This is a genomic window from Desulfomonilia bacterium, from assembly GCA_036567785.1.
Lineage (GTDB): Bacteria > Desulfobacterota > Desulfomonilia > UBA1062 > UBA1062 > DATCTV01.
Window position 1 is genome coordinate 1 of the sequence record DATCTV010000005.1, and the last position, 51,419, is coordinate 51,419.

Below are 51,419 nucleotides of genomic sequence, written 5' to 3' on the forward strand. Positions count from 1 at the left end.
CTTATGGTGTCGGTAGGCACATCACCGTGGAACTGAAAATCCCATCCCGCTTCAACCCATACGCTGGCGCCAAGTGTCGCCTTGGCATCGCCGACATTGAAGTCAACCCCTGCAAAAACCGGCGTGGCAAACAGCATTATCACCGCCGCTATAATGAATAACCCCTTCTTCATGACACTCCTCCTTGGAATAATTGTTTTAAAATATAATATCGGCAAACAGATGTTATGAACTTTATGGAAATTGATTCGATTAGAATAATCTAAGATTGATGCAGTGTTGCAGGCGGCGGATGTTCCACCGCCTGCAATGCGCGGTTATAAAGGTTTTGAAACCCTTCCCATGAACAGAATGGAATGAGTCTTGATATCCCTGATGATGAATATAAAGGGCCTGTTTACATATATCTCGTCGGGCATGCTTTCCACGCCTGCATTAATGACGGTTACTGCTGCTGCCTTGGTGCCCCTCTCGTTAACATCGATAAAGGCCTTATGGATTATATCGTTGATCTTCAGTTGCCTGATTCCGGTTATCCCTGAGAAATCCGCAAATTCAGTGAACGGTTCAGGCATTCCCATTGAGGCAAGTATTTTTTTGAGGTCAATTGAACCGCTGGAAAATTTGAATCTGGGCAGAGAAAGGGCGACTCTATCCGGATTCAGACTATCAACTATCCGGTCGATAATCCCTGTCGAAAGGTTCATTTCGAATTCGGACATGCCTGATGCTTTGGGCATTATGACTAGCATGGACAGCTCCTTTCCGTCATAAGGCAGTTCGATTGCAGTGTAATCATCACCGATAAAACAAGGGAAGGTTTCCTGCTGACGCATCATGTCCACCTTGACAGGAGGTGCGCCTTCGGGAAAGAAATATCTTTTATCAGTAAGGGATTCGTTGAATATCTTGTCCCAGGCTGCATTGAAATAGATCGTATTGACAAGAGCAAGTCTGATGTCTTCAAGACTGTTCCTGTCGATAACATTCTTTATCAATCCCGCTGTTTTGTCCTCAATCCACCTGTTTATGGCCAGTGCGCTCTCATCCGGTTCATTTTCAAAATCAAGTAAGCCGACACCCGTTCCGTAATAAAGCGCAAGTTTATCCAGGTACTGCTCAAGGACAGAAAATCCATTCTGCATGAAGAGCTGATTTGCGATACGGAGGCTGAATCCTTCACCATCCTGGCCTTTTGCTTCCCTGCCGCGGCTTGCAAGCGCAAGATCAAGCGAGTTGAACACAGGGTGCAGTTCATCCTGGGGTATGGGGAAATTGAAAACACTTGAGATTTCTTTCTCGGTATTGCCGACAGCGCCAGCATAGAGCATGGCCATTGCAAGGGATATGCTGTAGGGCGAAAATACGAGATTGCCCTCGGTGTCTGAAATTTTTTTATAGAGTCTAATTGCAAAATCGTTGTTTCTTTCGGAAAGCCCGGCCATTTCTTCGAGGCTTGCCAGGGGCGCAGCCCTTTCAAGGGATGATTTCTCCGACTTGAAATAATCGCTATTTTCCGCGCTGCTGTCTGAATATGTCGATTTGCTGCAGCCTGATAACCCAATAAATATTATCAGATACAGTATTGATAGAAAACTTATCTTTAGCTTTAATCCGGACATGGTAATCCCCCCTTATCAATTTATCTTATTTATTAAAATCCCTGAGGGAAAACCCTCAGGGATACGTGTGACGAATCAATAAGTCCTGTAGAGATTGATCGCCTTCCGGGCAATACCCCACCATTCGGGTTTTTCGGATGTTTCGTAAGGATTGTAGTAGCCCAGAAATGTGATGCCTTTGTCGTCTGCCGAGAAAAGCCAGTATTGGTTTATCGTGCAGCCGGAGGGGCAGTCTCCATCGCCTTTACGGAAAAGGTAATATCTTGTGTGATCATCAAGGTCTCCGGAGATTATACCACCATCGTAATCCGGGATATAAGGATATATGTTGGAGCAGTCGCCTATGTAGTAGTCGGGTTCGGCATATTTGACACCTGCAAGGGTTTCGTATTGCCCTGCAATGTATTTTGGATGAACCTTCCGGGCAGAGAACTCCAGAAAAGCCATACCATAGCCTATCGATGAGAGATTTGTTTTCTCAAGGCTGAACCTCTGATTGAGCCCGTCCCATTCATTATAGAGGCCTGCTGCAACGAGTTTGGCGGTGGCGTCATCGAATCCCACGATGATACTGCCGGGTGCCCAGGGCGGGAGGAATGTTATGCTGGTATCGGGTTCAGCATCTTTACCGGCTTCTTCGGTATATGAGCCGGACCTGATTGAAGTTATGTCATTTTCAAAGATTTCTGTAAGCTCACGTGGGGGATAGGTCTGGCCTGATACACACAGGGACATAAGCTCGAATTCTGATGCGGTACTGACTTCTTCGGGTTGCTGGATATCGATCACGGGGTTTCCGGTTTCCGTGGCGCCGGCGCATCCCAGGAGCATAAATGCCGTGGACAAGGATATCAAGGCCGCCGATATTAATGACAACACCCTTTTATTCCTGCAATCCATAATGCTCTCCCCCCCTAAATCTTTGATGTTAGCGGAAACAGCTGCAAGTTAAGCTGATACACCTGGTCGCAGTCTTTGTCCTCGCAGTACATTTTCATGATTTCCCTTCTAATGCGCGCCAGGTGCTCCTTCAATTCCTTTACCCTTTCTGAACGGATACTCATGGTTAATGACGTGACGTCCCTTGTTTCAGGTTTGTGCCTTTCTATTGATTCTGTTGCAAGCCGGAGCATTTCTTTGTGGAAATTTGCAACGGTCAATGACTGGACCTCCGGGCCGGTTGTGATGAGACCGTCTTTCTGTCTGTAGCAGCCGTTTTCGTCCTTAGTTATCAGATCCAGTTCTTCAAGCGCCTTAAGCGCCTTTAATGCTTCCTTCGGGGTAATTTCAGGGGTGAGAGCTGATGAAATGCTCTCGGCATCCCATTTCAACTTCCCGAGTGAGACGAGTTCCCTTATGGCGGGGTAGAACCACTTCGAAAAATATTCATACTTGGCCTTATCCAGTTTACGAACCGATGAATCGCTTTTAAGAGATACGATCTTTCTGTAATAATGGTTTCTGTCCTCAAGCGTTTTCGACTGGTTCAGCCATACGAGGTTTTCGAAGTATTCCCTTTCGGTTTTCTTGAGGTCGAAACCCTTGCAGATTTTTGCCGCGCTTTCCTGTGTCAGATTCCTGCTGCCGGAAATGACGAGCTGCAGGAAGTTGGGCGAATTTATTCCGGCCCTGCGCGAAAAGCAACGATAAGAAAAATACCTGTCGGTCTTTTTCTTGTAAATGAACATGTCTTTCAGAAATGCCCTGTAGTCCATGTAATCATTTAAAACCGGTTGATTCATAAAATGCCCCTGATTGAACGCTTATCAGATTTAATAAAGGGATAATAAATGAAACATTTGCGGTATGCAAGACTTAAATTATTAAAAGTGAATACAGAAAGAAACATATAAAAAAGCTAATAATGTTATAAAAAGGCTATATAAGCTTATTTAGTGAATACATAATACAAATAAATATATGAAATAAGATAATAATAGAATACATATGAATCTTATACAATAATACCGCAGAAATAGTTTTGCAGGTGATGATTTATGGTGATTAATAACTTAACGGGAATATGGCCTTGTTTGTTAAAATTGCACTTGGAAGGTATTTTGCCTCTCTGGCAAGAGTTTGCAAGGTTCTATGCAGTGAGCCGGGTATCTCATATTTTAAGCTGTATGAGCGCCAGACTTCTTCGGTATTGAAGTAATTTAAACATGCAGGCATGAACACGAGAACATGGCATGATCCGGGATATGAAAAATATCCGAATTCATCGAGCAGCATGAAACTGTCAGGACGTTCTGTAGTCTTTATCCCGAGGTCAGTGTTTTACAATGTGATAGAGATCCTCGCCATGCTAAACCTGCAAGAACAGACACCTATAAATACAACCATCAATGAACGGCCTTGAAAAAGGCTGAAATATCAGGCTGCCGGTAGAGTTGTGAAGACGCCTCTAGGATCGACCTCTGTTCTCAGTATGTGCAGCACTTCCGGTGTTATCATCTCTGTCAGCGGGATTTCACCCTCGGGTTTGAGCAATTCGAATCCCGTTGTCTGCTGGGCGATATCGAACGGGATGCCGGGGTGGAGAGATTTCACACGCATGCGCTTAGATTTTTCTTCGAAATCGTAAACACCCCATTGGGTGATCACTGCAATCGGGCCGTTGCCGTAAAGGCCTGCCTCCCTCCTGGAATTGCCTCCTGTGAGGTGGCCTACCGAGGTTACAAAATCGACCCTTTCCGGGAATTTGTCCGGTGTCTGAAGTCCAACGAGCACCATGTTTTCAGCCAGCGAAGCCAGGTCGTTGTTGCCGCCCGAGCCGGTCATTCTGACTTTGGGGTGATGAAAATCCTCCCCGATCAGGTGCGTATTGACGTTTCCGTACATATCCACCTGAGCGAAACCCAGAAATGCTATGTCGATATATCCGTTTGCGCACTGGGCGAAAGAGTATGCCATTTCCATAAGCGTTGGTGATTTGCGCCATGTGAGAGGGCAGCCGACAGACCAGGGAAGGTCTCCCATAATCGGGTCCTGTCCGCCTGATTCATATACCATCGTTATATTCGGGGCGTGTGTCTTCTTGGCCAGTATTCCGGCCACCATCGGCAGCCCTGTTCCGACATACACGACCTTATGGTCTTTAATCTGTTTTGTAAGGATGTATGCAAGCATCTCCAGAGGGTTTGCGGGTGCATTAAGGTCTCTCATATCTGTCTCCTTGTCCTAATAATAAAGGTCTGTATCATGTGTAAGCGTATATTCCTGATATGAAAAATCGATGTCTTCATTATCGCCTTCGGCGGCCTTTGTCTGGCGTCGCGCCTCTGCGATCCATTTCGCTCCACCTAGTTTGTTCACGAAGTCGAACTGGTCGTTGCACGAGAAGACCCATTTATCGAGAAATTCTTTCAGGTTGTCATAGCTGAGGCATCCATAGCGCAGGAATTTTTCCCACCACTGCCTCGACCAGTAGTAGTAGCCGGGCATGTTTCCGGGAACCGCCCCGAAGGGCATCTCGACGACTGCATCGACATAGAAGAACGGGATTATCGCGCCCTGTCTGTTGTATCTGATATCCGACTCAGGGACGATTTCTTCAGCGGTTATGATAAGCTTGCGGGCCGATGCGGCAATTGCCAGATCGTTGACCTGAGGACCATAAATGTATGCATTCCCGTATTTGTCGGCAACATGGCAGTGGATGATTGAAACGTCCGGGAAGAGCGCCGGGATAAACACCGCCGGATCATTGTCTTCTCTCATGGGGTTCTGGACTACCTTCAGGTAGGGATTGTATTTCATTATGTCGGAAGCGAGCATCTGTTTGCTTAGTACGCCCGGCACGCCCAGCTGTGCGGCCTTGAACCCGAGTGCCACGCCCCCGTGGCTCCACTCTGAAAGTATTTTTATGCGGCCGTCCTTGAGCAGCCGGTCATAGTTTTTGTCTATTCCCCTCATCTCCGCTCCGAGGTACGAATTGTGGGAATAGCTCACGTTGCCTGTATAAATCATGTAGCTCTGGTTGGTATTCGGTGCCCCTATCATCTGGATGTTCTTTTTGCCCTGCCGCATTATCTCAAAATAGGCCTGATGAGGTGTCCTTACATAGGCGAATCCGGAGTCTGTAAGAATATCGCCATCGCTTACATACTTGGCAATGGCATCCTTCAGTGTCATGCGCTTGTCCGCCTTGTCGCGTTTCTTTGCAAGGTGTGCGGCGCGTGCGGATTCATAATCCACCAGCCTGTCCAGCACCTTTGTATCACTGATTTTCAGGTTTGTCAGCGCTTCCTGGTCATATTGATATTTTGCCATAAGAAATTCCTCCGTGATAAATGTCTTGCCAGATAATGCTACTTTTCGAGCTAAAAGACAAAATACTTTATATTATCATTGAGGTCAATAAAATGATTAATAAAAATAGATAGTTGTATGCTTGTAAGTTGATAATATTATATTCAGTCGAGAATAAAAACCCGTATCGTTAACAGCTTGCTGTTGTCAATATCCGGCAATTATCAGTTGAATATTGATGTCTTATGCTGCATTAATCCTGTATGACCACGGGTTTTGAACCTTAAATCACTGGATAAGAGATTTTTTCAGGAGGTGGGCATATGCAGGAAAAGCCGATAAGCAGGCGCAGCTTTTTGAAATGGGGCGGCGTTTCAGCGATGGGCATAGCCGGCGCAGACATTGCGGGATGCGGCAGAAAATCTGATTACGCCCTTGATATTGATCCCTCCATCTATGACGCGCCAGAGGCGGGAATGCCTGTAGAAGGCCTCATTAAAAAAGCAGGTGATTATAAAGGAAAACGACCCAACATCATCGTTATCCTGTGCGACGACCTGGGCTATGGAGATATCGGATGCTATGGCAGCGTTGCCATAAAGACGCCCAATCTTGACAGGATGGCCAGTGAGGGCATGAAATTCACCGATGCCTATGCCAGTAATGCATTATGTTCACCGTCCCGGGCCGGACTTCTGACCGGCAGGTATCCGCACCGTACAGGCGTAACATTCCCTGTCGACCTTCATGTGCCGTTTCTCAAATCGCTCGGCATGTCCATAGGCCGATTTTTTTTCTTTGACATGTTCGTGCATCTTGGAGCCATTGACGGGGTAGGAGCGAAAAGCATAGTGCAGGGCCTGCCGCTTTCTGAGATTACCATTGCATCTGCGCTGAAGGTTGCAGGATATAAAACGGCGGCAATCGGCAAATGGCATCTCGGCGACTTTACAAAGGTGCCTAAATACCATCCGTACAGACATGGTTTCGACTACTTCGCCGGCTTTGCGGGCGTCAACGACGACCCGCCTGAGTACCCGTTCTGGCGGGGTGAAAATGAGATAGTGCACAATATAGGCCTGGCTCAGGAGCCCTATACCGGGATTCTAACTCAGGAGGCTGTGAATTTCATTGAGCGTTCAAAGCATGAACCTTTCTTCCTTTACTTTGCTCACAAGGATCCTCACCAGCCCAATGTCCCTTCTAGCCGCTTCAGGAACTCATCCGAGGGCGGACGCTACGGGGACACTGTGCAGGAGATTGACTGGAGCGTTGGCGAGGTCCTCAAGTGCCTCGAGAGGAACAATCTGAAAGATAATTCGATGATCATCTTCACCAGCGACAACGGGGCCTTTTTCAACGGCAGCAACGGAATGCTGCGCGGCGGCAAGGGTCAGAGCTACGAGGGCGGATTCCGCGTGCCTATGATCGCGTACTGGCCCGGCCACATACCTTCAGGAGGCATATGCAGAGAGCCGGTCATGAACATCGATTTTTTCCCGACATTCCTTTCACTCGCCGGGTTAACCCCGCCTCAGGACAGGATCATCGACGGAAAGGACATCACAGGTTTGCTCGAAGGTAAGGCTGCAAAGTCTCCGCATGATGCCCTGTTCTTCTTCCACCACAACGAAGTCGAAGGTGTGAGACAGGGCGACTGGAAATATTTCCGTCGAATCAACCATGCTGTTTATCCTATATATGCAGACAAGGACAACACTGTACTTGGAACGCTGGTAAGCAGGTTCTTCAACTACACGGACAGGGATTCAGAGGGCAGGATGCAGACGGTGCCGTTTCTCGGGAGATGGCCGCTGCTTTACAACATGAAGTCTGACCCGGGTGAGAGGTACAATGTGATTGACAAATATCCTGAAGTCGGGCGCAGGATGCTAGGCCTGATGACTAGGTGGGAGCAATCGTTCGTACAGAATCCCAGAGGCTGGATCACGAAATAGTAAAGTGCGGTATTTTCAGAAATCATTGAATTGCTTCGGCACATCAGAAGCGTGTTGTCCTCATGCATTAAGGATAACAAGTCCTACAAATCACTTGCACGAAGGATTTACAAAAGGCTAAAATCAGAACCATGAAATTCCTTCTCACTAACGACGACGGCATATATGCGCAGGGGCTTGCCGCTATAAAGCAGGAGCTTGAAAGGATTGGCGAGGTCACTGTTATCGCACCTGTAACGGAGCAGTCCGCCGTAGGTCATGCGATAACCATCTCGGACCCTCTCAAGGTGATACCCATTTACCGCTCCGGCGGATTCTACGGCTGGGGCATTACCGGCTCGCCTGCCGATTGTGTAAAACTGGGTGTTTCATGCATAATGAAGGTTCCGCCTGACGTCATTGTATCCGGCATAAACCGCGGCGAGAATGTAGGCATAAATGTCCTTTACTCCGGCACCGTATCCGCAGCCACCGAGGCGCTTATCCTTGGATTCAAGGGGATGGCTGTTTCAGTCGACAATTATTTTCATCCGGATTATTCGGCTGCGAGCATTTTCGGTGCAAGACTTGCCAGAAGGCTTGCGGCGATAAACGGGCCCATGCCTTATGCCCTGAACGTGAACTGCCCTTCGGCATCTCTCGGGGATATAAAAGGGGTAAAAATCACCAGGCAGGGCAATTCGAGGATTGTAGACAACTTTGTCGAACGGACAGACCCTCGCGGAACAAAATATTACTGGCAGGCAGGCATCACAAGAATCATGGACGAGACGCAGGATACCGATGCCGTATGCCTCAAGAACAGGATGATATCAGTGACCCCAATCAATTTCAGGCTCGGATACAATGAAGGCATAAATTTCGAAGACAAGGACCTTGAAGGGATACTCAATGAGTCAGTCGTTTGAAACAAGGCTCGGATATGTTTTTAAAGACAAGTCGCTGCTCAGTGAAGCGCTTACTCATTCAACTTATGCAAACGAGCATAAATCCCCTGAAATCCGCGACAATCAGAGGCTGGAGTTCCTTGGTGACGCGGTCGTAAACGCCACAATAGCAAGAAAGGTATTCCTTGCATTTCCTGATGCCAATGAAGGGGGGCTTACCAAATTGAGGGCTGAGCTTATCAACGAGGCTGCACTAGTCAAGGTGGCGAAACACATCAGGCTTGGTGAAGAGCTTTATCTGGGAAAAGGGGAGGAGCATGACAGTGGCAGCAGCAAGCCGTCCATACTTGCCGATGCATACGAGGCCGTTATAGGCGCCATATTCCTTGACGGTTCCTTTGATGAGGCAAGCTCGGTCGTTGAGGCGCATTTCAAAGATGTAATCGGGAAAATTGAGGAAATCGGCATTACCGACTACAAGAGCACCCTGCTTGAATACTGCCAGTCGAAAATGAAGAAGATCCCGGAAATGGCAGTTGAAGACGAGTCAGGTCCTGAGCATGACAAGGTGTTTACCATAAGCGTGAGAATCGACGGACAGGTTATAGGCCGCGGTACCGGCAGAACCAAGAAACAGGCATCACAGCAGGCATGCAGAGAGGCTTTGAAATCTTTCGATAATCCGGGGAATAATATCTCATTATCGGATGAGATATCCTGACATGCCGGATGCCGAAAACTGAACCTGTAGTCATTCCCGTATATGTCTCGAACCTGGGATGTCCGTACAGGTGTGTCTTTTGTGATCAGACACAGTATTCAAAGCCGATCCCGCCTGAAGACATAAAGGATTATGCGATCAGTTTCATAAACGGCTGCAGGGAACCGCAGGAAAGACTGCGCATTCTGGCATTTTACGGCGGGTCGTTCACCGGAATAGAAGAAAGACTTTTCAATTCCTATCTTGATGCGGGCGAAAGGCTTGTAAAAGAGGGGGTTGTTCACGGTCTCAAGGCTTCGACCAGGCCTGATATGGTCAATGAAGAAATTATCCTCAAACTTAAAGATGCCGGTTTTTTCGAGCTTGAAATCGGTGCGCAGTCAATGGATGACCGTGTGCTTTCCGCTTCAAAGAGAGGTCATAAAGCAGAAGATACGAGAAAAGCGGCAGGTCTGATCAAGACTTCAGGACTTAAGCTTGGGATACAGATAATGCCGGGGTTGCCCGGAGAGGATAAAGAGAGTTTTATCAGAACTGTAAATGCGTTATGCGAAATGAAACCGGATACGGCCCGTATTTACCCCACGGTTGTTGTCAAGGGCACAAGGCTTGAATCCATGTATGAAGAAGGCATTTTCCATCCCCTTGCACTCGAAGATGCTGTCAGGATGACCCTTTATGCGTATATCCGGCTGAAGGCCGCGGGTGCCCGGATACTGCGTACCGGTGTTCCTCTGGAAGGACTCAATGTGGCTGCAGGGCCCGCTCATCCCTCATTCGGTTTTCTTGTGAAGTCGTATGCATATAAACTGATGGTACAAAAGGCATTGGAAAGGCTTAATAAGACGATATCATCGGGAGCAGAAGCGGAAGATAGGGCGATGGTTTACGCCAACCCCCATGATCTGCAGGAACTTATAGGATACAAACGGGAGAATATGACTGGTATTGGCTTCGGTTATGCCGTCGATGATTCGCTTGCAAGAGGGCAAATTTTTATCCGCTCAGGCAAAGAAAGTGCTTGTTTCAGCTTCGATGATATACTAAATCATATCATATGATTACAGATGCATTTGATACCCGTTCGCTGCCGGTTCTTCCGGAACTTGCTGATCATGTTTTGAGAATGGCGCTGGAAGACGATGTGTCTGTTGCAAAGCTTTCGGGAATAATCGAAAAAGACCAGTCGCTTACAGCACGCATACTCTCAATGGCCAATTCCAGCCATTACAAACGTTCGCGTACTATCTACACCGTAAGGGACGCGATAGTGATAATGGGTCTCGAACAGGTCAAAACCATTGCCCTGGGCATGTGTGTGCTTGAGATGTTTCCGGCAGTTTCGGGTTCGGTTCTTGATTACAAGGAATTCTGGAGGCACAGCCTTTCCTGCGGACTTTTTGCCAGGGCTATCATGGAAGTCTCGGATTCAAGGCTTTCGACAAAAGCGTTTTATACCGGGCTGCTGCATGACATAGGAAAGATGATACTTGATCAGACCGACCATGAACGCTATGCGGCGGTTCTTGAAAAGGCGGCCGAAGGAATATATTCCCTGATCGAGATTGAAAGGGAAATGCTCGGCACCACACACTGTGATGTGGCGAGAAAGGCGCTTGAAAGCTGGAAGCTTCCTTCAATATACGTCGAGAGCATATGGTGCCACCATGCGCCGGTAATGGTTATAGATGACGACCAGTATAAATTATCTGGTGTCGTCCATGTGGCAAACATTCTTTCACACCAGAATTATATAGGCGCATCTGGCAACAGCTTTCCATCGAGGATTACTAACCCTCTTCTGAAAAGGTTTCAGCTCAATGCCGACATGCTTGACGATATCATGCTCACAGTACCTTCAGAGGTTGAAACGATCTGCAGTGAACTGGGTCTGGGAAAGCCGAGAGAGGGGCTTTTCAGACTTGTAAACAAGGCCAGCATGAGGCTTTCGGATGTTTCGCTGTCTCTTCAGCAGAGGACATTGAAGGCTGAAAAGGCCCTCAGGCGCTCAGACATACTCATAGACCTGATAAAAGGCCTGAACCGCTCGACTAAAATATCCGAAGTGCTGGAAACGACAGCTGGAGTTCTGAGCAGTTCAGGATTTATAAAAGGATTCCTGGGCGGCATCAGGACATCATCCATGAACCTCGTATTCGAGATGAAGCCCGGCGAAGAACCCAGGTTTATACGCATAGGAGATGAGGAGCTGAAAGGCATCGTCATCTCCGCCGACTACCCTATCGGCATGAGCCTTGCATCAGGCGCCTTCATGTATGTAAAGCCGGTTGACGAGGAGACAGGCGATGACAACAGGCTTATATCCACACTGGTTGAGGCCATGTCCGAGGCGCTTAAACGCATAATGAATGAAAATTCCCGTTCGGAACAGTCAGAGCACCTGAGAAACGCACTTTCCAACGTGTCGGCCGAGAGGCAGAAGGCTCTGGACATGCTGAGTCTTAACAGGGAGCTTCTGGATTCATCCCCGTTCGGACTTTGCCTTCTTGATGATGCGGGCGCCGTAAGCGCGGAAAACGAGATATCGACTGAGATAAGAAAGGCGCTCGGAATAAGCGGACCCTCGATCCTTGAAATGCTGGACAGGGAGACAACAAGGGAGGTGCGCGACGCATTGGTTTCAAGGCAGGAGTCAGACAGCGTAATCCGTTCCGGGAACAAATCGATAAGGATAATAACGCGTCCGTTAAGCGTTAACTCCCTGTCGCTTCTCCTCATGTGGGACATTACGAAAGAGCTCGAGCAGCAGAGAAGGCTGGCGGCGTATGCCAAGATGAGCACGATAGGCAATCTGGCTGCATCCATGGCTCACAACATGAAAAGCCCGCTGGGAGCGATTCAGGGATTTGCCAACATAATTAAGGAAGACGTAAGGTCGCAAAGTGTGAAAATCCTGCGCGACGGCAAGGAAGACCAGGATTTCATGGCCATTATCGAGAGCATAATTTCTGCAACGGAGAGTGTTCTTAAAATCATAAACCAGCTTCTGGGGCTCACCAGAAAATGGGAAGGCTCTGCGCAGAAAACCGATATGAAGGCGTTTGCGGCTGAAACTATCGAGATGGTCAAACCTCTCGCGGATGCATCCAAGGTAAAGCTCAGCACGGATGTAAGCGCCAGACATGGCCAGATACGAACCAATGCAGTCCAGCAGGTGGTTGCAAACAGCATTATAAATGCCGTTACCGCCTCATCCCCCGGACAGGAGGTCGTTCTGGGGATAGCTAAAGAAGGTGGCCGGTTAGTGTTCAAGATAATCGATAAGGGTATAGGCATTGAAGAAGAGCAGATATCGAAGATATTCGAACCTCTCTACTCGGCCTGGCCGAGCAGGACAGGCATGGGCCTGGGGCTGTCGCTGGCCAGGGATATCATAGAGACGATGGGCGGGGATATTTCGGTAAAGTCATCTCCAGGTGCAGGCTCGACCTTTACCATAAGTATTCCGGAAGAAATCTCGTAGATCATCATGTCAAATAAGATCCTTATCGTAGAAGACGATTCTGTTTTCAGGAACTACCTCTTTATGGTGCTTAAGGGTGAGTATGACGTCACGGTTGCCGCAAATCCGATCCAGGCGCTTGATTTTCTGTCCCGCGAAATATTCGACCTTATCATAACCGACCTCAGAATGCCTGAAATGGACGGGCGTGAATTCGTGGAAAAGGTCCACTCGGAGATATTTCCCGGTCTTCCCGTGATTGTGGTAACTGCATTCGAAGACGACTGGCCTGAAGAGGAAGGCATATTGAGCCATACTTTCACGTTTCTTAGAAAAGGCGGATTTCTCCCGAGCGAACTCAAGTCTCTTGTAGAAAAGGCCATTGGCAAGCCTTTGGCGACCGAATCAGCACCGGCGGGTCTGACCGAGATACATTTCAGGGACGTTCTGGATAATCTCCCCGACGCGGTTATCGTAACTGACAAGAAATTAAAGCCGCTTTATGCGAACAGACGCTTCGGAACGTTCACCGGCCTAGTCATAAAGGACATGTCAGGCTCATTCCTCAATATTCTCAGCAGTGAAGCGAAACAGACGCTCTCGGAGGCTTTGAACAAATTAGCGGAAAACTGGCAGGCGGACCTGGTCCTTGAAATAAAATGCATCGACAGCAGTATGGTGAAGTATAATTTTACACTGAGATACATGAAAACCCAGGATGAGGATTTGCTGATATTTGCAGGCAATCCGGCTGCAGAGACTGTTGATGCTGAAATCAGAGATACCCATGAAAGGCTCCAGGGAATAATTAATGAGCTAGAAGAAGCCAGGGCGGAAAGCAAAGCCCTCAAGGCCGATTTCGACAGGATAGCCGCGGATTCCAGGGGAATTATACTATGGCTTGACGGTTCATTCGGCTGTATTTATATCAATCCTGATGCGGAGCGCATCCTTGGATATAAGCCTGATGAGCTCAAAGGCTCCGGGATACCCTGGAAAAGAATAATCCATCCGGATGATGTTCACATTATTTCTGACATACTTACAGCAACCGGGCAGGGGATAGGAAAACTTAACGGGGAGGCAAAGGCGTACAGCAGAACAGGCCTTCTCGTATATCTGGCGTGGAATGCTTCGATGAGCTACAGGCCTGACGGGTCCCTTGCAGGAGTCGATTTAGTTGCCGAGGATATAACCCAGAGGGTCATTGCGAAGAATGAACTGCTAAAAGCCGGCAAACGGCTTGAAGAAGCCCGCGAATCAATGCAGAACGCACCCGATGAAAGATGCAGGCTTATTGTCGAGGGTTCAAACAATGTAATATTCACTCTCGATGAGGATTCGAGGTTTCTTTATGTTAACAGGAAAGGCCTTACTGCACTTGGAGCCGTCGAAGATGACATAATATCCAGGCCTTTTCAGGAATTCATATCCGATCCCATATCAGTGACGCGCTTCGAGGCTGCAATAATCAAACTCAGTGAAGGCCAGGATCCGGGTCTTGTGAACATATCTGTAGACACAAGCCACGGCAGGAGTGTCTGGGGCATAAACATGTGGGCAATGGGATCTTCACAGACAAAGATTGAGTATGCGGGAATTGCCAGGGATATGACGAGCGAGGTATCGAATTATAAAAAACTCAAACTTCTGGCAAACATCGAGCAGTACAGTGCGGATGCAATAATAGGCTATGACCTTGAAAGGCGCATCATATCATGGAATCGCGGCGCATCGATGATGTTCGGTTGGTCCGAGGAAGAAATACTCGGAAACTATTCATTTACGACAATTGTCCCGGAGGAAAGGAAAAGGGAATCCGATGATCTCTTGAAAGAGGTCCTTGAAAAAGGATATGTCAGGGATCTTGAGACTATACGGAAGACAAAAACCGGCGAATTGCTTAACGTAACCCTTTCGATGACAACGTTGAGGGATGAGGTGGGCAAGGCATTCGGTTTTTCCGTTATCATGAAGGACATCACCAGGCAGAAGAAGATGGAGGCTGCACTGATCCAGTCTGAAAGGCTTGCCGCCATGGGTAAGCTTTCCGCCAGCATCGCGCATGAGATCAACAATCCTCTTTACGGCATAAAGAGCTGTCTTAAGCACGTCCTTAATGCTGATGAAACAAAAAAGATCGATTCGCAGTTTGTCAGGCTTGCGATCAAGGAAACAGACAGGATTGCCGAACTCATAAGGAATATGAAGACTTTTTACCAGCCTACCGATGAAGAGGTCTTCACGACGGACATAAACGAAATAATAAGGGAGATATTGACATTCAACAGGAAATATCTTGAGGAAAACAAGGTCAGGCTTGAGCTTGATCTTGCTGAATGCCCATATATCCTTGCAGTACCGGAGCAGATCAAGCAGGTTTTTATAAATCTCATGACCAATGCGGCCGAGGCAATGCCCGGGGGCGGAATTCTGAGAGTTTCAACCATGCCGGGAATTGACGCAAAGTCGGTAATCATAAGATTCGAGGACAACGGAGTAGGAATTGCAAAGGAGGATATCCCGAAGCTTTTCGATATGTTCTATTCAAAAAAGCCTCATGTGAAGGGAGTCGGTCTCGGTCTTTCGATAAGCTACGGTATTATCAAGAGACACGGGGGAACGATCGATGTAGAGAGCGATTCTTCAAAGGGTACAAGTTTTAAAATCGTCCTGCCGGTTAAACCCGGATGGGAAAGGCAGCTGAAGCTTGATCTCAAATAACGGTGGCGAAGTGTTCAGGTCGGGCTTTGTCGCCATAATAGGCAGGCCCAATGTCGGAAAGTCAACTTTCCTGAACAGGATCCTCGAAGAAAAGATATCCATAATAACGCCCAAACCTCAGACTACCCGGGACAGGATACTGGGTATCTATACAAGAGATGACCGCCAGATGATCTTTCTCGATACGCCCGGCATCCATATGTCGGATAAGGAGCTTAACAGGTGCATGATCGACAAGGCCCTCTCCGCGCTTTTCGATGCCGATCTGGCACTGGTAATGGCCGAACCCTCCGATACGGCGGAGTCTCTCGCGCCTGTTTTCGAGCATATAAAGGACTTTCGGAAGAAGGCCCTTTTCGCACTTAACAAATCCGACCTTCTGAGCGAGGAAATGGCGGAAAAAAAAATTGAATGGCTCAGTTCAGGCTGTGATTTTTTCCATAGGCAGGCGATATCATGTATTACCGGCGCCGGAATGGATGCTCTGATGGGTGAGATATTTGAAGCCCTTCCCGAAGGGCCGCCGTTCTTCCCGGATGATATTCTGACCGATTCAACAGAGCGGTTCCTGTGCGCCGAACTGGTCAGGGAGAAGGTGTTTCTGCTGACGCAGAAGGAGATACCGTATTCAACCGCGGTCGAGATAGAACAGTTCAAGGAAGGCGATATTATAAGGATATCAGCCGTGATTCATGTGGAACGTCCTTCACAGAAGGCTATCGTGATCGGCAGAGGCGGATCAATGCTTAAAAGAATAGGGACCGAGGCGAGGATCGATATGGAGCGCCTTCTGGGACAGAAGGTTTTCCTCGAACTGTTTGTAAGAGTTACCGAAGACTGGACGAAAAATCCGCGTGAGCTGAAAAGGCTCGGGTATAAATAATGCTGATAGCGATCGTAGGACGGCCCAATGTAGGCAAATCGACACTCTTCAACCAGCTTTTGCGCGATAACCGAGCGATTGTAGGGCCCGAACGCGGGATCACGCGGGACCGTATATACGGCAGATGGCATATCGACGAGGACCACACCGTCGATATCGTCGATACCGGCGGATACGATTCGGTTGCCGAGGGCTCAATAGGCATATCGATGCGCGAACAGACCCTTGTCGCAATAAAAGACGCTGACCTGATATTGTGCATTCTTGATGCCAGGGACGGGGTCACGCGGGATGACTACGAGCTTATCGAGATACTGAGAAACTCCAGATGCGAAGTGATCTATGCAGCTAACAAGGTGGATGATCCCAATGCAGACACTGGCATCGCACAGCTTTACGAGCTTGGACTTGACGGATTCATAGGCATATCGGCAAAGAACAGAAGGCTTGACGGACTCATCGATGAAATAAAAGCCAGACTTGACAAGTCCGAGACGCTTCTTCCCGATGAAAGGGACCATATCCGAGTAAGCATTCTGGGAAGGCCAAATGTAGGCAAGTCGGCGCTCCTGAACCGGATCACCGGCAGCGAGCGGTCAATTGTTTCGCCTGTTGCGGGAACCACAAGGGACTATATCGATACCTCGTTTGAAAAGGGCGGCAGGAAATATCTCTTTATAGATACGGCCGGGATCAGGCGTAAATCCAGGATCGATACCAAGCTTGAAAAAGTGAGCGTCATGCGTTCCATACACAATGTAGAGCGCTCTCATGTATGTCTGTGCCTGATGGATGCAACTGAACCGGTAACGGACCAGGACAGGCATCTGATGGGCATCGTGCAGGATCATGCCAGGGCCTGTGCCATTGTCATAAACAAGGCGGATCTTATTGATGAGGCAGGCAGAAAAACCGTGCGCAACAGGATTGATCTTTTTATGCGTTTTGCCGCCGATACGCCGGTAATCCTTCTTTCTGCGTTGACCGGGAAAAATGTGCCCGGACTTTTTCCATTGATAAATAATCTCTTCGATAAGACATCAAAAGAGATTCCAACTCCCCAATTGAACAGGTATCTTATTTCCATCGTCGAGAAGCATCAGCCGCCCGTATCAAAGAACCGCAGGATAAAGTTCTATTACATAACGCAGACTGGCACTATCCCGCCCAGGTTCAGGATCGTTACGAACAGGCCCGAGGATATTCCTGAAGCATATTCACGCTACCTTGTTAAGGCCCTGAAAACGGAATGCGGCCTTGACGGCATCCCAGTGAAAATTAAATATGCCTCACGCAGGAAAGAGGCTGAATAACATGTTGCGGGTGTTTCTCAAGAATTGATAAGTTTACAAGAAATTCAAGGAAAAAGGAGGGCAAATGATAAAAGCGCTATATATCGGCCGTGTGCTGCTTAACGCATTGATCCTTATTTTTTCCTTCCAGATGTTCCGCGTATTCATGCTGACGGTTATCTGGAACCTCAGCTATTACCTCCCGGGACCGTACAGCCTGGCGCTCTTTGCCCTGGCAGTCTTCGCCTGTGTCATGCTACTGCCGTTTATTGTGAGATTAGCCGGAACGAGGGGCATTATCGCCGTATCGGGATTCGGTATAGTAATTATGAGAATGGCCATGCAGTTCGCCAGCGAGCCGGTATATCTTCTGATCCTTTCAACAGCCGGGATTGTCATGTTCATGTGGTTTTTCACCGCATGGATACGTTCGGGTCTTGATTTTGACAGGCAATATCCGCCGGTCATGGCAACGGCTTTTCCCATAGCGATACTTATGGATGTATGCAGCCGCTCACTGCTCATGTCATATGACCTTGTCTGGAGGAAAAACACATGGGCCCTTATGACAATAGCAGGCGCATCACTTTTAATCCTGATCCTGCTCTGGCTTACAGCTGTTCGCGGTAAAAACTTCGGTGAAGAAGGTGAACCGGGTTTTCTGCGCTCCCTCCTGGTAACCGGAATAGGCCCCTGGCTTTATCTGGGCATGACCATTTACCAGAACCCGGCGGCTGCTGTCGGGCATGCAGGGATATCAGACATGCAAATGAATATAATCATATGCATTATAACCGCATTAGGCGCATTTTCCGGGACTTTTATCGCGCTTAGGCCGCAGAAATTAAGGTTTGCCATCGCATTCCCACTGTCTCTCATACTCATCCTTTCAACCTGGGGGATAGTCGAGTCAAAAGGTTCGGTGATTTACCTGATTTATGCTGGAGCGCTGGCAATGTGGATGCTGCCGGGGTTTATCCTTGCCGCCGGTCCGGAAAAAAAGCACGGTATATATGGAACCTCACTGGGAATGTTCCTTGGCTTTATCATCATGCTTGTCCTCATTTTCCTTCATTCAAACTCCGGAATATTCAGCATGACGATTGCCGCCTCGGTAATTATCTCAATCGTTGCTATAGCGGCTTCGCTTCTTCAGATCGAGACAGTAAGCTGGAAAAACGTCAAGGCCGGCCTTTCCATAGCTGGAATCTCCTGTATAGTAGCAATCGGTGCCCTTGACCTGATGATGCTCAAATCGAGTTCTCCCTCGACTTACTGGGTCTTCCCCGGCAACAATATACGGGTATTGACATACAACATTCATCAGGGGCTTGACGCCGATGGCGTTATGAATCTTGAAGGAATCATCGGTGAAATTAAGAAGCTGAACCCGGATATAGTCTGCCTGCAGGAGGTAAACAGGGCCCAGGTATCAAACGGGCTTGTTGACTGTCTGATGCCGGTAAGCCATGCCTTGGGAATGCCCTATGTCTTCGGCGCAAACAGTGACGACGGCCAGTACGGGAATGCAATCCTTACAAGGTATCCTGTAAGGGACTGGGACAATCTGAAGTTTTTCAACAACTCGACTGAAACAAGAGGAACTCTGCATGCCGTCATAAAGACAAGGCAGCCGAACGATATGGGCAGTGACCTGAATGTCTTTGTAACCCATCTTGATCATATCGCGGGACCTTCTAATGTGCGTGAAAAGCAGGCACGCGAGGTGATCGAATTCTTCTCGAAAAGGCCAAGGACAATCATTGCAGGCGATCTGAATGCTGAGCCGGACACAGCCGAGATGAAGCCTTTTTATGCAGAAGAGTTGAAGGATGCCCTGGAGCCCTTCGGGAAAAAATATGTGAAAACGTTCTGGGAGGGTTATGGCGAACGGGCAATGAAGCTTGATTATATATTCATATCGAAAGACCTTGTTGCTGTCGATGCCATAATTGACGATTCAAGGGCATCGGACCATAAGCCTGTGGCTATCGATATCAGGAGGTGACGGATAATGCCGGGGAAAAAGGCCGCATTCTTCGATTTCGACAAGACTCTTCTGGACTGCGAATCATCAAAGCTGCTGATCGACTGTATGAAAAAGAACAGGAGGCATTTTTTCTCCGAGAAGAGGGTTTCCGCTGTTTATATCATGAAACTCATTTTTTTTAACGAGCTTTACAAGCGGCATATCTATTCGGACGAGAAGATGGCCCTCCTGCTGATAAGCTTTTTCAAGGGCAGGAGGTTGTCCACTTACGAGGAGATAGCCCCGGGGTTTTACCGTGATTATATAAAGCCGCACCTCTCGCCAAATATTATGGAGAGGGTTCAATGGCACAGGAATGAGGGAGACCTTCTGGTGCTCATTTCAGCCGGGCTCAGATATATACTGGACATAGTGAAAACAGAACTCGGATTTGACCGGCTTTTATGCACCGACCTTGAAACGGGACCCGACGGCATCCTTACAGGAAGGGCTTCAGGGATGCTGTGCATAAATGAAAACAAGAAAATTCTATGCGAAAAGCTTGCAAGAGAAGAGGGCATAGATCTCAAAGCGTCAAGCGCCTATGGAAACCACCAGTCTGACATTCCGATGCTCAATACCGTTGGTCATGCATTTGTCGTGGAGCCTACCGGGCCACTGCTCAAGGTTGCGCGTGAAAAAGGCTGGCCTGTGCTGAACTTCAGATAATGAATATGATCCGGTTCAAGAACTCTCTATATCTGGGGGTGTTATGGTGCGTTATGAATCTGGTTATGACATCCGTGCTCTGGGCCGCAGGCCCGTACGAGCCGGAACCGGATAAAACCAGATCCCCTTCAAAGATATATTCGGCCGAAGACGGCTGGTTCGACATCAGCGGTTTCATCGATGAGGCCTATGGTTTTGCACCTGTCCTGATGCCTATCACTGAGCCTGCTGTCGGTTACGGGGCCGCAGGTGCCCTTGCTTTCATCGACAAGCCAAAAGAGGGCGACTCAGAGGCCGGTTTCGGCAGGCCAAATATCTCTGTCCTGGGCGGGCTGGGCACTGAGAACGGAACATGGGGCGCATTCGGCGGCGACATAAGGCAATGGCTTGACGATAGTCTCCAGACTCAGCTCATGCTGGTCTATGCTTCTGTAAATCTTGATTTCTATGGCATCGGGAAAAACGGCATTCTGCAGGCTCATCCGCTCAAATACAATCTAAAACCTGCAGGCGGAATGCTTAACGCAAGGTATAGACTGGGCAGTTCCCGTGTATGGGCAGGTGTAAGCTATACATTTGCAGAAACGCTTGTGTCATTCGACGACCCTCCCGATACCCCGTTCCTGCCCGATTTTGAGCGACATTCCCGTATAGGTGGGCTGACGCCATCACTCACTTTCGATTCGAGAGACAATATCTTCACACCGTTATCCGGAACATACATAGAGGGAACTGCCGGTCTTTACAGCCATGCCCTGGGCGGTGACAGTGAGTTTCAGCTGCTGAGCCTGGACGCCATTCAGTATGTGCCTCTTTACCGGACACTGACACTGGGTGTGCGGGGCGGTGCGACATTCAGTTTCAACGATGTGCCTTTTTATATGAAGCCTTATGTCGAACTGCGAGGCGCGGCGGCCATGAGATACCAGGGCGATGAAGCCGCGGAAATAGAGGCTGAGCTCAGATGGCAGCTGTGGAAAAGGTTCAGCCTTGTAGGTTTTGCCGGTACCGGTTCCGCATGGAACGACTTCGGTAAATTCAGCAAGAGCGACAATATCGTGACCGGAGGTGCGGGATTGCGCTATGAACTGGCCCGTAAATACGGGCTTCATATGGGCATTGACCTGGCATTCGGGCCGGATGATCCGGTCATCTACGTACAGTTCGGCAGCGCATGGCTGCGTCCTTGAAGCTATTCCGCCTCGGAATCAAATGGTGTTCCGGTTAAAGAACTACATCGGAACTGACTTCAGGTTCTTTTTTGTTTCGAGGTAAGCTCTGTATTTCTTGATCAGCGTTTTGACTGCTGACGCAATGAGACTCCTTGTGAAGCGGTTCTGCACCAGAATGCTATGATATAGCATGGCAAACAGCTTTATCCGTATCCGGTCGCTCCGGTTTGCTTCAGGAAGAGGTTTCTCTATGTCAACGGGTCTGGGAAAAAATCGCTTTGAAGAAAAGGGCCATTTGAGAAGGAGATTTGTGGTGACGGCCAGGATATCCCATGCCCGTTCATCGTGCCTGTGAACCGGTGTTTCTCCGGCCGCCATCTGAACAAGTTCGATGGGAAGATATATGTCGAGTCTGCTGTTTGTGAGCACTTTGATTAGCGAGAGGAATGCGCAGCAGCCCGGACACGGAACGACAAGGATATCCGCGCCTGTCGCCTCTGCCTCCTGCAGCCTGAGATAAAGGCTGTGCAGAAGGTTGAGAAGTGTATGCAGAGGATTTCCGGAATCAGGCCCGAAAAGTGTCGGGACGGTTCCGGCCCAGCCGCAGCACAGGGCATTTTCTCTTGTATGCCTCATTTCCACGATTGTTGCGCCCGTGTGCTCGAGTATTTCACGGGTGACATCAGGAAGTTTTCCATCCACATATCTGCCGCAGCAGTTGTCGTGGACTGTGACCGTCCTCTTCAATCTGTTTTTTACCTGTATCTTCCCGCTCTTCAGTCTCTCAAGAATCCAGTTGTCAAGAAGTTCGACTTCAAAATTGAAATTTATGCCGAATTTCCTGGGAAGGACATCGGTGAACATCGAGGCTTCGACTACCATGAAACAGTACATCTTCTCGATGCCCATGCCCTCGAACTTTTCTTTGGCAAGCCTGCCCAGGCGCTCTGCCTCCTCGAAAAAACCGATCCTGTAGGCGTCTTCGCCTATTCCGAACATGCAGTCACTGCCGGCGATTGCTGGCTTGAGTTCGTCCAGGAGTGAAGTCCGGGCGATATACGGCAGGAGATTATTATAAAAGCCTGTAAGGAGTATCTCCTTTCTCGGGTTCTTAAGGTTTTTCTCCCATGAACGCACAAGCGACAGCTCGTCATCCTTCATCAGCACCCTGGTGGATGTCCACATGTTCTCGGGCTCGTTGGGGAAAATAAACCTTGCCATGTGTGGGAGGCCGCATGCCCTGCCTGTTTTGTTATGGTGCTCCAGAATAAGCCCGTAGGGATCGGCATTCTGAGGGCAGACAAATGCGCAGGCGTTGCATGTGACGCAATGCTGAAGAACCAGGGACGAATCTGTATCACCATCAATAAGTTTGCTTATTTCCTTTTTAGCCTCGCTCTCGGAAAGTTCGAGCACAGGACAATGCTCAAGGCATATCCCGCAGCGGTCGCACAAATCTTCACGAAAAAAACGGAAACCGGATTTTGCACTCATTCAATATGTCCTCCAATTGTCATAATTGTCAGAAGCCGTCTTAAACATGGTTCATCACAGGCAAGCTTATTTTTATCAAGCGTTCTGAAACAACTGACCTTGTCAATTCATCATATCAGGGTATATTTTTCTATCATTATCATAAGAAACATGGAAAATATATTCCAAGTACATAGATTAAAGAGCCTTATATCAATAAGTTATATAAGGAACGACTATTGCATATAATTTCATGAGAACTGAATCAATATTTCTGTCCGGTTTATTTAAGAGGAGGAAATAAATTATGAGAAAAAGAGTCATAATATATACGATAATATTAATAACCGGCATTTTCATATCATGTGGAGGCGGCGGCGGAGGCGGCGGTTCTGATGCAGGAGGAGAATCCGGCAGGAAATATACTTTAACTGCAAGTGTTGTAGGCGGGAACGGTTCTGTCACCCCGGCATCCGGGACATATGACGAGGGCGCGGTTGTTTCCCTTAACGCATCACCTGCTGCCGGTTATCAGGTGAAGGCCTGGAGCGGCACTGATGACGATACATCAAAAAACAATACAAATACCGTAACCATGAACGCCAATCGTACGGTGACTGTGGAATTCCAGTCTGTAAATGCAGGAAATATTTCCAGGGAGCAGGCTCAGGATGTCCTTTATGCAGCCTATGCGGGCATCGGGTACAACACTGTTAAGAGCGATACAGATGATGACGAGGCCCTTTACAATATAATGTTCGACAGTCTGAATTCTTTAATGGGAAATTTCGTTAACGAGATTTTTTTAAAGCAGCTTACGATACCAATAATACTGAATATGGTTATTAACGAGGTGACCTTTAAGTATACACCTGCACCAGCCGGGATTTCCTCAGCGGAAATGACTGTAAAGATAGGCAATGTCGATGTTGCTGAAGTAATGGTTACAGGTAAATTCGCATTTGATTTTAATTCAAAAATGAAGGTGAAATTCAATTCTGACGGATATGCTTATGATGGTGTTGTTTACAAGGGAAGCGCAACTGATTTTGAAGCGGAAATGTCAGGTTCTCTTAAAGGGGAGGGGATGAATACATCAGGCAGGAAGATCACTCCAAATTTTGATACAGTGAATATTTCAGCACACAATACGCTTTCAGCCGGATATTCCGGATATAGTGTGAATTATGGTGAATGGAACATTTCCTATGCCTTGAAAGATGATACTTATAACCTTTATATTGCACCTATAATAGGAGAGGCTTTGAAGCCCGGGGATTATATAGATATAAGGAATTATAAATTGGACGGGAACTTCGATATCAATAAGAATGGTATGCATTCCTATTATATGAATGTTCAGTATGGACAGCTGGATCTTGACTTTAATTACGGAGGTGGAAAGTTTATTGCGCTCACAGGTGATGTGAGTGTTCCGAGCCTGGGTGGTCAGAAGGTCTCAGTTAATTCGGCAGGGACCGAAATGCTGACCGGGAATATCCTGAATCTGATTTCCAATATAATTTTGGGTCAGGTGAACATCAATGATTTTATCAGGCGTAATGATAATGGTGCCTGGATCAGTGGCAAGCTGAAAATTAAGCCTGTTAACAGCGAGATTACAGCAACCTTCAATAATGACGGATCGGTTCAGTTCCCGGATGGTCCCGCTGTTGCAAACTGGCAGGATGCACTGGATCCTGTCAAGTAGACTGAACATCCGAGCCATGATACTTTTTCTTGAATCAGAATAAGATTTTCAGGCTACTGCTTTATCCAGAGTGCGGCTGCAAAGGCGCCCGAATCGAGTCCGGCTGCGTATCCTTTTTTTTCGATCTCTACTGCTTTATCAGGCTCAGCATTATCGGAAAAGTGTATGGCTGTTCCTGTAATGCACTTGAAAGGAAGAAGCCCTGCGAGTTCATCGGGCGAGCGGAAAATCGCATGCATGAATATGCCGCCTTCTTTCTCTGCGTCTTTCTTTCTTTTTTCAGCCCACGGGCTAAGGCTGTTGAGCGTTGCTGCAACAATGGCCCCTCCAGGTTTTGTAACCCTTTCAAGTTCGCTTAAGGCAAGGGCTGCGTCTTTGATGAATTCGATTGCAGTAATCGTCACCGTCTTGTCGAAGGTGCAGTCTTTAAAAGGCAGTTTCAGCATATCCGCGCAGACACATTTGAATGAGTTTCCGGTTTTGCGCAAGGCCTTTTTCAGCATCGGTCTTGATATGTCAAGACCAGTGATTGATGCTCCTTTGTTGATTATGTCAGATGTGAATATCCCGGTCCCGCAGCCGGCATCGAGAATATGCTCGCCTCTTTGAGGTTTGAGCATCTTGAGGATAAGGTCTAACTCGAACTCTTTGATCAGTTTTCCCAGAGGTGTTGAAAACCAGTTTTCGTAATCATCGGGCCAATTGTCGAAGAGTTCGGGCATATCTTATTTGCCGGGCTACATCATGGTCACGCGCCACAGAAGGCCCATGGCGGGAATTATGAACCACAGCGATTTGACATAGACCAGATAAAGCCTGCTGTCGAAGATTATATGATCGTTGTAGATGTCTATTCCTTTGGCCAGGAAGAAGAGCGAGGGCAGAAGCCCGTATGCAAGAGCTGGCGTGAGTTTCAGCGGAAATCCCAGGAACAGGATCAGGGCAAGGCCCATGATAGTATATTCCATGACCATTATGCCGCGGGTTTCGCTGATGTATCTGGCAAGGCTGAGACGCCCCATGATGGCGTCCCGTTCCATGTTCTTGAGTCCTACGAGAATATCGGACCCCAGATACTGAACAGATGCAAATATCGTCAGAAGAAGAATGCCCGGTTTTGCAGGTGCAGCCATCATGCTTAACGGGACGATTATGGAGACCAGAAGAAAGAGCACCAGACCGTAGATGCTCCTCATGTAATCCTTGATCCTTATGGTGCTGAGGATGGGTCTTAAGAGGGAAACGCCCGCTGCAAGTATTCCGGCGGCGAAACCGGAGCCTATTATGGATACCGATATGGCCAGGCCCGTGCATATGCTCCACCTTATGAACATGTTGAAATCCCACTTGAAGTCAAGGGTGGCGAATGCGAGGAAGAAAACGGTCAGGAAAATATCCCATTTATAATTAAGGTCACAGAACACCAGGGCGGCCATTGCTATGCCCACGGCGCCCAGAGAGGTTGCAAAAGGTGTTTTGGCAATCAGGTTGAGCGTCTTGTTTTTTATGCCGGAGGACTTGTCGATCGTTCGGAGGTTCTCAATGCATTCCTCTATTACCCATTGAGGGGTTGAAGCACCTGCAATGATAGCCACGTTGTGCATATCGTGCGTATCCAGGTTCTTGAGCATTTCAGAGCTTTCCACTCTTATAACGTGGCGGTTCTGCTTCTGAGCGAGTTCCGCAAGCCTTTTCGTGTTTGCGGAATTTCTGCCGCCTATGACGATAAACGTATCGTGGTCTTTTGAAAGGTCTTCGACCTCCTTCTGCCTGTCCACTGTCGAACGGCAGATGGTATCGTTTATGTCGAGGACCTCGGCCCGGTCCTTGAGGACTTTAAGTATCTCTTTGTAAAGGGCGACATCGAATGTTGTCTGGGCAACGACAGCCAGCCGTTTCACAGCAGGGACGGCCTTCGCGTCCTCCAGGCTCTGTACGGGTATGCCTTTCCCGCCGGCAACTCCCAGATGGGCCTCCATCTCTGGGTGATCCCTGTCGCCGACGATTACTATGGCATCGGCGTTTTTTGCAGCCTTTTTGATGATTGCATGTACCTTGAGCACCATGGGGCAGGTGGCGTCGATTACCCGCACACCGCGCTCTTTCAGGACGCCTTTTTTTTCAGGAGAGATGCCGTGAGCACGGATAATCGCTATATCACCGGATTTGAGCTTCGGGTCGAGTATGTCATTGACGATGCCTATGCCCCTTCTGGAGATGGCGTCAATGACCTGAGGATTATGAATTATCGGGCCAACAGTAAATATTCTAGCTCCCGGATTTTTCTGCCTGATCTTGAAGGTTACATCAATAGCCCTTCTTACACCGAAGCAGAACCCGGCATGCCTGGCAATTGTAATTTTCATCCATCATTTCCCAAAAGTGCAGTAAATTAAATATTCCTGGTTGCCCTTTGCACCTTTAACAGGAGAAGGGATCACACCAAGGGGTATAAGATTGATTGAATAAAGAAATTCTTTAATATTTTCAACAACAGAAATTATCGTGCCTTCATCTTTTACGATACCTTTTTTTGTCATGCCTTTCCCCGCCTCGAACTGCGGTTTTATGAGCGCTACAATCTCTGACGGCTTTTTGAGGATATCAAGGATTGGCGGAATTACGAGTTTCAGAGAAATGAAAGAGACGTCAAAGACCGCAACATCACACGGTTCTGGAATTACGGCCTGATCGATTGTCCTTGCATTGATCTCTTCCAGGCAGATGACTCGCGGGTCGTTTCTTAGCCTGTAATGAAGCTGTGAATGGCCGACATCCACAGCATAGACCCTGGCTGCGCCCCTTTGGAGCATCAGGTCTGTAAATCCCCCTGTTGATGCACCGACATCCACGGCCACCTTGCCTTTGAAGTCGATTGAAAATGCATCCGCGGCCGCCTCAAGCTTATACCCGGCCCGGCTTACATAGGGGCAGCCCTTTTTTATAGTTATTGCCGCATCTGAATTTACGGGAGTGCCTGCCTTGGTAATTACTTTCCCGTCAACAAGGACCTGTCCGGCCATGACAAGCGCAAGCGCCCTGGCCCTCGATTCCGCAAGGCCGCGTTCTGCAAGGATTTTATCAAGCCTTTCCTTCATCCCTTAAGATATCGGTTATTGCAGAACTGATTCCATTGGCATCCATGCCCAGACAGGCTCTGATGTCGGGAGTTTTCCCGTGTTCTACAAATCTGTCAGGGATACCTATGAGCCTGTATTTGAGGGGAAAGCCTATTCCCGAAAGGCATTCAAGGACAGCGGAACCTGCGCCGCCTGTAATTGTCCCGTCTTCTATGACGATAAATTTTCCGCTGCATTTAATGACCGTGTCCCTTACAAGATCTTCATCAAGAGGCTTGACGCTTCTTAAATCCACAACACAGGCGTCAAGGGATTCCACCGCTTTAAGGGCTTCGTAAATGAGCGGCCCTGTGCAGAAGACCGCCACTTCCTTTCCGTCTTTAATGATTTCAGCCCGGCCTGGGACAAAGCCTTTGAATTCAATCGGGTCGGATATCGAGGTGTCTCTTGGGTAGCGTATCGCCACAGGTCCGTTCATATTAAATGCATATGTAAGCATTTCTTTCAGTATGATCTGGTCCCTTGGCACTAGGATTACGATATTGGGTATGTCTCTCATGAATGCCATGTCATAGGCGCCGTTGTGTGTCGGTCCGTCCTGGCCTACTATACCGGCCCTGTCTATTGCGAATATGACGGGAAGATTCTGCAGGGCTACGTCATGGATGATCTCATCATAGGCCCTCTGGAAGAATGTCGAATATATGGCCACAACCGGCCTGAGCCCGTACATTGCCATTCCGGCCGCCATGGTCACCGCATGGCCCTCGGCTATGCCCACATCGAAAAAACGTTCCGGGAACTCCGAGGCAAACGCGTCGAGGCCTGTTCCTTTTTTCATTGCGGCGGTTATTGCAACTATCCGGTCATCCTCTTTCGCAAGTTCGACAAGAGTTTCGCCGAAAACATCCGAATACGATGGGAACTGGGCTTTCGCTTTCGATTCGCCGTTAAGTTTATGGAATTTTCCTATGCCGTGAAAGTCTTCGGGATTAAGGTATGCAGGTCCGTAGCCATAGCCTTTTTTGGTTATTACATGCATGAAGACTGGGCCATCGATATTGGAGATATTGTCAAAGGCCTCTACCAGGTGAGCCATGTTGTGGCCGTCGATCGGGCCGATATACCTGAAGCCGATCTGTTCAAAGAGCGTTCCGCCGGAAGACACGACACCCTTGAGATTGCCCTCTATATGCTTGCCCATTTTATACAGGCGTTTACCGATAAAAGGCATGCCGAACATTGTTGTCTTGATCCTTTCCTTGACGCTGCGGACCTTTCTGGAGGTCATAAGCCTGCTTAGATAATCTGCCAGGGCGCCCACCCTCGTTGATATGAACATTTCGTTATCGTTCAGGATGACAAGCATATTAAGCTGCTGCATGCCAACGAAGTTGAGTCCCTCAAAGGTGAGGCCGTTTGACAGCGATCCGTCTCCGATAACAGCTATTACTCGATTTTTGATTCCCTGTTTCTTGAATGCCTCGCTTATGCCGCTTGCAGCTGAAATGGCGTTTCCCGCATGGCCTGAGATGAATGAGTCATAACCGCTCTCCGAGGGGTTGATGAACGGGCTCAGCCCGCCGGTTTGCCTTAACTCTGAAAATTTATCCTTTCTTCCTGTTATTATCTTGTGGGCATAGCTCTGATGGCCTACATCCCAGACAATCCTGTCCTGAGGCGTATTGAACACGTAATGAAGCGCCAGTATGAGATCGACTGCGCCGAGGCTTGATGCAAGGTGACCTCCCGTCTCGCTGACATTATTTATGATGAACTCCCGCACTTCCTTTGCAAGCAGTTCGAGTTCGGCTGTTGACAGGCCTTTCAGATCGTTCGGATTTGCAATTTTATCAAGCAGACCCATTTTCTAGTTCACCCTTTTAAGCATATCAAATGCGATGTTTTCCAGATGGATTGCCTTTAATCTTTTGATGGCGTCAAGTGCAGTTTCCGTTTGCTCCCGGGCCCATTCCCTGGCGCCGTCGATTCCAAGCGCCTTGACGATCGTGGCCTTCTCCTGAAGGATGTCTTTGCCCGTTGTCTTCCCCATGCTGGCGGAATCAGAAATTATATCAAGTATATCGTCAATGGCCTGAAAAGCCAGCCCCAGGTGTCTCCCGTATGTCTTCATTGCATCAAGGGTATCATCGTTAGCCGAGGCTATTCTTGCTCCGGTATAGGTGGAGAGTTCAAAGAGCCGCGAGGTCTTTCTCAGATAAATTCCGGTTATTCCGTTCAAATCGATTGTCTTTTTCTCAGCCATTATGTCGTCATATTCGCCTTTTATGAGACCGTCCAGTCCGCATGAATCTGCTATCGCGCGGATTATATCAGATATTGTACAGGCATCAAGATTCGATCCGGCAACGATCGATAACGCCTCGAATATCAATGCGTCGCCGGCCAGTATGGCGGTTGCCTCACCGAATGTCTTATGGCAGGTGGGTCTTCCCCTCCTGAGGTCATCGTTGTCGATTGCAGGCAGGTCGTCATGAATAAGGCTGAAGGTATGTATCATTTCAATTGCAAGACATGCCGGCAGCGTATCGGCGGGATTTCCGCCGCATGCTTCTGCCGATAGCATGACGATTACGGGCCTGAGCCTCTTGCCGCCGGCGGAAAGGCTGTATGTGCATGCGATGCTGAGACCATCCGAGTTGTCTGCACTTTTTATATAGGAATTGAGGTAATCCTCAAACAGGACCTTATAAGATTCAATCTTGCCAGATGTATCCAAATGATACCTCCCGGGAAACTGCCATATCACGCAAAATGGCTTTCTTCAAGGATTGCCTTGTACGGGACTGTCTTCAATTATCCCGGATTCGCTGTCGTTCCCGGCAGAGGAAAGCTCCTTTAATAACCCCATTATCGTTTTTACATAATAGTCGTGGTGATTATAATTCCAGACGGCATTTTTACGGCTGGTCTCATCCACATTCCAGCCTGCTTTGTTAAGATAGTTTGCGATGCTTGCTATTGCATCCTCCATCTCGAAAGGATCCCTGATGCCGTCCGAATTGCCGTCTTTAAAATAATTGACCACGCTTGAGGGGATGAACTGGGCGGGTCCTATTGCGCCTGCATATGATCCCTTGAATTCAAGAGGGTCCATGTCGATTTCATCTGAGAGCGTCATGATTTCCTTAATCTCCCTTAATGCCCACTCGCCTTTTGTTATTGCTGTCATTCTCGTCCGGTCAGTGTCGATTCCGGGGTAGCGCTCCCTGTTTCTCTGAATGAATTCTTCAAGAAAATCGGGATCGATGCATGCCGCAAGATTCAGGTAGGCATTAAAGACATGATATCTCTCATAGTCTCTGCCCAGCTTGGATTCTATAATAAGTATGGCTGTTATCGCCTCGGCCGGGACATGGTATTCAGCCTCGATAAGTGTGAACGTGTCTCTTCTGTCCTTGATAAACTGCCTGCCAAGGTCGATATATTTCTGATCAACATTGCCCGGCAGCTTTTTTTTGTCCCCGGTCTTGGCAGGCTGTGCAGGTATGGGCTGCGGGTTTGCTGCCGCGTTGTTCCTGGGTTTATCCCCTGGACTTGGTTCGTAAAGGTTCTGGATAAGAATGGAGTTATTGTACGCAATCCTTGGATCGACAAGAATTTGTTCGGACATGGATGGTTCAATGCCTTTTTCAAGGAGCAGAAGTCTCAGAAAATTCCTGTCAAGAAAGTCCCCGGCATGAATTGTGACCGAGGTCAGCATTACCATGACAGCTGCAAATGCAATCATCCGGCAGTTCATTTTCAACTCCATAAAATAATAATATACCGTGTTCATCGTTTCCACAAGCGCTGACAAGCGGCTTCTATTGTCTTGACTTGAGGCTTGGGGAATGGATAAAGGGACTGTAATGAAACGCATATTGATCGCCAACAGAGGGGAAGTCGCCCTCAGGATAATCAGAACGGCCAGAGAACTTGGTCTTGAGACCATAGTCGTTTTCTCTGAGGCGGACAGGAACATGGACTATCTTAACCTTGCAGACGAACGCGTCCAGATAGGCCCTGCATATCCTGCAAAAAGCTATCTGAACATGGATGCCGTTATTGCCGCGGCAATAACCTGGAAAGCAAATGCAATACATCCGGGATATGGATTCTTGTCCGAAAATCCGATTTTTGCAGCCAAATGCGAAGAGAATGGAATAGCATTCATCGGTCCGTCAAGTACCGTCTTAAGGACTATCGGAAACAAATCAAGGACAAAGGAAGTGGCTTTTTCCCTCGGTATACCGACTATTCCGGGCTCAGGCGGGTTTGCCACAACGGTTGAACAGGCAATTTTCATGGCAAAGGAAACGGGTTATCCCGTAATTTTAAAGTCCCTTTACGGCGGCGGCGGCAGGGGCATGAAGGTGGCTAACGATGAAGAGCAGCTTATACAGCATTTCGACAATGTCAGCAGCGAGGCCAATGCCGCGTTTGGAAGAAGCGAGATCTATATCGAGCGGTACATAGACTGCCCGAGACACCTCGAGGTGCAGGTTGCATCCGATTCCCATGGAAACATACGCATACTTGGAGACAGGGAGTGTTCAATACAGAGAAGGCATCAGAAGATTATCGAGGAAGGTCCTATTCCGTTTATAGATGAATCTGCAAGAAAGGACCTGTGGTTGTGGGCAAGAAAAATCATGGGTGCGCTTGAATTCGAGGGACTGGGCACTGTGGAGTTTCTGATGGACAAGGAAGGCAATTCCTATTTCCTTGAGATAAACGGAAGACTTCAGGTTGAACATCCGGTAACGGAGATGCTTACAGGGCTGGACATAGTGAGAGAACAGATACTTATTTCCGTAGGATCGGAAATCAGCGAGGATATGCCTGTACAGACGGGCCATGCCATTGAATGCAGGCTTAATTCTGAGAATCCGGCCATGAATTTCATTCCTACGACAGGTACGATAAACAGGCTCAGACTTCCGGGCGGGCCCGGCGTAAGGGTGGATACACATATTTACAGGGGCTGTGAGATAAGCCCTTATTATGATTCTCTTCTGGCCAAGCTTGTCGCCCATAATTCGAGCAGGAAGGGTGCGCTTACAAAAATGCTGAGGATGCTGGAAGAGACCTATGTGGAGGGTGTGGAAACCAACAAGGACCTTCTGATAAAACTTGTAGCCAATGAAAAATTCCAGGAAACAGGCGGCGATACTTCACTGGTAAAGGAAGTGCTGTCACGTTAGGGCCGGTAATTCATGCATCCTGAAAGAATCCTTACTACGGTATGCAGCATCACTTTTGTTGTCATGCTGGGCATAGGCATAGTCATACCGCTTTTGCCTTCATATGCCCAGAACATGGGAGCGAGCGCGACTGAAATAGGGCTCATATTCTCGAGCTTTGCACTTGCGAGGGCCATATCGAATCCATTTGCCGGAGCTATAGCCGACAGGATGAACATGAAACCGCTCATGCTCACAGGCATACTCGCTTACACACTGCTCTCGTTCACCTATGTTATTGCGAGCAGACCATTTCATCTGGTCCTGATAAGGACATTTCACGGTATGGCGTCGGCATTCGTCATCCCACTTGCATTCACTTATGCGGCGAATATTTCCCGTGAAGGCGAAGAAGGTCTCTTTATGGGAACGATAAACATGGGATTGTTTTTCGGTATGGGGGCTGGCCCTCTGATAGGCGGTCTCATTAAGGACAGGTTTGGCCTCAACGCTGCATTCTATTCACTCTCAGGGCTATCGGGTCTGGCTATGATTGTGGCTATATTCATGCTTCCTTCGATGCGGCGGGTCTATTCAAGGGAAAAACCGGCTGTTCTTAAAAGTATTCTGAAAGACCCGGTAATGCTGGGGCTGCTTCTATTCAGGGTCATAAACGCGCTGGGAAGCGGGAGTCTCATGGTCTTTGTTCCGCTCCTCGCCAGAAATTATGGTATGTCTTCCACAATGATAGGCATGCTAATATCGGCTAATATCTTTCTTACAGGCATCCTGCAGAGGCCGATAGGCAGGATTTCGAAAAAGGAGAACAGCCTCTTCATGATCGTGGCAGGATCGGTCATAAGTGCAGTGACCCTGGCCTGTCTGCCGTTCGGCAAGGGGATTGTCGAATACTTTATCCTGAGCTGTGTGATGGGATTCGGAAGCGCCGTCTCGATACCGGCATCATCGATTCTCATGGTTGAGCATGGGAAGCAGGTCGGCATGTCGACAACCATGGGCATTTTTGACACAGCAATGAGCACAGGGATGATCCTCGGACCGCTTTTCTCCGGAGTGATCATGGACTTCATGGGGATCGCCTGGGTGTTCTATGCAGGCGGCATTATCTGTCTGGCAGGTACGGCGGTTTTCTGGGGGCTTGCTAGGAGAGGAAGCGTGCAAGCTCATCCCTGCTGAATTCCGGCAGAGGTTCTTTCCCGCCTCTTCTGATGATGGTCAGACCCGATACTGTTACACGTCCTATCATGGCCCCGCTGATCCCTTCAGAGTTCCATGCATCAAGTATCGTCTGTGCCTTTTCAGGGGGGCAGCAAGCGAGAAGGGAACCTGAAGATATTGCTCCGAGAGGATCAATTCCCAGCCTTTCAAACATGTCACCTGCAATATCAAGGACAGGGATACTGTTCAAATCAACTTCAACCCCTGAACCTGATGCCCTTGCGAGTTCCATCAGGCCTGTCGCCACGCCGCCTTCTGTCGGGTCATGCAGGGCGGAGGCGCCGAGCTTTGCTGCAATGCGGGCTTCCTTCATAATACTTATGCCCGGGTCATGAATCAGGTTTCTGGCCCTGTTCAGCGTTTTTTCATCGAGCCCGAGCTTGTCAGGCATCTGCCGTGCTAAAATCGAAACAGCTTCAATCGGGATTGCCTTTGAAAGAAGTATTGCATCACCGGGATTAGCCCGGGATGCACCCAATGGTTCTCCATCAAGAGTACCGACCATGAATCCTACGGCAAGAGGCCTGTTGATGCCGAATGTTATCTCGGTGTGTCCGCCGAGCAGGGTAATATCAGAAGATTTGCATGCTGTTTTCAGCTCTTCAAAGAGTTTTTCAACTTCCGGCTCCGTTATGCCTTCTGGGAGAAGAATTGTGGCAAGCAGATATCCGGGTATTCCTCCCATGCAGGCTATATCATTTGAATTTACAGTGATCAGGTAAGAGAAGATATCCTCGCTCAGGAACGTTATGGGGTCGGTCTTGAAAATAAGTCTGGTTCCACCGAAATCTACAACCGCAGCATCTTCGCCGATTCCCGGACCAACGATTACGTCATTACCATATCGAGGCAGCGATTTAATAAGCCTTTCAAGAAGCTGGGCAGGCAATTTTCCGGTAGGCAGCCCCTGTCCTTTCATCCCGATTTGCCTTCTATATAAGCATAAGCATTGTGGTTATGTATGCTTTCCATGTTTTCGGCCTCAACTGAAAACCAGTCGAATTCAGGCCGTTTTGAGAGCTCGGCGGCGGCCTGTCTGACGACATCTTCCACAAACATGGGGTTGTCATATGCATATTCGGTAAGGTATTTTTCATCGGGTCTTTTTAATACTGAATAAACAGGGCTCGACCCGCAATTTTCGATGAGTTCAATCAGATCTTCCAGCCAGAAGAACCTGTTGTACTTTACGACGGCACAGATTATGCCTCGCTGGGAGTGAGCGCTGTTCACGCTGATCTCTTTTGAACAGGGGCAAAGCGTTTGAACCGGGACCTTGACGCCTACGCGGAAATCTTTTGCTTCACCCACGGAACCGATGAGGGAACATTTGTATCCCATCAGTCCCTGAACTTTACTGACAGGTGCCTCCTTCTCGATGAAATAGGGAAACTCGATTTCCATGTGTGCACTCTCGGCCTCCAGGGCGGACCTGATCTCGAGGAGGATATGCTCAAACCTGTTGATGTGTATCTCCTCGTGATATTCATTGAGCACTTCGATAAACCTGCTCATATGAGTACCCTTGAATTCGACAGGCAGGTCCACATATAGATTTATCGAAGCCACTGTATGCTGGCTTCCCCTTTTTTTGTCTTTCACTACAATAGGATACCTGATGTCCTTGACGCCGACCTTATGGATGTATAGAGGGTTTTCCGGTTTCTGCCTCTGAACGTCTTTCATGATTGTCCTTCACTGTAACTGGCCGAGCAGTTGTCATTCTCCCAAACTTCTACTTCAAAGAGCTTTGCCGGTTCTTTTATCATGGGGCCAAGCTTAAGGAATATATATCTGGCAATATTTTCAGCCGAGGGATTCTCTGCCGTGAATTCAGGAAGATCATTCAATAGCCTGTGGTCGAGCGGATTAAGACAATTCTTGAGCGCCAGTTTGACATCGCGGAAATCCGCAACGATACCTATTTCATTCAAGTCATTTGAAAGGATGGTCACTTCGATCCTGTAATTATGGCCGTGAAGCCTTTCACAGTCCCCCTGGTAACCCCTTAACATATGGGCAGAACTGAAACTGTCCCTTAGCTTTATTTTGAACATGATTTTCTCATAATATAAGCATGTTCTTTGTGCAATCACTATAAAATGACGATGGCGTGTTGCAGGAATTGGCCTGCAGGAATATTTTATCTGGAATCAACAACCTTGAACGCAGTGTATTTTTGGTATAACTCCATATTTAAATCGAATTGAAAGGGGCTCTGTCAGGCTGATGCCGTCAATTGAATTTCCGGATACACATTTGTTAAGGCAACTGGCAGGGGATAGTTGCGCCCATTTGAAAATTATCGAAGACAACACAGGCGCAAAATGCTCCATGAAGGGCACTGCGATTGAGTTTTCAGGTGAGAAGCATGAGGTGGACCTTGTCAGGCATGTACTCAATGACCTTTACAAAATCCTGCAGGAAGGACTGCCCCTCTATCCGTCGGATATTTTCTATGCGGTAAGAATGCTTTCGAAAAACCGGAATCTCAATCTCAAGGATGTTTTCATGGATTCCATATACATCTCGTCGTCAAAGAAGGTCATAATACCGAAAAGTCTTCAGCAGAAAATTTATATCGATTCAATCAGGGAAAATGATATCGTATTCGGAATAGGTCCTGCCGGAACCGGCAAGACATACCTTGCAATGGCTATGGCGATTACATTTCTGCTTAAAAAAAAGGTCGAGCGGATAGTTCTGACAAGGCCTGCAGTGGAAGCTGGAGAAAGGCTGGGTTTTCTGCCAGGCGATCTTGAACAGAAGGTGAACCCGTATCTGAGGCCTCTGTATGATGCGCTTTACGACATGCTTGATCATGATTATGTGTTAAAGCTGCTTGCCCGCGATTCAATTGAAGTCGCCCCGCTTGCGTTCATGAGAGGACGCACCCTTAATGATGCATTCATAATACTGGATGAGGCTCAGAATACCACATCGGAACAGATGAAGATGTTTCTGACCAGGCTGGGATTCAATTCAAAGGCGGTAATTACGGGTGATATCACGCAGACAGATCTTCCTTTGACGACCAGATCCGGGCTTGTCGAAGCTTCTGGCATATTGAAAAACATAAAGGATATCGGTTTTATTTATTTTACCGAGGATGATGTGGTAAGGCATAAACTGGTTTCAAAAATCATCAGAGCTTATGAGAGGGCCAATACATGAATATAATTGATGTACAGGACATCCAGGATAATCTGGCAATCGATCCGGCTATTGTTGAAAAAAATGCTGACAGGATATTAAAGATGCTGGGCAAAAAAAACTGTGAGCTGTCTCTGGTCTTGTGTGATGACCGTTATATAAGAAGGCTCAATAAGCAATATCTGGGAAAGGACAAGCCGACTAATGTAATCTCCTTCCCCCAGCAGGAAGGCGAGGGCATAGAAGGGAATCACCTTGGAGACATAGTGATTTCAGCCCAGAGGGCTTCTTCCGAGGCTGGCAAATCGGGTATTACATTCGAGGAAAGGCTTCTCCAGCTTATCGTTCACGGCATATGCCATCTATGCGGATATGATCATGAAGATGTGAGCTTAGATAAGGCTCAACAGATGGAAAAAAAGGAGCTGGAACTGCTTGAAAAACTTGCAGAAAAGCCTGTTTAGAAGGTGCTTGAACATATTGGAAAAAAGGCTTGCCATGCCTACCTCGCTTTGCTATAGGGCAGATTCACGGGGCGTGGCGCAGGCTGGCTAGCGCACCTGCCTTGGGAGCAGGGGGTCGGAGGTTCAAATCCTCTCGCCCCGACCAGAGAAGGGTTTGCGCCTGTAGCTCAGTTGGATAGAGCAACGGACTTCTAATCCGTAGGTCAGAGGTTCGAATCCTCTCAGGCGCGTTAATGAGCGGTTATACGGATTGTGGTGAGTGTAGCTCAGTTGGTAGAGCACAGGATTGTGGCTCCTGTGGCCGTGGGTTCGAGCCCCATCACTCACCCCAGAGTGATAAAGTGGGCGCCCGTAGCTCAGTCGGATAGAGCGTCGGACTTCGAATCCGCAGGTCGGGCGTTCGAGTCGCCCCGGGCGTACCAGGAAACAAGGTTTCGGGTCATTAGCTCAATGGTAGAGCAGCGGACTCTTAATCCGGAGGTTGAAGGTTCGAGTCCTTCATGACCCACCAATTATAACAATGGGTTACAATCGACGAGATTGTAACCCTTTTTCTTTATCCTGAGCTCATCTCCATAATCTCTGCATATTTTCAAAATGGATGTCATCTTCGTTTGCCACCATGTCATGGCGTATCTTCTTTATGTCGTTGCTGATTGCCAGATTGTCACAGGAAGAAATAGGAAAGGGGAGCCATTTTGTCATTGTGGCAGCCGCCACCAGGTATGCAAATTGAATTAACTAATAATAACAACAAGATACACTCACTTTCAAATTTGGCACAGTCGTTGCTGCACTATATTCAGTAAAACAAAAAGAAAGGAGAAGCGAGATGGTCACATTGTGGATAGTAATCGGATGCTTATTTGTAACAGGAATCGGAGTCAGGTTCACATACAAGGTTCTTGGTCTCAAGCCGGCTGAAGCTGCTGCAGTATATGCGCTTATTATCATGCTGGTTGCAGTAAACACGGCCCCGGTAAGAGAAATGATCGCGCTTCTTTTCTAAGGATAAAAAAAGAGGGTGTCATGAAAAACACTAAAATGGAAAAGATCCCGAGGGAACTGATGCAGAAGATAACGAGGATAAGCGCACACGGTCTGGTGCTTGTAATAGTTACCTTCCTGGGGCTTTATCTTGGGATGTACATTGATAAGGTAACAGGACTGGCACCCAACTTCACTTTCCTTTTTCTTGTTGCCGGTATTATCCTGGGCTTCAAAGGCTTCATTCAGGAGACAATTACGGAAAGGAGGGCAAAAAGATGATATTCACAGCAATAGGAATAGCTGCTTTTCTGGCTGTCACAGTAAGGTTTGCTTTCAAGGCCCACACCATGAAAGACAGCGTCCAGCATCATAAAGCATAGCTGCCTTAATCTGATCGCCGGTTTCAAAGATGATTCTGGTTGCTATTTCTGCTTAAGCTTGTCAATATCCTGTGTCTTCAGCCATTCCATTGTAATCTTAAATCCTTCTCTAAATGATGTTTTCGGCTTCCATCCCAGTTCATCTTCAGCCTTATGCGTTGAAAATTTTAACCTGGATCCAAGATTTTTTACGGAATAGGTGGTTAAAAGCGGCCTTTTTGATCTCTTCAGAAATTTATAGCTGGCTTCCATTGCCATTGCTGCAGCGTATGCCACAGGATATGACAGTCTTTTTTCAACCAGTTCAACATTCATAGCCGAGGCTATCCCCCTGCAGAAGTCTTCAAGTGTTGTTAATTCTCCGTCATGAACGAGGTATCCCTGGCCTATCGATTTGTCGTTGGTCGATATCAGCATCAAAAGATCAACCAGATTGCCGATATAGGTAGGCCAGCAGATTGTTCCATATTGCCAGAATACCATGTCTTTCTTTATTATGGCGTCTGCAAGCAATGGGACAAATGTCGTATCCCTCGGTCCGTAAACCCACAAAGGATATACGGTGGAAACAGCAAGCCCCTTTTCCCTGTGATATCTCCAGGCTACTTCTTCTGCCATAATCTTCGTATCGGGATAAGGTTCATTCCATTTTTCCAGTGGCAGGCTCTCGTTGATAACGGTATCTTCTCTGCGGCCAAAAACATCATTGGTGCTGGTCCAGATAAATCGTTTGATTCCTGCAGCCACTGATGCCCGGCATATATTCTCCATGCCCTCGACATTTACCTTGTAAAACAGTTCATAAGGAGCCCAATCGCTCACTACACCTGCGGAATGGAATACCAGTTCCATTCCTTCACAGGCTTTAATAACAGAATCATAGTCGGATATATCTCCGTATGCTATTTCCACCCGTCCCTTAAGCTTATCAATTCCAACTGATGTACGGCGGGCAAGTATTCTTACGGAATCCCCTCTTTCGATGCACGCATCAAGAATATGACTTCCAATAAAACCTGTAGCTCCCGTAATAAGTGTTTTCATAGCGACAAATACCTCGTTTCTTTTTTGATTCTTTTTATCGTTCTTGAATACTTCTCATCAGGCCATCCCAGCGCTATAACCGCCTGGACAGTTTCTTCCTTGCATATGTGCAATAACTTTTTTATTTTTCCGTCATGTCTCATGGCTTCCACGGCAAATCCTATGTAGCATGTTCCAAGTCCCATCGCATGGGCGGTAAGCATTATGTTTTGTGCGGCAATGGCGGCGTCTTCTACCGGAGTTGTGGCGTCTTTTCCTGTAGTGATTATTATCAGTGCCTGAGCTCCATGGAAAAATATGTCCCGCCCGGTTTTCTTTCTTTCATCAAGTCGTGTTCTGATGAATTCAAAATAATCACGGTGATAATCAGCCAGATCTTTTACGGCAAATCTCAAGGGTGCTATCCGGGAAAGGAGGTTGAGCTGTCTGTAAAATCCTGAAACAAAACCGCATAACTTGTCAACGTCATCTCCTGTAAGTACACTGTACTGGTTGGACTGTGCATTTGAACCGGTAGGACCGGTTTGAGCCGCTGAAATCAGATCTTCAATGATCTCTCGTGATATGGGACTTTTTTTATAGTTCCTGCATGCCCTTCTGCTTGCCATGAGCTTTAAAAGGGCGGACGTGTCAAATGTTCCCGGTTTGAGCCATGTATCGTCAACTTTTAATGTCTTGTAATCAACCGGCGAAAGGCAGGTGACTTTTATTGCCCCGAAAGGGCAGGCTGCCTGGCAATGCCCGCAATGAGATGATTCTTGGCCTGTAATACTCGCTTTTCCGTCAATCACCGTGATGGAGTTGTATTCGCAGACATTTACACACATTCCGCAGCCATTGCATTTTTCTTTATCTATAACCGTGTATATCTTAGTGTCCATTTGGCCTTCCTATGAATAATGCATCAATTTATTTCAGGTAATCTAATCCTTTAGGATGAAATCAGGTTGTTGTCAAACCCATCCTTTTTATCAAATTTTAGGGTTAGCGTTTCTGAAATGTGTCTTTCAATATACACATTTATAACTGATTACATATTGTGTGTAAAAAGTATTGCCTCATGTTTGACAACAATCGTAATTTTGTGTATGAAGATAATAAGCTATAGCGCTACCTAAAAAGTGCTATAGACCTCCTTTTTTAAGCCCACTACTATCTAAGATCGAGTGGGCTGATTTTTTTATGTGAATAAAATCGGTAGTGTCGTGAATATGGGCATTCCTGAAACAGGAACTTACATCCTTATACTGCAACGGACTCTTAATGAGGGTTACAGCTATGTCAGCAGCCGAATTTTTCCTTTACTTTCTTGAATGCCCCGTCAGCTATGTTCAACGCGTCATTAATATCTTTTTCAGTATGTGCAGCGCTCAAGAACATATTGTGATGCCACAAAATCATAAGACCATTTTTATTGCATTCTCTTACAAAATACTGGCTGCGTTTAAAATTCTTTTCGTTTGTAAAAATAATATATGGCATTGATACATGACCGGTCACTGCAAACTGCAGTCCGTATGTCGCAGCAAGGCTTTCCATTCCATCCTTGAATTGTTGACCTCTGAGGGTGCAGATGCCAGCCGCATCTATCTTTTTCATTTTGTTAATGCAGGCTATTGCCGCCGCCATTTCCGGACTGTTGAAAAAAAATGATCCTGTCATGAATGATTTTGAAGCAGATACCTTGAGGTGTTTCTTGCCTACGACCATCGATATGGGATAGCCGTTGGCTATCGCCTTTCCAAAGGTCTGAATATCCGGCTCCACGCCAAAATAATGTGCGGCGCCTTTGATATCGAGCCTCCAACCGCTTCGCACATCATCGGCAATAAGTATAATTCCATTTTCATCGCAGAGTTTGCGAAGGCCTGGCCAGTAGTCACTGCCGGGCAGCAAATTGGCTTCAAACGTTGGTGTATGGGTCGGAGTCATCATAATTGCCGCTATTTCGCCTTTGTGCTGCTCAACTACTCTGCGGGTGTCTTCAAGGTTGCCCCATTCGGTCATCAATATTTCGCTTCGGTCTGTAGGAGTATTTCCGTAATGATTTGTACCCGCCCATGTCTGTGCGCCGTGGTAAACACCATTTCCGAGGAGTATCTTGTTCCGCCTTGTGTGTCCGCGTGCGATATTAATAGCCCAGCTTGTGGTATCGGCACCGTTCTTGGTAAAATAAACCCAGTCGGCGGCATTGATTGTTTCGCAAACCAGTTCGGCCAGCTCGACCATCTTTGTAGATGGAGGGAAGGTGCTCGTGCCTTTTTTTGCCTGTTTTGCAAAGGCGGCATCAACATCGGGATCTGCATAACCAAGGATCATGGGACCGTAGGCGCTTACAAAATCAAGATACTCATTGCCGTCTACATCCCTGATTCTCACTCCTTTGGCGCTGTCGGTATAACAAGGGAAATCTCCAGGGGATGTCAATGCCGGACTGAAATGACCGTATATGCCCTGAGGGATTCGTTCTGCAGCACGTTTGAACCATTCTATCGATTTATCATGACTGTATGACATAACTGCCTCCTACTGAAGATATAAACCGACTTTATCAAGGTACGAATTTACAACATCACCCATGTGGAGATTACCGGAAAGCACCATGTCGCCAAGGGTGATTGATACCATCAGATCAACCTTATCGTCAGCTACCTGAAGGAAAAAGTCCTCATCGATAAATTCCATGAGAAGATCAAAATCATCTGCATTACCGTTTCTTCCCACAACATCATTGCTGCCCGAGAAAAGAATGTTGACTGCATCTCCGTTTTTGATTCTGAGTTCTGCAATACCGTTTAATGTTGATGCCGTTGCCCTGGATTCAGGTTCATTGTTGCATATGGCTGCTATTGTTTTGGCAATGGTGTTAAGCAACAGTTTAGCCTTAAGCTTTTTGGGAGGATTCGGACCCTTAAGGATTGTATCAAGACGGTCTCCGAGTTTCATGAACGTCAAAAGCCCGGAAACTTTTGGAAGACTCCAGGGCATTATAATGGGGATCGGAATTCCAAAGCCTTTTTTCGAAAGCATGTTTGTCATCAATCTTGCGATTGGGAAAAACATGATGATATCTGGATTTCCAACCTTGCCTGACACAACTTTGATCTGGGAATTTCTGATTGTTATCGTCGCTTTCGGGCCTCCAATTCCTGCTACAAACATTATCGAAACATTTTTTCCCGCAATCAATGCCGCTGATTCAGGATCTTCCTGTGCCAATATTTCGAAATTCGTAAAAACGGCATCCAGAAAAACATGTGACAGCACTTTCTCATGGCATGACATATTTGAGCCCCTCCTATCAAATGAACTCTAGAGATATTAACATGTATCCAATCAAGAATGAACTTTTTTGTTTCAAACATACTTCTGGCTGCATAATGCCTATATCGGAAAAACTATTTTACAGAACTTTGGGGACTTGACTAGCTTCTAAGCCGGATATAATATTGAACTCAATAAATATTATATTTTAATTGGAGGTCTGTAGCACATTTAATTGTCGGGTTTAGCTGACTTTTTTACCGTCCGAATCTTCAGTAACCTTTTAAAATAATTATTCCCGGGGCATAAAAACCCAATGCTTTATGAACCCTTCGGTTAAGAGCTTTTTCAGTATCAGCATATCGATATGAGAAACCGTAGGCCATGAATAAATGTCGACAATAAAAATAAACTTGGCTCAACGATTGCCGATAAAACATCAAAAAAAATGCAGATCGCTGGCGATCTGCAACATATGAGGAGGTTCTACGGGGAATGAATCTTGAGAACCTTAATTTGAATATTATCTCATCCTATGAAATAAGCAATACTAAATTTCAAAATATTCAAAAGATAAGAAGGTAATATCCTCTGGAATGGCTTTAATCCTGAACACTGATCAGAAATAAATATTTTTAATTGTATAATACATCTTTACCATGTGCTGTGATTTGTACTGCGTGGGGTTGATTCCATGAAATAATACATAGGAGAATTACTGATATGGATTGGATTGGTTTTCTGGTGTAAATAATTGGAAATTTTGAGGAGGTTCATAATGGTCAAAAGATGGGCAATCATTGCATTTCCAATATTTTTCATTTTTGCCTTTACCAGTAATTTGAGGGCAGCGGATGAAAACGCGCAGAAAACACCGCAGCCTGCTGCCGAGGACAAGGCGACTGAAATGTCGAAAAAAGTTGAGGACCCTCTTTCGGGGCTCATTCTCATGCCGCTTGAGTACAGCTATACGGGAAGCGTGGGGCCTATTGATAAATCGGCCCAGCAGCTCATCATAGAACCCACTTTCCCGATCGACATTACTGATAAATGGAAGATTCTGACGCACACACTCATACCGATTGTAAGCCTTCCTCAATTAGGAGACGACAGGCCGAGTTCGGGTTTGAGCAACATCATGTTTTCCGCACTGCTCGCGAAGAAGAGTGAAAGCAAGCTCACATGGGGCATCGGCGGAGGGGTAATGTTCCCTACGGCCTCCAATACCGACCCTGTTTCATGGACAAATACGCCTACCGGTTACGACTGCTGGGCCCTGGGGCCTTCCGTAGTGGGTGTATTCAAGAGCGGCAACTGGGTTACAGGCGCTCTTGTCAACCAGATGTGGAGGATCAGCGGAGAATCAAATCTCAACATGATGCAGATCCAGGCGTTTGCATTCTATAATCTGGGGCAGGGATATTCCATAAGCAGCATGCCTTTGATCAGTGTTGACTGGACAAAGAAATCTTCACAGAGCACGCTGATTCCACTGGGCCTTATGGTAGGAAAGCTTTTTATGATAGGAGGCGTTTTCCCGCTTGGCCTTTCGCTGGGCACTTACTACAATATCGTCAAGCCCGATGACGCGCCTCAGAGTACTATACGCGGAGAACTCTTCTTTGTACTGCCTGAGGTATGGTGAGCTTATAGCTGTGATTCAGGGGCGAAGATCGAGATGACCCCGGCTGAAAAACGCCGCCACAGGCTGGTCATGGGTGAATGGGTGTATGTGACCTCTTTGCCGTTTTCCTCCGTTTTCCAGATAAGCCGTGATTTGTCTGACAATTCCAGCTTGAATGTATATTGCGGCAACATCGATACTTCAAACATTTTTGCCGCCTGTTCTGCAATTTCAGGACTCTGAACGAAGATGCCTATCTCGGTGTTAAGCTCTCTCGACCTTGCATCAAGGTTCCTGGAGCCGATAAAGGCTTCTTTCCTGTCAAATACATAAAATTTTGCGTGCAGGCTTACCCTGTACGAGCCCATGATTTCGCTTCTGGATTCTTTGCCTTTTTCTTCTGGATCGGCCCTCATTTCATAGAGCTCGACACCCTTCTGAAGAAGTGTCTTCCTGTATCTGGCATAACCTGAATATACTGATATAACGTCTGTGGAGGCCAGAGAATTCGTAGTTATTCTGACTTTTATGCCTGTGCTGTGCAACATTCCGATAATGTCGATGACGGTTTTATCGGGGACGAAATAAGGGGAAACTAGAATCAGCTCCGATTTTGTGTCTCTTATAAGAGGCAGAAGTCTCGTCATTAGGTTCGAGTCTGAGTCCATATCACCTTTGCCAGCAATCTTTTCCGGCAGGTCATATATGACATTACCTTTTGCCCAGCTGTAGGTGAACCTGCCGCTGACAATTCTGTTCAGAAAGTCCGATTGCTTGAGTCGAATGGCGTATTCGGAATTCATTGCAGTTCTGTTTGTTTCTTTTAAAGACTCGAGAGATTCTTCCAATTCTTCTGCTCCCGGCCTGTTTGACGACAAGTATTCGTACGGTATGGCCCATTCGCAATTCCAGTATATATCGAAGCTTTTGGAAATATCCTTTACAACAGGGCCCGCCGCAATCAAATCCATATCCGCAAAATTCGAGTCTTTCGAGGCCCCGAAATATTCGTCGGCAAGGTTCCTGCCTCCTACGATTCCGATGATGTTATCAGCGACAAAAGCCTTGTTATGCATGCGGTGGTTCAGCTGGCGGAGGCTGCCCTTCGGATTGAAGAGCCGCAATTCTATATTCGGGTGGGAATCAAGCATCCACATCTGCGATTCGGAAAGCCCCGTTCCCACATAATCGAAAAGGAGTCTCACCCTGACCCCGCGGTCTGCGGCCGAAATAAGTTTCTCAATGAGGAAGCCGACCGACAGGTCATTGCTGACGATGTAGTACTGCAGATCAAGAGTCTTATCGGCTCCATCGATGAGAAGGGCTCTGGCGATGAATGCATCCATGTCCGACGGCAGCATGTAGAAGCCCGAGTCACCCGGATGTTTAATCGAATCCCTTCCTACGGCTTTAACTAATTTCGTGTCTTCACTGGGCTCTATGGCATATGAAGGAACCCTGTGTATGTCTTTGGACAGCGTTGCGCATGAACTAAAGAGAATCGACAGGAATACAAAGCTTAAACACTTAAGCATGATGCAAATATTACAATAATGGAGAATCCACTTCAAGGGTGGCTTCTGAATGTATGAGGAGTCTTTTGTATGTACAGTCAAGTAAAGATTTTCCTTATTCATGATAATATCGGTTCTGACGAGCATTTACTGCCTGCTCCTGTAAAACCTGGAAACAGAGGCAACCGCGCGCAGCGCATTTCCGACATCGTCATAAACCGGCATGCCAGCCTCGGTGAACAGCCGGCGGGTCTCTCTGAGCATTTCCTCTATCCCGATGTCTTCCTCTTCCTGCCTGATGTTAGGAAGGATTAGCACAACCGGCTTTCCGCCTATCTCAATTGCTTCACGGCATGCCCTTACCAGATCCCTGTAGGGTGTAATTTCCTTTATGCTTTTTGCACCCATTGTTACCTGCAGAGATTTGTAGTGGTACAGGAGCTGAATGACAATATGGATGTCAACATTTTCGTCTTTTGATGCCTGAATAAGTATCTCCCTTATGCTCTGAGGAGACACAAAGGGATTTGCTATGTCGATAGGATTTGCCGCACTTGATCCCGGCTTGGGCAGGACATCGAAAATTGCCGCCTGCAGATCCTTTCTAAGATGAGGTACGGCAAGCCCGAATGATTCTGCGGCGTCAGCCGCCGCTATGCCCAGTGCACCGCCGCCTCCGGTTATGGAACATCCCCGGTAATCCCTGCATGGCAATAGAGAAAAGGCCAGGGCCGCATCATTCATCTCCTCGAAATTCTGAACCTGAATTGCATTACATTGTCTTAATGCTGCTTCCCATATGGCCTTACGTCCTCCGAGTGACGCGGTATGGCTGGCCGCAGCCCTGCCTCCCGAATCCGAGAGGCCACCCTTGATTACTATGACAGGCTTTTCCCTGGTCGCTTCCTTCAGGGCGGAAAGAAACTCTCGTCCGTCGTTTACCCCCTCGACATACATGCAGATGACTTTCGTTTCGGGATCACGGCTGAGATATCGGAGCATCTCCGTTTCCCTGAGGTCGCAGCCGTTCCCGAAACTTATGACCTTGGAAAAGCGTATCCCCCTCCACATTCCAGTGAAACCGAAATCCACCGAAAGCCCGCCGCTTTGAGATAGAAGCGCCACATTTCCCGGTTCACGTGAAAGGTCCGGTCCCGGCAGCATCGTGAGCCCTGATTTAGGACAGTATATTCCGAAGCAGTTTGGGCCCAGCACCCTGATGCCCCGTTTGGAAATGACTTCAAGTTCCTCTTCAAGTGCTATTCCTTCCGGAGTGCCGATTTCCCTGAAACCAGAGGAAAGGATTTCTGCGCCCACAGCGCCCTTCTTCCGGCAGGCTTCCAGGGTGGAAGGGACTTTGCTGGCCGGGACTGCTATGATTGCAAAATCGATTTTACCGGGAATAGCTTCGACTGAAGGGTAGATGGTCATCCCATCGATTGAGCCACCGCGGTTGTTCACGGGATACAGAATGCCATCATAACCTATTGCAAGGTGCGAGAGAAGAATGCCTCGGCCGAAGCCGAACCCTTCTGCTGAAACACCCACTATCGCAACACTTTCAGGCATGAACATCCGGTCCAGGTTTGAATAAGATTCCATTGTTTTCTGCTCGGTCATAAGAAATTTTCTTTGTGCCTCCTTCAGATTGGGCCTTTAAATAAATCAACTCTAAAATCCGGCCGGAAATTAGGCAAGTGATTTAATTTATTTTATAATCCTCTTCATTTTTGCGGGAAATATCAGTTCACGGCATAGGGAAAACGATTATGTTTAATTATCTTACAGGAAATTATTATTGATTGATGAAACAGGAAAAATTTGATGGTGCCGGGACAGGGACTTGAACCCTGATGGGCGTTCGCCCACTAGACCCTGAACCTAGCGCGTCTGCCAGTTCCGCCACCCCGGCACATGCCCTTGCAATGCAAAAGCTTTTCACCTATACTTTTGAACCTTGAAAAAGTCAAGGATAGAGGACATGGAAATTTTCTGGGGAAATGACAAAATCGATGCTGCAAAAATACAGAATCCTGTTGTGACTATCGGTAACTTCGATGGTTGTCACATCGGGCATCAGGAGATATTCAAAAGGGTGAAAAAACATGCCGCAGCCCTGCATGGTTCTTCGGTTGTCTACACATTCAATCCCCATCCTGCCTCGGTTATTAATAATAGTGAACCCAATACCATATACACGCTTAATGAAAAGATTGAGGCTATAAGTTCATTGGGAATGGATTTCATGGTGGTTGTCCCGTTTACAAGAGAGTTTGCAGATACACACCCGGAGCGGTTCGTAAATGATATACTCGTGAACGGGATAAGGGCGAAAGGTGTTGTCGTGGGCTATGATTTTGTTTTTGGCCGCAGGGCGATGGGCGATATTCCTTTTTTAAAGAAGAAGGGAGAAGAACTTGGGTTTTTTGTCGAAAGCATGCCTGCCGTAATCAGGGACGGGGTAATCGTATCAAGCACCCTTATAAGGACAATGATCAAATCGGGAGATGTCTGCGGAGCTGCCAGGTTATTATCAGGACCGTACAGACTTCCCGGCACCGTGGTTCACGGTATGGCACGGGGAAGGCTGCTAGGTTTTCCTACGGCAAATATAAGACCTGATAAATCTTTGATTCCTGCTTACGGGGTTTATGCAACAAATATATATCTTGACGGCAAATGTTATACTGGGGCGACTAACATAGGAGACAATCCGACATTCGGCGATGAAGGAACTTCGATTGAGGCCTTTCTTTTCGATTTTGAGGGCGACCTCTACAACAGGCATATATCGATAGAATTCATCGACCGGTTGAGAAAAGAAATCAAATTCGACAGCAAGGATAAGCTGATCAGACAAATCGATAAAGACTGCAGGAATGCTAGCGAAATTTTGAACCGCTTCAATTCCGGACATCGCAAATAAGTGGATATTAAAAAACAAAAATAATGAAAGTCTTTGCCATATCAGACCTTCACCTCGGATTCGGTTCGAATAAGCCGATGGATATATTCGGCCGGCACTGGGATGCCCATCCTGAGCGCATTAGAAAAGAATGGACCGGCATGATTTCTGATGAAGACCTGGTTCTTGTAGCAGGAGATATATCATGGGCAATGAAACCGATAGACGCCAAGGCCGACCTGGCATTTCTGGGAGAACTTCCAGGGAAAAAAATCATAATAAAGGGAAACCATGACTTCTGGTGGCAGGGGCTCAAAAAAGTCAGAGAAATCGCACCTGCTACGGTTATGCCTCTGCATAACAGTTCATATGAAACTCAAGGTATCGGCATAGCAGGTTCTAGGTTGTGGATTGACCCCTCTCTGAACCTGGAAAAGACTACGGACGATGACGAAAAGCTGTTCGAAAGGGAACTGGGCAGGCTGAAAAACTCAATTGAAACAATTACAGGAAATCCTGAAAAAATTATCATTATGACACATTTCCCGCCTATTTCACCTGACGGCAAGGCAGGAAAGGCGGTCGAAATGCTGAAGGAATTCAATATACATACATGGGTTTTCGGCCATATGCATATAGACGGCAATGACTACTCGGGATTCAATACGACAATTGCTAACACCAGATTTGTTTTTACCTCGGCCGACTGCATAGACTTCAGGCCTGTCAGGATTCTTTAAACATAGAGCCTCAATCTGAGTTACCTGCAAGATAAGACTTGAGCTGTCTGAGATTGTATGTTTATCATACAACTAAACAATAAATTATGAATGAGGTGGGTAATGGAGACAAAGCCGTTTGGTATTTCCCGCATAGAAAAATCTCCCGATATTCCAAACCTTGTTTCAAAACAGATTATTGACCTGATTTCGGAAGGGAAGCTGAAGCCTGGTGACAAACTGCCAAGCGAACATGAGATGACGCAGATGTTCGGAATCAGCAGGATATCACTGAGGGAAGCCATGAAGCTTCTTGAGGCAAGAGGCTATATTGAATCGCTGGATAGAAGGGGAAAATTTGTCAAGTCTGTTGCCGATACCATGATGTCGACTCTTGAAGAGCTGATATCTATCGACCACGCAAAAATATGGGAACTTCTTTATGTCAGGAGATTTATTGAAGCCGAAGCGGCATATCTTGCCGCCAAGAATGCTACACCTGAACAGATCGCAGAAATGAAGAGTCTTTCCGAACGTGCTGAAAAAGCAGGCCTCGATACCCTGCTTGTAACAAAGGAGGGGGGTCTTATTTATACAAGATTTTTCGACCTTCTGGCCGAATCGACAAAAAATACCGTATTCATGCATATAAGACAGACGATTGCCGGCATACTCAAGGGGGCATTCCCGTACAGCAGAAAAAAGCTTACAAACGTGGGCGGAAGCTCGCGCAAAATTTTTTTACAGCTCGGCAAGATCTGGCATGCAATCGAAAAAAGGGATCCTGAGGCCGCAAGGCTCGCTACTATCGAGCATATTGACTATATTGAAAAAACCCTGAGGCTTGCACTGAGTCAAAAGTAGGGAGGCCATAAAGCAGAAGATAAAAACCGGAAGCCGTTATGGAATAAATAGTCGTCCCTGAAGAACCCATTTTTGAATCAGACAGGCGCCCATATGAGGCGCCTGTTTTGGTTTTTTGAGAAAAAAACGAGCCAT

General features: G+C 47.3%; 44 protein-coding genes and 6 tRNA genes. 27 read left to right on the top strand and 23 right to left on the bottom strand.

Features of this window, described 5'->3' with window-relative positions; translation table 11 throughout:
* Positions 1–317: 317 nt before the first annotated feature.
* The 5 genes from VIS94_02080 to VIS94_02100 all read right to left on the bottom strand — a co-directional run bounded on the left by VIS94_02080 (position 318) and on the right by VIS94_02100 (position 5,897).
* Positions 318–1,622, bottom strand: a complete 1,305-nt coding sequence (locus VIS94_02080; GenBank protein ID HEY9159863.1) for a serpin family protein — start codon at positions 1,620–1,622, stop codon at positions 318–320.
* Between the two features lie 75 nt (positions 1,623–1,697).
* Positions 1,698–2,522 (bottom strand): hypothetical protein, encoded by an 825-nt coding sequence (locus VIS94_02085; protein ID HEY9159864.1) that lies wholly within the window; start codon positions 2,520–2,522, stop codon positions 1,698–1,700.
* 14 nt (positions 2,523–2,536) lie between these two features.
* Positions 2,537–3,364, bottom strand: a complete 828-nt coding sequence (locus tag VIS94_02090) for a TIGR02147 family protein (protein ID HEY9159865.1) — start codon at positions 3,362–3,364, stop codon at positions 2,537–2,539.
* A 634-nt stretch (positions 3,365–3,998) separates the two neighbouring features.
* Positions 3,999–4,790: a CoA-transferase gene (locus VIS94_02095; GenBank protein ID HEY9159866.1), complete on the bottom strand. Its 792-nt coding sequence runs from the start codon at positions 4,788–4,790 to the stop codon at positions 3,999–4,001.
* A gap of 15 nt (positions 4,791–4,805) precedes the next feature.
* Positions 4,806–5,897 carry a CoA-transferase gene (locus VIS94_02100; protein HEY9159867.1) on the bottom strand — a complete coding sequence of 364 codons (1,092 nt, stop codon included), beginning with the start codon at positions 5,895–5,897 and terminating at the stop codon, positions 4,806–4,808.
* A 302-nt stretch (positions 5,898–6,199) separates the two neighbouring features.
* Here VIS94_02100 and VIS94_02105 point away from each other — a divergent pair, with 302 nt between their 5' ends.
* The 11 genes from VIS94_02105 to VIS94_02155 all read left to right on the top strand — a co-directional run bounded on the left by VIS94_02105 (position 6,200) and on the right by VIS94_02155 (position 21,692).
* Positions 6,200–7,834: a sulfatase-like hydrolase/transferase gene (locus tag VIS94_02105; GenBank protein HEY9159868.1), complete on the top strand. Its 1,635-nt coding sequence runs from the start codon at positions 6,200–6,202 to the stop codon at positions 7,832–7,834.
* 131 nt (positions 7,835–7,965) lie between these two features.
* The gene (surE, locus tag VIS94_02110) at positions 7,966–8,742 is read left to right on the top strand and encodes a 5'/3'-nucleotidase SurE (protein ID HEY9159869.1); all 777 of its coding nucleotides are present in this window, start codon (positions 7,966–7,968) and stop codon (positions 8,740–8,742) included.
* Complete coding sequence (gene rnc / locus VIS94_02115) at positions 8,726–9,442, top strand: ribonuclease III (GenBank protein ID HEY9159870.1); 717 nt, start codon at positions 8,726–8,728, stop codon at positions 9,440–9,442. Before surE ends, rnc begins: the two co-directional genes overlap by 17 nt.
* An 8-nt stretch (positions 9,443–9,450) precedes the next feature.
* A complete protein-coding gene (locus VIS94_02120; protein ID HEY9159871.1) occupies positions 9,451–10,503 on the top strand; it encodes a radical SAM protein in 1,053 nt (350 codons plus the stop codon).
* Positions 10,500–12,926, top strand: a complete 2,427-nt coding sequence (locus tag VIS94_02125) for an HDOD domain-containing protein (protein ID HEY9159872.1) — start codon at positions 10,500–10,502, stop codon at positions 12,924–12,926. The genes VIS94_02120 and VIS94_02125 overlap by 4 nt, the downstream gene beginning before the upstream one ends.
* A 6-nt stretch (positions 12,927–12,932) precedes the next feature.
* Positions 12,933–15,629, top strand: coding sequence for a PAS domain S-box protein (locus VIS94_02130; protein HEY9159873.1), 2,697 nt, complete (start codon positions 12,933–12,935; stop codon positions 15,627–15,629).
* Positions 15,619–16,512: a GTPase Era gene (gene era / locus VIS94_02135; GenBank protein ID HEY9159874.1), complete on the top strand. Its 894-nt coding sequence runs from the start codon at positions 15,619–15,621 to the stop codon at positions 16,510–16,512. Before VIS94_02130 ends, era begins: the two co-directional genes overlap by 11 nt.
* Positions 16,512–17,825 carry a ribosome biogenesis GTPase Der gene (der, locus tag VIS94_02140; protein HEY9159875.1) on the top strand — a complete coding sequence of 438 codons (1,314 nt, stop codon included), beginning with the start codon at positions 16,512–16,514 and terminating at the stop codon, positions 17,823–17,825. The genes era and der overlap by 1 nt, the downstream gene beginning before the upstream one ends.
* Positions 17,826–17,889: 64 nt before the next feature.
* Positions 17,890–19,812, top strand: a complete 1,923-nt coding sequence (locus VIS94_02145; protein HEY9159876.1) for an endonuclease/exonuclease/phosphatase family protein — start codon at positions 17,890–17,892, stop codon at positions 19,810–19,812.
* 6 nt (positions 19,813–19,818) lie between these two features.
* A complete protein-coding gene (locus VIS94_02150; protein HEY9159877.1) occupies positions 19,819–20,502 on the top strand; it encodes an HAD-IB family hydrolase in 684 nt (227 codons plus the stop codon).
* A gap of 53 nt (positions 20,503–20,555) precedes the next feature.
* Entirely contained in the window at positions 20,556–21,692 is a 1,137-nt protein-coding gene (locus VIS94_02155) for a BamA/TamA family outer membrane protein (GenBank protein HEY9159878.1), read from the top strand.
* A 42-nt stretch (positions 21,693–21,734) separates the two neighbouring features.
* Here the strand turns inward: VIS94_02155 and VIS94_02160 are convergent, their stop codons facing one another.
* Positions 21,735–23,168 (bottom strand): (Fe-S)-binding protein, encoded by a 1,434-nt coding sequence (locus VIS94_02160; GenBank protein HEY9159879.1) that lies wholly within the window; start codon positions 23,166–23,168, stop codon positions 21,735–21,737.
* Positions 23,169–23,454: 286 nt separating this feature from the next.
* On the opposite strand from VIS94_02160, the gene VIS94_02165 reads away from it, so the two are divergent.
* Positions 23,455–24,858: a hypothetical protein gene (locus tag VIS94_02165; GenBank protein HEY9159880.1), complete on the top strand. Its 1,404-nt coding sequence runs from the start codon at positions 23,455–23,457 to the stop codon at positions 24,856–24,858.
* Between the two features lie 53 nt (positions 24,859–24,911).
* On the opposite strand, the gene VIS94_02170 is transcribed toward VIS94_02165, so the two are convergent.
* From VIS94_02170 to VIS94_02195, 6 genes are read right to left on the bottom strand one after another with little or no spacing between them, the layout of a single operon-like run.
* Positions 24,912–25,580, bottom strand: coding sequence for a class I SAM-dependent methyltransferase (locus VIS94_02170; GenBank protein ID HEY9159881.1), 669 nt, complete (start codon positions 25,578–25,580; stop codon positions 24,912–24,914).
* 15 nt (positions 25,581–25,595) lie between these two features.
* Positions 25,596–27,224, bottom strand: a complete 1,629-nt coding sequence (ispH, locus tag VIS94_02175) for a 4-hydroxy-3-methylbut-2-enyl diphosphate reductase (protein HEY9159882.1) — start codon at positions 27,222–27,224, stop codon at positions 25,596–25,598.
* A gap of 3 nt (positions 27,225–27,227) precedes the next feature.
* A complete protein-coding gene (locus VIS94_02180) occupies positions 27,228–27,956 on the bottom strand; it encodes a TlyA family RNA methyltransferase (GenBank protein ID HEY9159883.1) in 729 nt (242 codons plus the stop codon).
* The gene (dxs, locus tag VIS94_02185) at positions 27,940–29,805 is read right to left on the bottom strand and encodes a 1-deoxy-D-xylulose-5-phosphate synthase (protein ID HEY9159884.1); all 1,866 of its coding nucleotides are present in this window, start codon (positions 29,803–29,805) and stop codon (positions 27,940–27,942) included. Before dxs ends, VIS94_02180 begins: the two co-directional genes overlap by 17 nt.
* A 3-nt stretch (positions 29,806–29,808) precedes the next feature.
* Positions 29,809–30,678, bottom strand: coding sequence for a farnesyl diphosphate synthase (locus VIS94_02190; protein HEY9159885.1), 870 nt, complete (start codon positions 30,676–30,678; stop codon positions 29,809–29,811).
* Between the two features lie 45 nt (positions 30,679–30,723).
* On the bottom strand, positions 30,724–31,701 hold the full coding sequence (locus VIS94_02195) for a lytic murein transglycosylase (protein HEY9159886.1): 978 nt from the start codon (positions 31,699–31,701) through the stop codon (positions 30,724–30,726).
* Positions 31,702–31,792: 91 nt separating this feature from the next.
* Between VIS94_02195 and VIS94_02200 the strand changes: the two genes are divergently transcribed.
* Both VIS94_02200 and VIS94_02205 read left to right on the top strand, forming a co-directional pair.
* Complete coding sequence (locus tag VIS94_02200) at positions 31,793–33,145, top strand: biotin carboxylase N-terminal domain-containing protein (GenBank protein HEY9159887.1); 1,353 nt, start codon at positions 31,793–31,795, stop codon at positions 33,143–33,145.
* A 12-nt stretch (positions 33,146–33,157) separates the two neighbouring features.
* Positions 33,158–34,321 carry an MFS transporter gene (locus VIS94_02205; protein HEY9159888.1) on the top strand — a complete coding sequence of 388 codons (1,164 nt, stop codon included), beginning with the start codon at positions 33,158–33,160 and terminating at the stop codon, positions 34,319–34,321.
* Here the strand turns inward: VIS94_02205 and VIS94_02210 are convergent.
* Genes VIS94_02210 through queD form a run of 3 tightly spaced genes read right to left on the bottom strand, consistent with a single transcriptional unit; the run spans position 34,287 to position 36,420 of the window.
* Positions 34,287–35,282 (bottom strand): AIR synthase-related protein, encoded by a 996-nt coding sequence (locus VIS94_02210; protein ID HEY9159889.1) that lies wholly within the window; start codon positions 35,280–35,282, stop codon positions 34,287–34,289. The genes VIS94_02205 and VIS94_02210 overlap by 35 nt on opposite strands.
* Positions 35,279–36,049, bottom strand: coding sequence for a GTP cyclohydrolase FolE2 (folE2, locus tag VIS94_02215; GenBank protein ID HEY9159890.1), 771 nt, complete (start codon positions 36,047–36,049; stop codon positions 35,279–35,281). The genes VIS94_02210 and folE2 overlap by 4 nt, the downstream gene beginning before the upstream one ends.
* Complete coding sequence (gene queD, locus VIS94_02220) at positions 36,046–36,420, bottom strand: 6-carboxytetrahydropterin synthase QueD (GenBank protein HEY9159891.1); 375 nt, start codon at positions 36,418–36,420, stop codon at positions 36,046–36,048. Before queD ends, folE2 begins: the two co-directional genes overlap by 4 nt.
* Positions 36,421–36,658: 238 nt before the next feature.
* On the opposite strand from queD, the gene VIS94_02225 reads away from it, so the two are divergent.
* From VIS94_02225 to VIS94_02255, 7 genes are all read left to right on the top strand, one after another.
* Positions 36,659–37,537 carry a PhoH family protein gene (locus VIS94_02225; GenBank protein ID HEY9159892.1) on the top strand — a complete coding sequence of 293 codons (879 nt, stop codon included), beginning with the start codon at positions 36,659–36,661 and terminating at the stop codon, positions 37,535–37,537.
* Positions 37,534–37,980, top strand: coding sequence for an rRNA maturation RNase YbeY (gene ybeY / locus VIS94_02230; GenBank protein ID HEY9159893.1), 447 nt, complete (start codon positions 37,534–37,536; stop codon positions 37,978–37,980). The genes VIS94_02225 and ybeY overlap by 4 nt, the downstream gene beginning before the upstream one ends.
* A gap of 67 nt (positions 37,981–38,047) precedes the next feature.
* Positions 38,048–38,125, top strand: a tRNA-Pro gene (locus VIS94_02235).
* 11 nt (positions 38,126–38,136) lie between these two features.
* Positions 38,137–38,210, top strand: a tRNA-Arg gene (locus tag VIS94_02240).
* Positions 38,211–38,235: 25 nt separating this feature from the next.
* Positions 38,236–38,311, top strand: a tRNA-His gene (locus tag VIS94_02245).
* 14 nt (positions 38,312–38,325) lie between these two features.
* A tRNA-Arg gene (locus VIS94_02250) sits at positions 38,326–38,402 on the top strand.
* Between the two features lie 14 nt (positions 38,403–38,416).
* A tRNA-Lys gene (locus tag VIS94_02255) sits at positions 38,417–38,491 on the top strand.
* A 56-nt stretch (positions 38,492–38,547) separates the two neighbouring features.
* Here the strand turns inward: VIS94_02255 and VIS94_02260 are convergent.
* Complete coding sequence (locus VIS94_02260) at positions 38,548–38,685, bottom strand: hypothetical protein (GenBank protein ID HEY9159894.1); 138 nt, start codon at positions 38,683–38,685, stop codon at positions 38,548–38,550.
* A gap of 127 nt (positions 38,686–38,812) precedes the next feature.
* Between VIS94_02260 and VIS94_02265 the strand changes: the two genes are divergently transcribed.
* Positions 38,813–38,989 carry a hypothetical protein gene (locus tag VIS94_02265; protein ID HEY9159895.1) on the top strand — a complete coding sequence of 59 codons (177 nt, stop codon included), beginning with the start codon at positions 38,813–38,815 and terminating at the stop codon, positions 38,987–38,989.
* A gap of 20 nt (positions 38,990–39,009) precedes the next feature.
* Positions 39,010–39,249, top strand: coding sequence for an AtpZ/AtpI family protein (locus VIS94_02270; protein HEY9159896.1), 240 nt, complete (start codon positions 39,010–39,012; stop codon positions 39,247–39,249).
* A 143-nt stretch (positions 39,250–39,392) separates the two neighbouring features.
* Here the strand turns inward: VIS94_02270 and VIS94_02275 are convergent, their stop codons facing one another.
* From VIS94_02275 to VIS94_02290, 4 genes are all read right to left on the bottom strand, one after another.
* Positions 39,393–40,394 carry an NAD-dependent epimerase/dehydratase family protein gene (locus VIS94_02275; protein HEY9159897.1) on the bottom strand — a complete coding sequence of 334 codons (1,002 nt, stop codon included), beginning with the start codon at positions 40,392–40,394 and terminating at the stop codon, positions 39,393–39,395.
* Complete coding sequence (locus tag VIS94_02280; GenBank protein ID HEY9159898.1) at positions 40,391–41,275, bottom strand: nitroreductase family protein; 885 nt, start codon at positions 41,273–41,275, stop codon at positions 40,391–40,393. Before VIS94_02280 ends, VIS94_02275 begins: the two co-directional genes overlap by 4 nt.
* Positions 41,276–41,675: 400 nt before the next feature.
* Entirely contained in the window at positions 41,676–42,911 is a 1,236-nt protein-coding gene (locus tag VIS94_02285; GenBank protein ID HEY9159899.1) for an aminotransferase class III-fold pyridoxal phosphate-dependent enzyme, read from the bottom strand.
* A 9-nt stretch (positions 42,912–42,920) separates the two neighbouring features.
* Positions 42,921–43,679 (bottom strand): hypothetical protein, encoded by a 759-nt coding sequence (locus tag VIS94_02290; protein ID HEY9159900.1) that lies wholly within the window; start codon positions 43,677–43,679, stop codon positions 42,921–42,923.
* Positions 43,680–44,436: 757 nt separating this feature from the next.
* Between VIS94_02290 and VIS94_02295 the strand changes: the two genes are divergently transcribed.
* Complete coding sequence (locus VIS94_02295) at positions 44,437–45,303, top strand: hypothetical protein (GenBank protein ID HEY9159901.1); 867 nt, start codon at positions 44,437–44,439, stop codon at positions 45,301–45,303.
* Between the two features lie 2 nt (positions 45,304–45,305).
* Here VIS94_02295 and VIS94_02300 read toward each other — a convergent pair whose 3' ends face one another.
* The 3 genes from VIS94_02300 to VIS94_02310 form a co-directional block, all read right to left on the bottom strand.
* Positions 45,306–46,817: a phospholipase D family protein gene (locus VIS94_02300; protein ID HEY9159902.1), complete on the bottom strand. Its 1,512-nt coding sequence runs from the start codon at positions 46,815–46,817 to the stop codon at positions 45,306–45,308.
* Positions 46,818–46,943: 126 nt separating this feature from the next.
* Entirely contained in the window at positions 46,944–48,398 is a 1,455-nt protein-coding gene (locus tag VIS94_02305) for a CoA-binding protein (protein HEY9159903.1), read from the bottom strand.
* 223 nt (positions 48,399–48,621) lie between these two features.
* Positions 48,622–48,708 (bottom strand) — tRNA-Leu (locus tag VIS94_02310).
* A 69-nt stretch (positions 48,709–48,777) separates the two neighbouring features.
* Between VIS94_02310 and VIS94_02315 the strand changes: the two genes are divergently transcribed.
* From VIS94_02315 to VIS94_02325, 3 genes are all read left to right on the top strand, one after another.
* Entirely contained in the window at positions 48,778–49,722 is a 945-nt protein-coding gene (locus tag VIS94_02315; GenBank protein HEY9159904.1) for a bifunctional riboflavin kinase/FAD synthetase, read from the top strand.
* 23 nt (positions 49,723–49,745) lie between these two features.
* On the top strand, positions 49,746–50,441 hold the full coding sequence (locus VIS94_02320; GenBank protein HEY9159905.1) for a metallophosphoesterase: 696 nt from the start codon (positions 49,746–49,748) through the stop codon (positions 50,439–50,441).
* A gap of 102 nt (positions 50,442–50,543) precedes the next feature.
* Positions 50,544–51,284, top strand: coding sequence for a FadR/GntR family transcriptional regulator (locus VIS94_02325; protein ID HEY9159906.1), 741 nt, complete (start codon positions 50,544–50,546; stop codon positions 51,282–51,284).
* The last annotated feature ends 135 nt before the right edge of the window (positions 51,285–51,419 follow it).

Coding starts and splice junctions, on each gene's coding strand:
- VIS94_02080 (HEY9159863.1), bottom strand. CDS start 1,622: ATGTCCGGATTAAAGCTAAAGATAAGTTTTCTATCAATACTGTATCTG.
- VIS94_02085 (HEY9159864.1), bottom strand. CDS start 2,522: ATGGATTGCAGGAATAAAAGGGTGTTGTCATTAATATCGGCGGCCTTG.
- VIS94_02090 (HEY9159865.1), bottom strand. CDS start 3,364: ATGAATCAACCGGTTTTAAATGATTACATGGACTACAGGGCATTTCTG.
- VIS94_02095 (HEY9159866.1), bottom strand. CDS start 4,790: ATGAGAGACCTTAATGCACCCGCAAACCCTCTGGAGATGCTTGCATAC.
- VIS94_02100 (HEY9159867.1), bottom strand. CDS start 5,897: ATGGCAAAATATCAATATGACCAGGAAGCGCTGACAAACCTGAAAATC.
- VIS94_02105 (HEY9159868.1), top strand. CDS start 6,200: ATGCAGGAAAAGCCGATAAGCAGGCGCAGCTTTTTGAAATGGGGCGGC.
- surE (HEY9159869.1), top strand. CDS start 7,966: ATGAAATTCCTTCTCACTAACGACGACGGCATATATGCGCAGGGGCTT.
- rnc (HEY9159870.1), top strand. CDS start 8,726: ATGAGTCAGTCGTTTGAAACAAGGCTCGGATATGTTTTTAAAGACAAG.
- VIS94_02120 (HEY9159871.1), top strand. CDS start 9,451: ATGCCGAAAACTGAACCTGTAGTCATTCCCGTATATGTCTCGAACCTG.
- VIS94_02125 (HEY9159872.1), top strand. CDS start 10,500: ATGATTACAGATGCATTTGATACCCGTTCGCTGCCGGTTCTTCCGGAA.
- VIS94_02130 (HEY9159873.1), top strand. CDS start 12,933: ATGTCAAATAAGATCCTTATCGTAGAAGACGATTCTGTTTTCAGGAAC.
- der (HEY9159875.1), top strand. CDS start 16,512: ATGCTGATAGCGATCGTAGGACGGCCCAATGTAGGCAAATCGACACTC.
- VIS94_02145 (HEY9159876.1), top strand. CDS start 17,890: ATGATAAAAGCGCTATATATCGGCCGTGTGCTGCTTAACGCATTGATC.
- VIS94_02150 (HEY9159877.1), top strand. CDS start 19,819: ATGCCGGGGAAAAAGGCCGCATTCTTCGATTTCGACAAGACTCTTCTG.
- VIS94_02155 (HEY9159878.1), top strand. CDS start 20,556: ATGAATCTGGTTATGACATCCGTGCTCTGGGCCGCAGGCCCGTACGAG.
- VIS94_02160 (HEY9159879.1), bottom strand. CDS start 23,168: ATGAGTGCAAAATCCGGTTTCCGTTTTTTTCGTGAAGATTTGTGCGAC.
- VIS94_02165 (HEY9159880.1), top strand. CDS start 23,455: ATGAGAAAAAGAGTCATAATATATACGATAATATTAATAACCGGCATT.
- VIS94_02170 (HEY9159881.1), bottom strand. CDS start 25,580: ATGCCCGAACTCTTCGACAATTGGCCCGATGATTACGAAAACTGGTTT.
- ispH (HEY9159882.1), bottom strand. CDS start 27,224: ATGAAAATTACAATTGCCAGGCATGCCGGGTTCTGCTTCGGTGTAAGA.
- VIS94_02180 (HEY9159883.1), bottom strand. CDS start 27,956: ATGAAGGAAAGGCTTGATAAAATCCTTGCAGAACGCGGCCTTGCGGAA.
- dxs (HEY9159884.1), bottom strand. CDS start 29,805: ATGGGTCTGCTTGATAAAATTGCAAATCCGAACGATCTGAAAGGCCTG.
- VIS94_02195 (HEY9159886.1), bottom strand. CDS start 31,701: ATGAACTGCCGGATGATTGCATTTGCAGCTGTCATGGTAATGCTGACC.
- VIS94_02200 (HEY9159887.1), top strand. CDS start 31,793: ATGGATAAAGGGACTGTAATGAAACGCATATTGATCGCCAACAGAGGG.
- VIS94_02205 (HEY9159888.1), top strand. CDS start 33,158: ATGCATCCTGAAAGAATCCTTACTACGGTATGCAGCATCACTTTTGTT.
- VIS94_02210 (HEY9159889.1), bottom strand. CDS start 35,282: ATGAAAGGACAGGGGCTGCCTACCGGAAAATTGCCTGCCCAGCTTCTT.
- folE2 (HEY9159890.1), bottom strand. CDS start 36,049: ATGAAAGACGTTCAGAGGCAGAAACCGGAAAACCCTCTATACATCCAT.
- queD (HEY9159891.1), bottom strand. CDS start 36,420: ATGTTCAAAATAAAGCTAAGGGACAGTTTCAGTTCTGCCCATATGTTA.
- ybeY (HEY9159893.1), top strand. CDS start 37,534: ATGAATATAATTGATGTACAGGACATCCAGGATAATCTGGCAATCGAT.
- VIS94_02260 (HEY9159894.1), bottom strand. CDS start 38,685: ATGACAAAATGGCTCCCCTTTCCTATTTCTTCCTGTGACAATCTGGCA.
- VIS94_02265 (HEY9159895.1), top strand. CDS start 38,813: ATGGTCACATTGTGGATAGTAATCGGATGCTTATTTGTAACAGGAATC.
- VIS94_02270 (HEY9159896.1), top strand. CDS start 39,010: ATGAAAAACACTAAAATGGAAAAGATCCCGAGGGAACTGATGCAGAAG.
- VIS94_02275 (HEY9159897.1), bottom strand. CDS start 40,394: ATGAAAACACTTATTACGGGAGCTACAGGTTTTATTGGAAGTCATATT.
- VIS94_02280 (HEY9159898.1), bottom strand. CDS start 41,275: ATGGACACTAAGATATACACGGTTATAGATAAAGAAAAATGCAATGGC.
- VIS94_02285 (HEY9159899.1), bottom strand. CDS start 42,911: ATGTCATACAGTCATGATAAATCGATAGAATGGTTCAAACGTGCTGCA.
- VIS94_02290 (HEY9159900.1), bottom strand. CDS start 43,679: ATGTCATGCCATGAGAAAGTGCTGTCACATGTTTTTCTGGATGCCGTT.
- VIS94_02295 (HEY9159901.1), top strand. CDS start 44,437: ATGGTCAAAAGATGGGCAATCATTGCATTTCCAATATTTTTCATTTTT.
- VIS94_02300 (HEY9159902.1), bottom strand. CDS start 46,817: ATGCTTAAGTGTTTAAGCTTTGTATTCCTGTCGATTCTCTTTAGTTCA.
- VIS94_02305 (HEY9159903.1), bottom strand. CDS start 48,398: ATGGAATCTTATTCAAACCTGGACCGGATGTTCATGCCTGAAAGTGTT.
- VIS94_02315 (HEY9159904.1), top strand. CDS start 48,778: ATGGAAATTTTCTGGGGAAATGACAAAATCGATGCTGCAAAAATACAG.
- VIS94_02320 (HEY9159905.1), top strand. CDS start 49,746: ATGAAAGTCTTTGCCATATCAGACCTTCACCTCGGATTCGGTTCGAAT.
- VIS94_02325 (HEY9159906.1), top strand. CDS start 50,544: ATGGAGACAAAGCCGTTTGGTATTTCCCGCATAGAAAAATCTCCCGAT.